The organism is Pseudohalocynthiibacter sp. F2068, assembly GCF_023015645.1.
Lineage (GTDB): Bacteria > Pseudomonadota > Alphaproteobacteria > Rhodobacterales > Rhodobacteraceae > Pseudohalocynthiibacter > Pseudohalocynthiibacter aestuariivivens.
Map to the genome: position 1 here is coordinate 56,005 of NZ_JALKAK010000007.1, position 55,175 is coordinate 111,179.

At 52.7% G+C, this 55,175-nt stretch carries 60 protein-coding genes and 1 riboswitch (2 of these 61 only partly in view); of the genes, 34 read left to right on the forward strand and 26 right to left on the reverse strand.

All coding sequences use genetic code 11. The features are described 5' to 3' along the window. Positions 1–626, reverse strand: the 5' end (the start) of a protein-coding gene (gene smc / locus MWU63_RS09880) for a chromosome segregation protein SMC (RefSeq protein WP_247077742.1). The gene continues 2,830 nt to the left of window position 1, outside the view; only the first 626 of its 3,456 coding nucleotides appear in the window; it begins with the start codon at positions 624–626; its stop codon lies beyond the left edge, outside the window. Positions 627–830: 204 nt separating this feature from the next. Continuing rightward, positions 831–1,048, forward strand: a riboswitch (cobalamin riboswitch). 36 nt (positions 1,049–1,084) lie between these two features. Here smc and MWU63_RS09885 point away from each other — a divergent pair. From MWU63_RS09885 to MWU63_RS09900, 4 genes are read left to right on the forward strand one after another with little or no spacing between them, the layout of a single operon-like run. Beyond that, positions 1,085–1,255 (forward strand): CbtB domain-containing protein, encoded by a 171-nt coding sequence (locus MWU63_RS09885; RefSeq protein WP_213887130.1) that lies wholly within the window; start codon positions 1,085–1,087, stop codon positions 1,253–1,255. A 3-nt stretch (positions 1,256–1,258) separates the two neighbouring features. Next, the gene (locus MWU63_RS09890) at positions 1,259–1,981 is read left to right on the forward strand and encodes a CbtA family protein (RefSeq protein WP_247077744.1); all 723 of its coding nucleotides are present in this window, start codon (positions 1,259–1,261) and stop codon (positions 1,979–1,981) included. 56 nt (positions 1,982–2,037) lie between these two features. Continuing rightward, positions 2,038–3,087 (forward strand): cobalamin biosynthesis protein CobW, encoded by a 1,050-nt coding sequence (cobW, locus tag MWU63_RS09895; protein WP_213887128.1) that lies wholly within the window; start codon positions 2,038–2,040, stop codon positions 3,085–3,087. Continuing rightward, positions 3,084–3,545, forward strand: coding sequence for a GNAT family N-acetyltransferase (locus tag MWU63_RS09900; protein WP_213887127.1), 462 nt, complete (start codon positions 3,084–3,086; stop codon positions 3,543–3,545). The genes cobW and MWU63_RS09900 overlap by 4 nt, the downstream gene beginning before the upstream one ends. An 11-nt stretch (positions 3,546–3,556) precedes the next feature. On the opposite strand, the gene MWU63_RS09905 is transcribed toward MWU63_RS09900, so the two are convergent. After that, complete coding sequence (locus tag MWU63_RS09905; protein ID WP_213887126.1) at positions 3,557–3,736, reverse strand: hypothetical protein; 180 nt, start codon at positions 3,734–3,736, stop codon at positions 3,557–3,559. 80 nt (positions 3,737–3,816) lie between these two features. Here MWU63_RS09905 and cobN point away from each other — a divergent pair, with 80 nt between their 5' ends. The 5 genes from cobN (at position 3,817) to MWU63_RS09930 (ending at position 9,903) form a co-directional block, all read left to right on the forward strand. Further along, positions 3,817–7,572, forward strand: a complete 3,756-nt coding sequence (cobN, locus tag MWU63_RS09910; RefSeq protein WP_247077746.1) for a cobaltochelatase subunit CobN — start codon at positions 3,817–3,819, stop codon at positions 7,570–7,572. Further along, positions 7,569–8,051 (forward strand): GNAT family N-acetyltransferase, encoded by a 483-nt coding sequence (locus MWU63_RS09915; protein WP_247077748.1) that lies wholly within the window; start codon positions 7,569–7,571, stop codon positions 8,049–8,051. The genes cobN and MWU63_RS09915 overlap by 4 nt, the downstream gene beginning before the upstream one ends. Next, entirely contained in the window at positions 8,048–8,590 is a 543-nt protein-coding gene (locus MWU63_RS09920) for a GFA family protein (protein ID WP_247077750.1), read from the forward strand. The genes MWU63_RS09915 and MWU63_RS09920 overlap by 4 nt, the downstream gene beginning before the upstream one ends. Continuing rightward, complete coding sequence (cobO, locus tag MWU63_RS09925; RefSeq protein WP_213887122.1) at positions 8,587–9,207, forward strand: cob(I)yrinic acid a,c-diamide adenosyltransferase; 621 nt, start codon at positions 8,587–8,589, stop codon at positions 9,205–9,207. Before MWU63_RS09920 ends, cobO begins: the two co-directional genes overlap by 4 nt. A 156-nt stretch (positions 9,208–9,363) precedes the next feature. Beyond that, on the forward strand, positions 9,364–9,903 hold the full coding sequence (locus MWU63_RS09930; protein ID WP_213887121.1) for an NAD(P)H-dependent oxidoreductase: 540 nt from the start codon (positions 9,364–9,366) through the stop codon (positions 9,901–9,903). Positions 9,904–9,948: 45 nt separating this feature from the next. On the opposite strand, the gene MWU63_RS09935 is transcribed toward MWU63_RS09930, so the two are convergent. Continuing rightward, a complete protein-coding gene (locus MWU63_RS09935) occupies positions 9,949–10,347 on the reverse strand; it encodes a VOC family protein (RefSeq protein WP_213887120.1) in 399 nt (132 codons plus the stop codon). Between the two features lie 42 nt (positions 10,348–10,389). Between MWU63_RS09935 and MWU63_RS09940 the strand changes: the two genes are divergently transcribed. Beyond that, the gene (locus MWU63_RS09940; protein WP_213887119.1) at positions 10,390–11,193 is read left to right on the forward strand and encodes an acyl dehydratase; all 804 of its coding nucleotides are present in this window, start codon (positions 10,390–10,392) and stop codon (positions 11,191–11,193) included. Here the strand turns inward: MWU63_RS09940 and MWU63_RS09945 are convergent. Then, positions 11,190–12,227 carry an FAD-binding oxidoreductase gene (locus MWU63_RS09945; RefSeq protein ID WP_247077758.1) on the reverse strand — a complete coding sequence of 346 codons (1,038 nt, stop codon included), beginning with the start codon at positions 12,225–12,227 and terminating at the stop codon, positions 11,190–11,192. The two genes, MWU63_RS09940 and MWU63_RS09945, sit on opposite strands and share 4 nt — an antisense overlap. A 57-nt stretch (positions 12,228–12,284) precedes the next feature. On the opposite strand from MWU63_RS09945, the gene mnmD reads away from it, so the two are divergent. Beyond that, the gene (gene mnmD, locus MWU63_RS09950; protein ID WP_213887117.1) at positions 12,285–12,968 is read left to right on the forward strand and encodes a tRNA (5-methylaminomethyl-2-thiouridine)(34)-methyltransferase MnmD; all 684 of its coding nucleotides are present in this window, start codon (positions 12,285–12,287) and stop codon (positions 12,966–12,968) included. After that, complete coding sequence (locus MWU63_RS09955; protein ID WP_213887116.1) at positions 12,965–13,873, forward strand: DMT family transporter; 909 nt, start codon at positions 12,965–12,967, stop codon at positions 13,871–13,873. The genes mnmD and MWU63_RS09955 overlap by 4 nt, the downstream gene beginning before the upstream one ends. Here the strand turns inward: MWU63_RS09955 and MWU63_RS09960 are convergent. Continuing rightward, complete coding sequence (locus tag MWU63_RS09960; protein WP_213887115.1) at positions 13,831–15,774, reverse strand: lytic transglycosylase domain-containing protein; 1,944 nt, start codon at positions 15,772–15,774, stop codon at positions 13,831–13,833. The two genes, MWU63_RS09955 and MWU63_RS09960, sit on opposite strands and share 43 nt — an antisense overlap. A 162-nt stretch (positions 15,775–15,936) precedes the next feature. Here MWU63_RS09960 and dapA point away from each other — a divergent pair, with 162 nt between their 5' ends. Beyond that, the gene (dapA, locus tag MWU63_RS09965; RefSeq protein ID WP_213887114.1) at positions 15,937–16,812 is read left to right on the forward strand and encodes a 4-hydroxy-tetrahydrodipicolinate synthase; all 876 of its coding nucleotides are present in this window, start codon (positions 15,937–15,939) and stop codon (positions 16,810–16,812) included. Positions 16,813–16,945: 133 nt separating this feature from the next. Here dapA and MWU63_RS09970 read toward each other — a convergent pair whose 3' ends face one another. Then, complete coding sequence (locus MWU63_RS09970) at positions 16,946–17,728, reverse strand: hypothetical protein (RefSeq protein ID WP_213887113.1); 783 nt, start codon at positions 17,726–17,728, stop codon at positions 16,946–16,948. A gap of 244 nt (positions 17,729–17,972) precedes the next feature. Here MWU63_RS09970 and MWU63_RS09975 point away from each other — a divergent pair, with 244 nt between their 5' ends. The 5 genes from MWU63_RS09975 (at position 17,973) to MWU63_RS09995 (ending at position 21,514) form a co-directional block, all read left to right on the forward strand. Continuing rightward, positions 17,973–18,383: a RidA family protein gene (locus tag MWU63_RS09975; RefSeq protein WP_246531552.1), complete on the forward strand. Its 411-nt coding sequence runs from the start codon at positions 17,973–17,975 to the stop codon at positions 18,381–18,383. A gap of 103 nt (positions 18,384–18,486) precedes the next feature. Continuing rightward, positions 18,487–18,960 (forward strand): SsrA-binding protein SmpB, encoded by a 474-nt coding sequence (gene smpB, locus MWU63_RS09980; RefSeq protein ID WP_213887112.1) that lies wholly within the window; start codon positions 18,487–18,489, stop codon positions 18,958–18,960. Between the two features lie 123 nt (positions 18,961–19,083). Next, entirely contained in the window at positions 19,084–19,371 is a 288-nt protein-coding gene (locus tag MWU63_RS09985) for a hypothetical protein (RefSeq protein WP_247077760.1), read from the forward strand. A gap of 102 nt (positions 19,372–19,473) precedes the next feature. After that, the gene (sseA, locus tag MWU63_RS09990) at positions 19,474–20,328 is read left to right on the forward strand and encodes a 3-mercaptopyruvate sulfurtransferase (protein ID WP_213887110.1); all 855 of its coding nucleotides are present in this window, start codon (positions 19,474–19,476) and stop codon (positions 20,326–20,328) included. A gap of 1 nt (position 20,329) precedes the next feature. Continuing rightward, positions 20,330–21,514 (forward strand): amino acid aminotransferase, encoded by a 1,185-nt coding sequence (locus MWU63_RS09995; RefSeq protein ID WP_213887109.1) that lies wholly within the window; start codon positions 20,330–20,332, stop codon positions 21,512–21,514. 126 nt (positions 21,515–21,640) lie between these two features. Here MWU63_RS09995 and MWU63_RS10000 read toward each other — a convergent pair whose 3' ends face one another. Both MWU63_RS10000 and MWU63_RS10005 read right to left on the reverse strand, forming a co-directional pair. Further along, on the reverse strand, positions 21,641–22,960 hold the full coding sequence (locus tag MWU63_RS10000; protein WP_213887108.1) for an ammonium transporter: 1,320 nt from the start codon (positions 22,958–22,960) through the stop codon (positions 21,641–21,643). A 30-nt stretch (positions 22,961–22,990) separates the two neighbouring features. Then, positions 22,991–23,329 carry a P-II family nitrogen regulator gene (locus MWU63_RS10005; RefSeq protein WP_213887107.1) on the reverse strand — a complete coding sequence of 113 codons (339 nt, stop codon included), beginning with the start codon at positions 23,327–23,329 and terminating at the stop codon, positions 22,991–22,993. Positions 23,330–23,574: 245 nt separating this feature from the next. Here MWU63_RS10005 and MWU63_RS10010 point away from each other — a divergent pair, with 245 nt between their 5' ends. Then, a complete protein-coding gene (locus MWU63_RS10010) occupies positions 23,575–25,773 on the forward strand; it encodes a PBP1A family penicillin-binding protein (protein WP_247077762.1) in 2,199 nt (732 codons plus the stop codon). A 70-nt stretch (positions 25,774–25,843) separates the two neighbouring features. Here the strand turns inward: MWU63_RS10010 and MWU63_RS10015 are convergent, their stop codons facing one another. The 3 genes from MWU63_RS10015 to MWU63_RS10025 are packed head-to-tail and all read right to left on the reverse strand — an operon-like array spanning position 25,844 to position 27,576. Beyond that, positions 25,844–26,245, reverse strand: a complete 402-nt coding sequence (locus MWU63_RS10015; RefSeq protein WP_213887105.1) for a hypothetical protein — start codon at positions 26,243–26,245, stop codon at positions 25,844–25,846. Positions 26,246–26,249: 4 nt separating this feature from the next. Next, positions 26,250–26,855: an ABC transporter substrate-binding protein gene (locus MWU63_RS10020; protein ID WP_213887104.1), complete on the reverse strand. Its 606-nt coding sequence runs from the start codon at positions 26,853–26,855 to the stop codon at positions 26,250–26,252. After that, positions 26,845–27,576, reverse strand: a complete 732-nt coding sequence (locus MWU63_RS10025) for a VacJ family lipoprotein (RefSeq protein ID WP_213887103.1) — start codon at positions 27,574–27,576, stop codon at positions 26,845–26,847. The genes MWU63_RS10020 and MWU63_RS10025 overlap by 11 nt, the downstream gene beginning before the upstream one ends. Positions 27,577–27,969: 393 nt before the next feature. Here MWU63_RS10025 and MWU63_RS10030 point away from each other — a divergent pair, with 393 nt between their 5' ends. The 4 genes from MWU63_RS10030 to MWU63_RS10045 are packed head-to-tail and all read left to right on the forward strand — an operon-like array spanning position 27,970 to position 30,718. Beyond that, positions 27,970–28,434 carry a RidA family protein gene (locus MWU63_RS10030; protein WP_213887102.1) on the forward strand — a complete coding sequence of 155 codons (465 nt, stop codon included), beginning with the start codon at positions 27,970–27,972 and terminating at the stop codon, positions 28,432–28,434. After that, a complete protein-coding gene (locus tag MWU63_RS10035) occupies positions 28,431–29,201 on the forward strand; it encodes a glycerophosphodiester phosphodiesterase family protein (protein ID WP_213887101.1) in 771 nt (256 codons plus the stop codon). The genes MWU63_RS10030 and MWU63_RS10035 overlap by 4 nt, the downstream gene beginning before the upstream one ends. 48 nt (positions 29,202–29,249) lie before the next feature. After that, positions 29,250–30,431, forward strand: coding sequence for a GNAT family N-acetyltransferase (locus MWU63_RS10040; protein ID WP_247077764.1), 1,182 nt, complete (start codon positions 29,250–29,252; stop codon positions 30,429–30,431). Then, positions 30,428–30,718, forward strand: a complete 291-nt coding sequence (locus MWU63_RS10045) for a 4a-hydroxytetrahydrobiopterin dehydratase (RefSeq protein ID WP_213887099.1) — start codon at positions 30,428–30,430, stop codon at positions 30,716–30,718. The genes MWU63_RS10040 and MWU63_RS10045 overlap by 4 nt, the downstream gene beginning before the upstream one ends. Before the next feature lie 137 nt (positions 30,719–30,855). On the opposite strand, the gene MWU63_RS10050 is transcribed toward MWU63_RS10045, so the two are convergent. Next, positions 30,856–31,344 carry a peroxiredoxin gene (locus tag MWU63_RS10050; RefSeq protein ID WP_213887098.1) on the reverse strand — a complete coding sequence of 163 codons (489 nt, stop codon included), beginning with the start codon at positions 31,342–31,344 and terminating at the stop codon, positions 30,856–30,858. Between the two features lie 83 nt (positions 31,345–31,427). Between MWU63_RS10050 and MWU63_RS10055 the strand changes: the two genes are divergently transcribed. Together MWU63_RS10055 and rsmD are read left to right on the forward strand one after the other, a co-directional pair. After that, on the forward strand, positions 31,428–32,639 hold the full coding sequence (locus tag MWU63_RS10055; RefSeq protein ID WP_213887097.1) for an FAD-dependent oxidoreductase: 1,212 nt from the start codon (positions 31,428–31,430) through the stop codon (positions 32,637–32,639). Next, complete coding sequence (rsmD, locus tag MWU63_RS10060; protein WP_213887096.1) at positions 32,636–33,196, forward strand: 16S rRNA (guanine(966)-N(2))-methyltransferase RsmD; 561 nt, start codon at positions 32,636–32,638, stop codon at positions 33,194–33,196. The genes MWU63_RS10055 and rsmD overlap by 4 nt, the downstream gene beginning before the upstream one ends. 29 nt (positions 33,197–33,225) lie before the next feature. Here rsmD and map read toward each other — a convergent pair whose 3' ends face one another. Together map and sfsA are read right to left on the reverse strand one after the other, a co-directional pair. Then, positions 33,226–34,038 carry a type I methionyl aminopeptidase gene (gene map / locus MWU63_RS10065; protein ID WP_213887095.1) on the reverse strand — a complete coding sequence of 271 codons (813 nt, stop codon included), beginning with the start codon at positions 34,036–34,038 and terminating at the stop codon, positions 33,226–33,228. Positions 34,039–34,189: 151 nt separating this feature from the next. Continuing rightward, entirely contained in the window at positions 34,190–34,900 is a 711-nt protein-coding gene (gene sfsA, locus MWU63_RS10070) for a DNA/RNA nuclease SfsA (RefSeq protein ID WP_213887094.1), read from the reverse strand. 45 nt (positions 34,901–34,945) lie between these two features. Between sfsA and MWU63_RS10075 the strand changes: the two genes are divergently transcribed. Genes MWU63_RS10075 through MWU63_RS10090 form a run of 4 tightly spaced genes read left to right on the forward strand, consistent with a single transcriptional unit; the run spans position 34,946 to position 37,932 of the window. Next, a complete protein-coding gene (locus tag MWU63_RS10075; RefSeq protein WP_247077766.1) occupies positions 34,946–35,686 on the forward strand; it encodes a molybdopterin-binding protein in 741 nt (246 codons plus the stop codon). Further along, complete coding sequence (locus MWU63_RS10080; protein WP_213887092.1) at positions 35,673–36,398, forward strand: GNAT family N-acetyltransferase; 726 nt, start codon at positions 35,673–35,675, stop codon at positions 36,396–36,398. Before MWU63_RS10075 ends, MWU63_RS10080 begins: the two co-directional genes overlap by 14 nt. Positions 36,399–36,421: 23 nt before the next feature. Then, positions 36,422–36,991, forward strand: a complete 570-nt coding sequence (locus tag MWU63_RS10085) for a peroxidase-related enzyme (RefSeq protein ID WP_213887091.1) — start codon at positions 36,422–36,424, stop codon at positions 36,989–36,991. Further along, entirely contained in the window at positions 36,988–37,932 is a 945-nt protein-coding gene (locus MWU63_RS10090; protein WP_213887090.1) for an OmpA family protein, read from the forward strand. The genes MWU63_RS10085 and MWU63_RS10090 overlap by 4 nt, the downstream gene beginning before the upstream one ends. Positions 37,933–38,018: 86 nt before the next feature. Here MWU63_RS10090 and MWU63_RS10095 read toward each other — a convergent pair whose 3' ends face one another. The 6 genes from MWU63_RS10095 to ilvD form a co-directional block, all read right to left on the reverse strand. Continuing rightward, on the reverse strand, positions 38,019–38,924 hold the full coding sequence (locus MWU63_RS10095; protein WP_213887089.1) for a LysR family transcriptional regulator: 906 nt from the start codon (positions 38,922–38,924) through the stop codon (positions 38,019–38,021). A 172-nt stretch (positions 38,925–39,096) separates the two neighbouring features. Further along, entirely contained in the window at positions 39,097–41,124 is a 2,028-nt protein-coding gene (locus MWU63_RS10100; protein WP_246531551.1) for an NADPH-dependent 2,4-dienoyl-CoA reductase, read from the reverse strand. A gap of 119 nt (positions 41,125–41,243) precedes the next feature. After that, entirely contained in the window at positions 41,244–41,627 is a 384-nt protein-coding gene (locus MWU63_RS10105; protein WP_213887088.1) for a hypothetical protein, read from the reverse strand. A 9-nt stretch (positions 41,628–41,636) separates the two neighbouring features. Further along, the gene (locus MWU63_RS10110) at positions 41,637–42,410 is read right to left on the reverse strand and encodes a DUF6478 family protein (protein WP_213887087.1); all 774 of its coding nucleotides are present in this window, start codon (positions 42,408–42,410) and stop codon (positions 41,637–41,639) included. Between the two features lie 99 nt (positions 42,411–42,509). Further along, positions 42,510–43,151 carry a hypothetical protein gene (locus MWU63_RS10115; protein ID WP_213887086.1) on the reverse strand — a complete coding sequence of 214 codons (642 nt, stop codon included), beginning with the start codon at positions 43,149–43,151 and terminating at the stop codon, positions 42,510–42,512. After that, positions 43,132–44,865 (reverse strand): dihydroxy-acid dehydratase, encoded by a 1,734-nt coding sequence (ilvD, locus tag MWU63_RS10120; RefSeq protein WP_213887085.1) that lies wholly within the window; start codon positions 44,863–44,865, stop codon positions 43,132–43,134. The genes MWU63_RS10115 and ilvD overlap by 20 nt, the downstream gene beginning before the upstream one ends. Positions 44,866–45,092: 227 nt before the next feature. Between ilvD and MWU63_RS10125 the strand changes: the two genes are divergently transcribed. Genes MWU63_RS10125 through MWU63_RS10140 form a run of 4 tightly spaced genes read left to right on the forward strand, consistent with a single transcriptional unit; the run spans position 45,093 to position 48,912 of the window. Further along, positions 45,093–45,974 carry a CPBP family intramembrane glutamic endopeptidase gene (locus MWU63_RS10125; RefSeq protein ID WP_213887084.1) on the forward strand — a complete coding sequence of 294 codons (882 nt, stop codon included), beginning with the start codon at positions 45,093–45,095 and terminating at the stop codon, positions 45,972–45,974. A gap of 60 nt (positions 45,975–46,034) precedes the next feature. Further along, positions 46,035–46,976, forward strand: a complete 942-nt coding sequence (gene accD, locus MWU63_RS10130; protein ID WP_213887083.1) for an acetyl-CoA carboxylase, carboxyltransferase subunit beta — start codon at positions 46,035–46,037, stop codon at positions 46,974–46,976. After that, positions 46,973–48,247 (forward strand): folylpolyglutamate synthase/dihydrofolate synthase family protein, encoded by a 1,275-nt coding sequence (locus tag MWU63_RS10135; protein WP_247077768.1) that lies wholly within the window; start codon positions 46,973–46,975, stop codon positions 48,245–48,247. The genes accD and MWU63_RS10135 overlap by 4 nt, the downstream gene beginning before the upstream one ends. Next, positions 48,244–48,912, forward strand: a complete 669-nt coding sequence (locus MWU63_RS10140; RefSeq protein ID WP_247077770.1) for a phytanoyl-CoA dioxygenase family protein — start codon at positions 48,244–48,246, stop codon at positions 48,910–48,912. Before MWU63_RS10135 ends, MWU63_RS10140 begins: the two co-directional genes overlap by 4 nt. Before the next feature lie 7 nt (positions 48,913–48,919). On the opposite strand, the gene zapE is transcribed toward MWU63_RS10140, so the two are convergent. Beyond that, positions 48,920–49,999 (reverse strand): cell division protein ZapE, encoded by a 1,080-nt coding sequence (gene zapE / locus MWU63_RS10145; RefSeq protein ID WP_213887081.1) that lies wholly within the window; start codon positions 49,997–49,999, stop codon positions 48,920–48,922. A 114-nt stretch (positions 50,000–50,113) separates the two neighbouring features. Here zapE and MWU63_RS10150 point away from each other — a divergent pair, with 114 nt between their 5' ends. After that, a complete protein-coding gene (locus MWU63_RS10150; RefSeq protein ID WP_247077772.1) occupies positions 50,114–51,352 on the forward strand; it encodes an MFS transporter in 1,239 nt (412 codons plus the stop codon). Between the two features lie 11 nt (positions 51,353–51,363). Here MWU63_RS10150 and MWU63_RS10155 read toward each other — a convergent pair whose 3' ends face one another. The 5 genes from MWU63_RS10155 to MWU63_RS10175 all read right to left on the reverse strand — a co-directional run. Beyond that, a complete protein-coding gene (locus tag MWU63_RS10155; RefSeq protein WP_213887079.1) occupies positions 51,364–52,296 on the reverse strand; it encodes an alpha/beta hydrolase in 933 nt (310 codons plus the stop codon). A gap of 1 nt (position 52,297) precedes the next feature. Then, a complete protein-coding gene (locus MWU63_RS10160) occupies positions 52,298–53,083 on the reverse strand; it encodes a phytanoyl-CoA dioxygenase family protein (RefSeq protein ID WP_213887078.1) in 786 nt (261 codons plus the stop codon). Continuing rightward, complete coding sequence (locus tag MWU63_RS10165; RefSeq protein ID WP_213887077.1) at positions 53,080–53,997, reverse strand: ornithine cyclodeaminase; 918 nt, start codon at positions 53,995–53,997, stop codon at positions 53,080–53,082. The genes MWU63_RS10160 and MWU63_RS10165 overlap by 4 nt, the downstream gene beginning before the upstream one ends. Then, a complete protein-coding gene (locus tag MWU63_RS10170; protein ID WP_213887076.1) occupies positions 53,994–54,620 on the reverse strand; it encodes an HAD family phosphatase in 627 nt (208 codons plus the stop codon). Before MWU63_RS10170 ends, MWU63_RS10165 begins: the two co-directional genes overlap by 4 nt. 65 nt (positions 54,621–54,685) lie before the next feature. Next, positions 54,686–55,175, reverse strand: the 3' portion of a protein-coding gene (locus tag MWU63_RS10175; RefSeq protein WP_281414268.1) for a DMT family transporter. The gene runs 479 nt beyond the window's last position; 490 of the gene's 969 nt are visible here — the last part of the coding sequence; the start codon falls outside the window, past its right edge; the stop codon is at positions 54,686–54,688.

Here is a 55,175-nt window from a genome sequence, read left to right on the forward strand (position 1 = left end):
GCGAGCTGTGCAAGCTGGGTGGCGAGTTGCTCAATCACATCGTCAACACGCACCAGATTCGCTTCCGCTCCATTTAGCTTGAGCTCCGCCTCGTGTCGCCGTTGATAGAGGCCTGATATACCTGCAGCTTCTTCAAGAATTCGGCGTCGCGACTTAGGCTTTGCGTTGATCAGTTCAGAAATCATACCCTGCCGAACGAGCGCGGGTGAGTGCGCGCCGGTAGATGCATCAGCAAACAGCATCTGCACATCACGTGCCCTGACGTCCTTGGCGTTCGCCTTATAGGCTGAGCCTGCATCGCGTGTAATCCGGCGTACAATTTCCAGGGTATCAAGATCATTAAAGCCCGCGGGTGCCAGACGATCACTGTTATCGATTTGCAGCAACACTTCAGCAAAGTTGCGCGCCGGTCGTGTGGCGGCCCCGGCAAAGATCACATCTTCCATGCCGCCGCCCCGCATGGCGGTTGGCCGATTTTCCCCCATGACCCAACGCAACGCTTCCAATAGATTAGACTTGCCACAACCGTTCGGCCCGACAACACCTGTCAGCCCGTCGGCGATCACCAGATCGGTCGGGTCAACAAAACTTTTAAATCCGTTCAGTCTGAGCTTTGAAAAACGCAAAAGGGGCTATTACCTGTGATTCTCGTTATTCGTTAATCTTTCGGCTGCAATGCCGCGCTGTCAACGCTCAACCCCATCATCTAGGCAGATAGCGCTACTTATCCACAAGATATCGCGGCTTTTCGCGCATTGGGTTCAAAATAACGTGCCGCAATTTTCACATTGCGCGTCGGAATCGCACTTGACCGAAAGCCCGGAAAAGACGCACATGGTGACATGCATGGTTCCCCACCGGACGCAAAGCGTCTGGGGATCAATTGGGAATGTGGTATGGGCGACCCAATCCGGGACCCGAAGCCACAGCCGCCCCCGCGACTGTATGCGGTAGCGCGCGTCATATGCCACTGGGATTTTTCTCGGGAAGGCGACGTAAGCGTGATCATCCGCAAGCCAGGAGACCAGCCAGGCATGGAACTGAAATCTTTCTGTCGGGTGTGACAGATACAGGAGAACGAACTATGACAACCATGACCCAAACCGCTGCAAAAGCTGACACTGGCCTTCTGCCAATCGTTTCTACAGCTCTTGCTGGTGTGTTCCTGATTTTCTTTGCAGGTTTTGCGCAGGCTACCGTGTTTCACGACACCGCCCATGACACGCGCCACGCAATCGCGTTTCCCTGCCACTAAACTATGACGCTAAAATTGCTTTCCAGCGCGGTGTTCGCTGGATTTGCAGCAGGGCTGATCGCCGTCCTGCTGCAATTTTGGCTTGTCACACCTCTTCTTCTTGAAGGCGAGGAATATGAGACTGGCGCCAAAACACATTTTGAGGGTGTTTTGGTTGTGGTTGAAGATTCCGAAGGCAATATTGTTGCGCCCGAAGAAGAGGCAGCCGAAGTAGCTGAGGAAGAAGAAAACCTGATGGCGCGCCATGCCACCACATTCTTTATGAACATGGTCGTCTTCTCAGGGTTTGGTTTGATTTTGGTGGCTGGCTTTGCGCTTGCCGCTCAGTTTGGACATCAAGTCACATTTCACAGCGGAATGGTCTGGGGACTTGCCGGGTTTATCGCCGTTCAGCTTGCCCCGGCAGCGGGGCTTTATCCTGAATTGCCGGGCACACCCGCAGACAATGTTGTTCTGCGTCAGTATTGGTGGATGACCACAGTTGTGACAACGATTACGGGCATCGCCTTTGTCGTCTTTGGCCGTGGGCTGGTTTACATCGTGATCGGCGCTGCTTTGCTTGCTGCCCCGCATATCATCGGTGCGCCGCACCTTCCGTATTACGCGGGTGTTGCCCCACCCGAACTCTCGGCATTGTTTGTGTCGCGCACGTTGTTCGTTATGATGATTGCCTGGGTTGTTCTAGGTGGCGTCGCCGGGTATTTCTGGCATCGCCAAACCGACTAAAAACATCGGCGGCACATCCTGTGCCGCCGTTTCGAATTTTTACAGGAGCTGCCCCAATGGCTGGCAAAATTCCCGCAACCGTCGTGACAGGTTTTCTTGGCGCTGGCAAAACCACATTGATCCGCCACATGCTGCAAAACGCAGAAGGAAAGCGCATTGCACTTATAATCAATGAATTTGGCGATCTTGGTGTTGATGGTGACATCCTGCGCGGCTGTGGTGATGAAACCTGTTCCGAAGATGACATCATGGAACTATCAAACGGTTGCATCTGCTGCACCGTGGCCGAAGATTTCATCCCGACGATGGAAAAACTGCTCGCCCGCGAAAATGCGCCTGATCACATCGTGATTGAGACCTCCGGTTTGGCACTGCCCCAGCCTTTGGTCCGCGCTTTTAACTGGCCTGAAATTTCGACGCGTGTGACAGTTGATGGCGTTGTGACTGTGGTTGATGGCAAGGCCGTGAGTGAGGGGCGTTTCGCGCATAATGTTGCCGCTGTCGATGCCCAGCGCAAGCTGGATGAAAACCTGGATCATGAAACGCCGCTTTCTGAACTGTTTGAAGATCAGATTGCCTGCGCCGATATGATTGTGGTCAACAAATCAGATCTGCTTGGTGCCGACGAAGCGGATGCTTTGGTTTCCAAACTGCGCAGCGAGTCCCGTGCAGGTGTTCAGGTGGTAAAATCCACCATGGGTGAGTTGCCTGTCGATGTCCTGCTTGGTCAAGGCATCGGTGCTGAGGCTGATCTGGAATCGCGTCACGAAGTACACCATCACCATCATGACCACGACGACGAGGATCATGACGACCATGATCATGACGAGTTTGAGAGCTTTGTCGTAACCCGAGAGGAAATCGCCGATCCCGCACGATTTGCAGAGCAGGTCGCACAGGTGATCCGGGACCATGACATTTTGCGGCTCAAGGGTTTCGCAGCCGTCAGCGGAAAACCGATGCGCCTTACATTGCAGGCTGTAGGCCCCCGCATCGACACCTATTTCGATCAACCTTTCGGCAACCAAACCCGTGAAACACGGCTTGTGGTCATTGGTCAGTCTGGCCTTGATCGCGGCGCTATCAAAGCTGCATTGGTTGCATGAGCAGCGAGGCGACCACGGTCGAGTTGGGTAATCCGCGCGACGCGGCAGCCACTGCTTTGCTTCAGGCGAGCCACGCGCTGATGCAATCGCTTTTCCCGGCGGAGTCGAACCACTATCTGTCGGTTGATGCTCTGTGCACAGATGACATCCGGTTCTTCGTTGCCAAGGTTGACGGTTCTGTTCTTGGCTGCGGTGCGCTGGCTCTAAGGGATGGCTATGGAGAAGTAAAATCCATGTTTGTCGACCCCGCTGCGCGCGGCTCCGGTCTGGGTATCAGGCTTTTGAAGCGGATTGAAGAGGAAGCCCACAAAGAAGACCTTCCACTGTTAAGGCTTGAAACGGGGGGAAAGCTGCATTCTGCGCATAAAATGTACGAAGGGTTTGGCTTTATCCGCCGCGGTCCTTTCGGGGATTACCCGGATGATCCGAACAGCCTGTTTATGGAAAAACCGCTGTGAAAATTTTAACTTTAAGTATCAGCACCGTCCTGAGCCTGCTTTTTTCCAGCGGCAGACTTTGCAGGTTTAGTTGCGGGCTTCTTGGCTTTCGCGCCGCCAAATGGATTGTTACGCCCACCTGGCGCGTTTGCATCCTGAAAGCGCGGGCCTTTTTTATTGAAGGCGCTGTTCTTCTGGTTCGAATAGGCCATTGCCTGACACTCCTGATCCGCCGTGCATCGCGAACAAGTGCAGCACTGCTGACAACTATGCAAGCGAAAGACGCGCTCTGATGCACCTTCTTGCAGCCACCCCCGGTGCTATTGACGACGGGAATGAACCCTTCGACCTGGGCCAAACCCCGGCCGATGTTGTGTTTATCTCTGCGGCTGACACGGAATTGGCTGCGCTGTCTGAAGCTCGGTCTGAACTGGCAGATGCACCAAGCCTTCGGCTCGCCAATCTGACGCATTTACAGCACCCGATGTCTGTCGATCTGCACATCGAGGCATGTGCGACAAAGTCCCGTATCGTCGTTGCCCGGGTGCTGGGTGGTGCGGGCTACTGGAAATATGGGCTGGAACAATACGCAGCCCATTTGCACGACGCTGGTGTGCCTTTTGCTGCACTTCCGGGTGACGACAAACCCGACGAAGACTTGTGGAGGTTATCGACGGTCAATCGTGAAGATTATGACGCGCTATGGGCCTACCTTGTCGAGGGCGGGCCAGATAATGCCAGTAACCTGCTACGCTATACGAAATCGATGCTGGACGGCGGCGAAAAGCCGGCAAGCGCAAGTCCGTTGCTGCGGGCTGGTGTTTACTGGCCCGGCTCCGGAGTTGAGGACCTTTCATCTGCACAAGAATCTTGGACTGAAAACGCCCCGGTTGTGCCGCTGATCTTTTACCGTGCTTTGGTGCAGGGTGCTGGGTTGCATCCGATCAACCGCATGGTGAAGGCGCTTTTGCGTCAGGGGCTGAACCCGCTGCCAATCTTTGTCGCGTCCCTGAAAGACCCGGTTTCAGTTGCTACGCTTGAAAGCCTGTTCAAGGCTGCACCTCCCTCGGTCATCCTGAACTGTACCTCTTTCGCGGTGGGCTCCCCTCATCAGGGGGAACACCTTCAAGGTGCTGCAAATCCGCTTCAGATGGCCGCCGCAAACGGCAGTACTGTGTTTCAGGTCGTTCTTGCGGCCTCGTCTGAAGAAGCGTGGGAAACCGGCCTGACCGGTCTTTCCGGCCGCGACATCGCGATGAATGTCGCCCTACCCGAGGTCGACGGGCGGGTTCTGTCGCGTGCGATCAGTTTCAAGGGTGAGGCCTATTTTGACGAAGCCACCGAATGCCCGATAGCAACATACCGCGCGCGCGGCGATCGGGTGGAATTTGTTGCAGAGCTTGCCAAGAACTGGGCGAATCTTCGTGGAAAGCCTGATGCTGAGCGCCGTGTCGCGCTCGTTCTTGCGAACTATCCGAACAAGGACGGCCGCCTTGCAAATGGTGTTGGGCTTGATACCCCGGCTGCAACCGTTCACGTGCTGAATCTACTACAGGAAAGTGGCTATAGTCTGCGCAATCTCCCTGCAGACAGTGACGCCTTAATGCAGGCTATACTGGCTGGCCCAACAAATTGGCTGACCGACAGGGCCGAAAGGCAGGGCGGCGTCGATCTATCGATGGCTGACTATCAGATTTCCTACGGTACGTTGCCTTGGGAACTGCGCGAGAGGATTGAGGAACGTTGGGGCAAGCCAGAGGCTGATCCGTTTTTTGAACTCGGTGAGGTTGATTGCGGGCGCTTCAAATTGTCTATTCTGACCTTTGGCAATGTTGTTGTCGGCCTTCAACCTGCGCGTGGCTACAACATTGACCCGACCGACACCTACCATTCCCCGGACCTTGTCCCGCCGCATAATTACCTCGCGTTTTATTTCTGGCTACGCCACAGTTTCAGGGCTGATGCGATTGTGCATATGGGCAAACATGGCAACCTTGAATGGTTGCCGGGCAAGGCACTGGCATTGTCTGATACGTGCCTGCCCGAGGCTGTCCTTGGACCGATGCCGCATATATACCCCTTCATCGTGAACGACCCCGGTGAAGGCACACAAGCCAAGCGTCGCTCGCAAGCGGTGATTATAGACCATCTGACGCCACCACTGACCCGCGCTGAAACCTATGGGCCGTTGCGCGATCTGGAAGCACTGGTTGATGAATACTATGAAGCCGCAGGCGTTGACCCGCGCCGCATTAGACACCTGAGACGCGAGATACTGTCGCTTACCTCTACAACCGGGATCGATGCCGACGTTGGCATGAAGGGCGAAGATGAAGACACAGATCTGGCAAAGCTCGATGCCTATCTTTGCGAATTGAAAGAGGCGCAGATTCGTGACGGTTTGCATGTTTTTGGCACCTCTCCAGAGGGTCGGTTAGAACGCGATCTGACCCTTGCCCTCGTCCGCGTTCCGCGCGGGGATGGTGAAGGGGCAAATGCCTCGCTGCTCCGGGCTTTGTCTGCTGATCTGGGGTTCAACGCAGTGAGTGTTCCATCAAGTGGCGGAGTTGAGCAGGCATTTGACCCGTTGGATTGCGCCATGTCGCACGCATGGTCCGGCTCGCACCCCAAAGTGCTAAAGGCAATGTCAGCAGACCCTTGGCGAACGGCCGGCGACACGGTCGAGCGGCTGGAGGAGCTTTGCTGTTGCCTGCTTGATGGCACAAAACCCGACCCAAAATGGAAACACACCATTCTGTTGATGGAAGAAATCCACGCCGTTGTTTTGCCCGCACTCCGCGCCTGCGGACAGAACGAAGGCGCGGGGCTTCTGACCGCGCTTCAAGGCCAGTTTGTCGCCCCGGCCCCTTCCGGTGCGCCAACCCGTGGGCGTTTGGATGTACTGCCGACCGGGCGGAACTTTTTCTCTGTCGACAGTCGCGCCGTACCGACGCCAACCGCTTGGGCGTTAGGCTGGAAATCTGCAAATCTTCTGATTGAAAAGCACTTGCAAACGCATGGCGACTGGCCGCGCACCATGTTGCTGACCGCCTGGGGTACCGCCAATATGCGGACAGGTGGTGACGACATCGCACAATGCCTTGCACTGATGGGCGTAAAACCGAAATGGGACAGTTCAAACCGCCGCGTTACAGGTTTTGAAATTTTACCCCAAGGCGTGCTTGGCCGTCCACGTGTGGATGTAACTTTGCGAGTCTCCGGTTTCTTTCGTGATGCGTTTCCGCAGCTTATTGCCCTGGTTGATTCTGCGGCCCGCGCAGTTATGGAGCTTGATGAACTCGAAGATTTGAACCCAGCCGCCGCACGTGCCCGCACTGAAGGGCCAGAAGCGCATCATCGCGTGTTCGGGTCCAAACCCGGGTCTTATGGTGCTGGCTTGCAAGCCATGATTGACGAGCGACTTTGGGCAGGTAAAGCTGATCTTGCCGAGGCTTATCTTGAATGGGGCAGCTACGCCTATGGCAAGAATGCCGAAGGTACGCGTGCGCGGGAAGCATTTGAGACCCGTCTGTCCCAGACCGAAGCCATTGTTCAAAATCAGGACAACCGCGAACACGACCTTCTGGATAGTGACGATTATTATCAGTTCGAAGGCGGCGCCGCCGCTGCTGTCAGCACGCTTCAGGGCAAAGAAAGGCCGATCTACCACAATGACCATTCGCGCCCGGAACGCCCTGTTATTCGAACGCTGGAAGATGAGATTGGGCGCGTTGTCCGTTCGCGTGTGGTGAACCCGAAATGGATCAACGGGGTCAAGCGCCACGGCTACAAAGGCGCTTTTGAAATGGCGGCGACTGTTGATTACCTCTTTGCCTTTGCCGCAACGACCGGCGCGGTGAAAGGCCATCATTTTGACCTTGTCCACACCGCTTTTCTGGAAGACGAGGACACGCGCACATTTATTGCTGAACACAATGAACCCGCACTGCGGGAAATGGCACAAAGGTTGAATGAGGCGATTGACCGGGGGCTTTGGACGCCGCGATCAAACTCAGCACGCGCATTGCTGGCAGAGCTTGCCCAATGACACCACGTCGCGTTAAACCGGGCGAGGATCACGCGGCATTGCTGCAGCTAATTCAGACATCATTTGCCTATATGGAAGGGCGCATTGATCCACCCTCATCAATGCACCTGCTATCACTTAAAAACATTGCAGAACACGCTGAACAGAATGAAATCTGGGTGATCGAGCAAAATGACGCCCCAATTGCATGCATCTTTTTAACCGTCAAACCCGACACGCTATATCTTGGAAAACTCGCAGTTAACGAGAGTTCGAGAAACAAAGGGCTGGCCCGTGCTCTTGTCACACTAGCCGAGAATCGAGCCAGAGATTTAGGCAAATCGAAACTGGAGCTTGAAAGCCGCGTCGAACTTGTTGAAAACCACGCAGCCTTTGCAGCCATGGGCTTTGGCATCGTCGGGGAAACGGCGCATCCCGGATATCAAAACGCAACCTCATACACGTTGCAAAAACCGATCAAAGGCACCCTCGGGGCATGAAAACTGTGTCATCATTACAGCCACAAGAAAACCAATCTTGCCGCGCACATCGCAAATTTAAACAAATTCAAATGCCGTTTTTTGCGCCTATAATGGAAACTAACTCTTACCCCGCGCAGGAGAGAATAATGAGTGGTTCTGGAAGATGCCTATGCGGTGCTGCCAAGTTCAAGTTTGAGCGCAAACCCCTGTGGTCTGGCTTTTGCCACTGTGAAAGTTGCCGCAGAAATTGCGCAGCACCTGTTGCGGCTTTCTTTGGTGTAGCAAATGAACACTACAGGTGGCTTGGGACACCCCCTGCAACCTATAAATCTTTTGCCGATGTTACCCGGCATTTTTGCGCGAAATGTGGAACACCCATGGCTTATGAAGCGGAACGCTTTCCGGGTGAAATTCACTTCTATGCGACAACACTTGATGATCCCGCAGATTTCAAACCAAAATTTCACGTTCACTACAAAGAGCCTGTTGAGTGGTTGCATATCACGGATGATTTGCCAAAGTATCAAACGACCTCATTAAATGGAAACGCAGAATGACCGACGTCAAACCAGAAGACCTTGACCGCCACTCGATGAAAATGGCCAAGAAGAAGGCCGCGCGCGATAAGATCATGGCAACCAAGACCGACAAGAAAGGTCTGATCATCGTGCACACCGGTAAGGGCAAAGGTAAATCCTCTGCAGCGTTCGGCATGATCTTTCGCTGCATCGCCCACGACATGAAATGTGCCGTCGTGCAGTTTATCAAGGGTGGGATGTCGACTGGCGAACGTGATCTGATCCTTAACAAGTTTTCCGATGCCTGCGAATTCTACACGATGGGCGAAGGCTTTACCTGGGAAACCCAAGACAAAAGCCGCGACATCGAAATGGCGGCAGCCGCCTGGGAAAAGGCAAAAGAACTGATCCGCGACCCAGCCAACAAGATGGTTCTGCTTGACGAAATCAACATTGCGCTACGCTACGACTACATCGACATCAATGATGTCGTTGAGTTTTTGAAGGCGGAAAAACCTGAAATGACTCATGTGGTTCTGACAGGGCGAAATGCAAAGGAAGAGCTGATCGAAATCGCTGATCTGGTAACGGAAATGGAACTTATCAAGCACCCGTTCCGATCCGGCGTCAAAGCCCAGATTGGGGTGGAATTTTAGAGCCAAATTGCAAACCGCTCCTTTCTCGACGTTTCCATAACGAGGGATGGTCTAGCAGGCGCTGTGCATCGATCATGCACAGCCTGTGCGCAGGCAGGTATTGCGTCATTTTGGTTTGCTGATCATCTAATGTGTAACTGATTTAAAAGGTGACTCATGTCGAAACCAACATTGCTAGGAATTTCCGGCTCTCTTCGCAAAGACTCTTTTAACCGAAAACTGATCCGCGAAGCAGCGCGGTTGTTCGATGGTGATTTCATTGAGGCGGACCTACAAATGCCGCTCTACGATGGCGACCTTGAAAGCGCCAGCGGTGTTCCTGTACCCGCTCAAACACTCGCAGAACAGATTGCAAACGCTGATGCAGTAATCATTTCGACACCAGAATACAATCAGGCCCTTTCCGGAGTTTTGAAAAATGCGCTCGACTGGGTCAGCCGCACCGATGGCGCACCTTGGAAAAATAAACCTGTCGCGATCATTTCAGCCGCTGCCGGTCGTGCAGGTGGAGCGCGTGCGCAATATTCTCTGCGTCTGGCAATGAACCCGTTTCGACCAAGATTGCTAACCGGTCCAGAGGTTGGCGTTGCTGGCGCACAAGCCGAATTCAATGATGACGGTCTTCTGACGAACAAGCACTACATCAAGGCTTTGACGGAGTTGATGGCCGCATTGCATGCAGACGCTAAACGCTGATCTGAATATCTGGGCTTGTTCGGGATTTCTGTTGCATCAAGCGTGTCAAACCTTGTTCGAAATTTCGATCAGGTTCCCGTCTGGATCACGAATATACAATGACTGAATGGGCCCTGTCGCGCCATTGCGTGCGACTGAGCCATCTTCGATTGGTATTCCCGAAGCAGTTAAATACGCCTCCCATTCCGGGAGTGGAACATCACTTAGAAAGCACAGGTCCGCAGAACCAGATACAGGCGCCTGCGCTTTTGGCTCAAACTCTGCCCCTGCGAGGTGCAGGTTTATCTTTTGTTTGCCAAACTTCAGCGCAGTCCGGCGACTACCATCACTGGGGTAAAACTCCTCCGCCGTCATTCCAAGAACTTCAGTATAAAAATCCGTGGTTTGTTCAATGTTGCGAACAGTAAGCACCAGATGATCAAGGGATGTTAGTTTTGGTGCCATCACATCTTTTCCTTTTTGACCGCTGCGGTTAACGTCGCCTTCATGCACGACGCTATTGGACGATCACACACCCTTCATTGCACGCTGGACCCGGCTCGCGCCGCCGCCTTGCACGTTTTACTTGGCTTGAACGGTCCTGCACCAGCAGAAGGTGATCCACTTCCGCCCTTCTGGCATCAAATCTATTTCTGGGACCCGCTGCCAGCCGAAAAGCTTGGTCGCGACGGGCACATCAAAATTGGGGGTTTCATACCTGATCTGGGTCTGCCCCGCCGCATGTGGGCCGGTGGCCAGATGGAATTTCTATCCCCTTTGCTTATCGGCACCCCAGCGGATAAACACACCATTATCGAGAATGTTGCGTTGAAAGACGGGCGCAGCGGGCCACTTGCCTTTATCACCGTGCGCCACGAAGTTTACCAGAATGGCAAGCTTTGCCTTAAAGAACATCAAGACCTCGTCTACCGCGAAGACCCTGATCCGGGTGCGCCGAAACCAATACCCCCAGTTGCAAGAACGGATGAGGGCACACGTGAAAACCACAGTTTCAATTCAACTTTGTTGTTTCGTTACTCTGCGCTGACTTTGAACGGCCACCGCATCCATTATGACGAAACCTATTCGCGTGAAGTGGAAGGCTATGATGGCCTCGTCGTTCACGGCCCATTGCTGGCGCAGTTGCTGATGCATATGGCAGAGCGCGAACTTGGTTCACTTAAAACTTTTTCTTTCCGGGCAACAGCACCCGTCATGCATTTTGAAACTGTGACGTGCTGTAAAGAGGGTGCAGATATGTGGGTTCGCGGCCCAGACGGACGGCAGTGTATGCAGGCAACAGCGAGTTAAAGGTTGGCTTCAACCCTGAATGGATCAGGGATTTCGTCGCGCCCTTCCAACACAAGATCCGCCATTACCTCTGCGATTTTGGGTGCCATTCCCAACCCTATCTTGAACCCACCATTGGCAATGTACTCATCCGCGCGGCCGGGGTACGCCCCCAACATCGGAGCACGGGTTTTTGCCCGTGGTCGAACACCCGCCCAGCGTTCAATTACCTTTGCCCTAGTCAAAACAGGAAACGCATTCAGCGCACGTTCAAGAAGGTCGTCAAGCTGTTCGTCGGTGCTGGTTTCATCTTCGAACTCGCGTTCGCTGGTTGAGCCGACAGCAACAGTGCCATTCTCATGCGGTACAATATGGATACCGTCAGCAAACAAATGTGGCTGATCACCTGCATCATGACGCAGCAATATCGCCTGGCCTTTCAGCCCTTTACCAACCTCCTGACCAAGCGCGCGCGACAGGTCGAGCAAGCCATGATAACCAGTTGCCCAGATTACCCGCCCTTTTGGCTGCGCTTCACCAATCAAAATTTCAACCCCAAGCGACTGAACCGCAGCCGCCAGACTATGGGTTGCGGCACGGGGGTTAATACGAGCGCTTAAAGTGTCAAACGCCAGCATCCCAGTTTTGCTTTTAGGCGCCCAATCTCCGCGATCACCCACCTCTTCGACCCGCCAAATCGCTTTACCTCGCCATAAATCTTTTGCAGAGGATATCCGCTCCTGCGCAAGATTAAGAACTCTCATATCATCTAACGATTGCAACCGGCCTAACTGGGCGTAGCCGGACAATAGATTTGAGGCATCATCAACGGCTTTCCAAAAGCCCGGCATCATTGTCAGGCTCTGAAACTGAAACTCTTTCTTATGGTTCCAATTGTCCGGCGTATGAGGGGCCAATGCCCCAACGATTCCGCCGCTTGATCCGGCACCAATTGCATGTTTTTCAATAACCCGCACCTTTGCGCCACGGCTTGCGCAGACCCAGGCAATTGAAAGCCCAAAAATCCCTGCGCCCACGACTGTTATGTCGGCCATTGCCAAACCTTTCCGATTTCATCATTGTCCGTTCGTTAAGCGCTTTTAGGGCATCCCATGACGACAGACCAGCGGACAGAGTTAGAATGGCGCGACGGAATAACTCCGGTATCCGTGCAATTTGATGACCCTTATTTTTCCATCGAAAACGGTCTTGCTGAAACCCGGCATGTGTTCATGGCAGGAAACGGATTACCTGACCGGTTTGTCCCCGGTTTTCAAATAGCAGAACTTGGATTCGGCACTGGGCTCAACATGCTGACCGCCCTGCTTGATTGGCGCGTGTCCGACACCTTTGGGCCGCTGCGGTTTACATCATTCGAAGCCTACCCGCTGGAAGCAGATCAAATCGAAACAGCGCTTGCTGCGTTTCCGGAAGCGCAGGCGATTGCGGGACCATTCCTTGATCAATGGCGTTCGGGCAAAACCTACATCGAAACCGATGATCTTATAGCTGACATTCGCATTGGCGATGCGCGTGAAATGCTACCCCTTTGGCATGGCTTAGCTGACGCCTGGTTTCTTGATGGGTTTTCCCCGGTCAAAAACCCAGAGCTCTGGGAAGAGTCTCTGATCCAACAGGTCGCCAAGCATACAGCACCAAACTGCACATGCGCCACCTATACAGCCGCAGGTTTCGTTCGCCGCGCCTTATCAGAGGCTGGATTTACAGTGACCCGTCAAACAGGCTTTGGGCGCAAACGCCACATGACAACCGCCGTTATGGAAACCAAAGCATGACGCAATCAAACACCCGTCTTGGCATCCTGCTCATGATTGCGACAACCTTTGTCTTTGCAGCGCAAGACGGTTTGTCGCGTCATCTTGCAGACACCTATAATGTTTTGATGGTCGTCATGATCCGCTACTGGTTCTTTGCAGCCTTCGTGATCAGCATAGCGAGCCGAAAAACCGGGGGTATTCGCGCGGCGGCGGCAACGACTCAGCCCGTGCTGCAAATTTTTCGCGGGGTCCTGCTGGCCGTTGAAATCTGTGTGATGGTGCTTGCTTTCACCTATCTTGGGCTGGTCGAAAGCCACGCCATTTTTACAAGCTACCCTCTATTGATCGCCGCCTTGTCCGGCCCGGTTCTGGGTGAGACGGTAGGCTGGCGGCGTTGGACGGCCATTGGCGTGGGTTTCATTGGGGTTCTGATCATCTTGCAACCTGGTTTCAGGGTATTTGCACCAGAAGCCGTCATACCTTTGATCGCTGCTTTTCTTTTTGCTCTCTACGGGTTGCTGACCCGATATGCCGCGCGACGTGACACCGCCGCAACCAGTTTTTTCTGGACAGGTGTTGCAGGCTCTGTTGCGATGACATCCATTGGGGTGTGGTTCTGGGAACCTATGATCGCAACCGACTGGGGTTGGATGGCCTGTCTTTGTGTTACAGGTGTTCTGGGGCATTGGTTGCTGATCAAATGTTACGAAGTCGCTGAAGCCGGGGCTGTGCAGCCTTTTGCCTACCTGCAACTGGTTTTCGCAACCATGATCGGCATAACGCTTTTTGGCGAAACGCTGGAGTTCAATGTCATCGTCGGAGCGGGTCTGGTCGTTGGTGCCGGCTTGTTCGCACTTTGGCGCGAAAGGCGCGCCAAGCCCTACGGCGACTGCCGCAATTCCTGCGACAATGTCAGTTCCTGAACCTGACCCGTGAGGCGCGCGCGGTAAACCGGCAGAGATTCCATAACGCGCATTACGTAATTTCGCGTTTCATCAAACGGGATATGTTCAATCCAGTCGACAGCATCCACGCTTTCATTGCGCGGATCTCCGAAACGCTCGATCCATTTACGCGGTCTGGATGGTCCGGCATTGTAGCCCGCAGCAACCAGCACATAAGACTTACCGAACTCTTCGATCAGTAGCGCGAGATATGCGCTTCCAAGCTGCGAATTGTAGCGCCAGTCCGTCAACAAACGATCACCATTATACCCCAAGCCCAATTTACTGGTCATTGCCTGCGCCGTTCGTGGCATTAGTTGCATGATACCCCGAGCACCCGCACCGCTGACTGCTACCGGATTAAATTCACTTTCTCGCCGCGCAATTGAGAGCGTAAGCTCTGGCGCAACAGGCAGTTCCTCGCTGCGCAAAGGATGAAGCGGGTAGTAGGATCGTGGCAACATATACCCCTGTTGCGCGGCCTGTTTCGCAATTTTCAACGCGATGTGGGGCGCATCCAATGACAACGCCAAATCCGCCAATTGGCCCAATTCGCTTCGGTTTAGCGATTCCGCCTGATGCAGAAAGAAACGTTTAGCAAGATCTGGCTCACCAGCTTCCAACAACAGCAAAGCCGCCGCAATGACACTGGATTGCATGAAGTCGGCGTTCCTCCAATCCGGAAAACTCTCCGCTCCGGTCAGACCCGCATCCATTTTCCGGCCAGCCCGTTCAGCGGCGAGTAGGCCGTAAAAGCTCGTCTGATATCGCGCGCCAAAAGCATAGGCTGCCTGCGCTGCCTCTGTATTGCCCAACGCCTCTTCTGCGCGGCCCTTCCAATACCCTGCACGACCAAGACTGATCGGTGTGAAAACTGCGGCTTGAAAATTCTGAAAGTGCTCTAAGGCTTGCGCTGGTTCATCTAGTTTTCTTAACGCTATAAAACCTGACAGCCACTCAAGATCGGCGTAATTTCTACCTTCACTCAAATGGTGTGCAGACGCGAGCCGGTATGCCAATCTTGGCTGTCCATCGCGCATAAGCTGTCGCGCCATCTGTCGCCGGTACCGCCCCCAGCGTTCTGGCTCGCCAAGCGAGACTGCGCTTCCACTTCGCGCCAGAGCAATTTCGATGGCGGCTTCGTCACGCCCCTTTTTTGCGCGCCACAGGAACCGTTCATAGGCCAGACCAGGGTCATTTCTTAGAGCCGCTGGAACTGCCGCGATCAAACCGTCAACGCCGTTGGAATCCGCGCGCAACCCCAATCGCGCCTCGGCCAGTTTTCGCCAGCCCGGACTAACCAGCGGGAACATTGCCTTTGCTTCACTCACCAAACCGCGCCAAAGCAACATGTCGAGGCGTGCTTCATGATGCGCCCCAAGTATATGCCCGTATCTTTGTAGCAATACTGTGCGTGCTGATGGCTCTATTGAAAGGCTTCGCCATGCAATGACCGCTTCGTCGTTCGCGTCATGCTGCGCACCAATTTCGCGAAAAGCCCGCCCTCTTTGCAACGCACCATTCCCGGTCTGAGGAGGATGGTCTTCAAAGTATGCCAATACATCAGCTGTCGGAATAGCATCAGTGATGGATATCTCCCCCCGAGCCCGCAGCCGCTTTAACCCGGGCCAATCAGAACGGCGCGTTAAGAACCTTTGGAAATCTGTAAAATCGCCTTCTCCGGCACGAAGGCGGCGCCATTCCACTAAATCGAGCGCTACTTGACCCTCCGGACGCGCAAGTTTTACGGCTTCATCCCAATTGTCATCGCGCACTTCTTTCATCGCACTGGCCATAGCTTGGCCTTGTTCGGTGGTCTGCGCTTCAACAGCGCTGACGGATACGCAAAAAAGCAATAGTAGAACAATTAATTGGTGCATCAGCCTGTAGTCCCTGCTCGAATTCTGAGATTCCTTCGACAAATGTAGCGCATCCCCCTTCCCTTCGACACACAAACTTGGCATTTGGGGCAAATATGGCTAGGGTCTGCCGCGAATTCGTCGGGTTGACTGGATTAGCCCTCAAGCAAAAGGATGCGTATCATGTTTAAAGGGTCTCTCCCTGCTCTGGTAACGCCGTTCAAAGACGGCCAGCTGGATCTCGATACGCTTAAGAAGCTGGTCGAATGGCATATTGCAGAGGGCTCAACTGGTCTTGTCCCGGTTGGCACAACGGGTGAAAGCCCAACTTTGACCCATGAAGAGCATGAAATTGTTGTCGAGACGGTCGTAAAAGCAGCCGCTGGTCGCGTTCCTGTTATCGCGGGCGCCGGTTCAAACAACACGGTCGAAGCCGTGCGGTTCATGCGCCATGCGCACAGGGTTGGCGCAGACGCTGCACTTGTCGTGACACCATACTACAACAAGCCAACTCAGCGCGGGCTGATCGCGCATTACACCGAATTGCACGATTGCTGCGACCTGCCGATCTTTATTTATAACATCCCCGGCCGTTCAGTCGTTGATATGACAGCCCAAACGATGGGTGAACTTGCGCGCTTGCCACGGATTATCGGTGTGAAGGACGCCACGGCGGACATGACTCGTGTTTCTGAACAACGTGAAACTTGCGGCAAAGATTTCATCCAATTGTCTGCCGAAGATGGTTCGGCACTTGGGTTTAACGCGCACGGGGGTATTGGTTGTATTTCCGTCACAGCAAACGTTGCGCCGCGCCTTTGTGCGGAGTTTCAGGCAGCCATGCTTGCCGGTGATTTCACCACTGCGCTTGAGTATCAGGACCAGCTCATGCCGTTGCATCAGGCAATATTCACAGAGCCCGGCCTTGTTGGCGCAAAATACGGCCTCTCAAAACTTGGCCTGTGCTCCGCCGAAGTCCGCTCTCCGCTGACCGAATTGCTGGACGAAACAAAGGCGCAAATCGACGCCGCAATGCGCCATGCAGATTTGATTAATTAATGTAACAATAATACCTGTGTTTGTTCACTCTGGAAGAGACGCGAAAAAGTGAATTAGACATCTCTTGAGATAGTTTAACCAGGCAAAGCCCTGCAATTGTCGCTAGCACGACCAGAGTTTCTCTATTCAAAATTCACTTTGACCCTTCGTCGCGTGGGATCAGGTCCAAGACAGATTCATTGCCGTGTTTGGGCTTAAGGCGCTGGGCACGAGCGAAAATTGATCGCTGATCTGTCATAACAGCAAACAACATTGAGCGAGCGAGCGGGGCGATTACTTCATCTTTCTCAGAGAGCGCCCAGAGGCGTGCCAGCATGTTGCGATCAAGATCGCCGTTCTGAAATGAATATGGCACCATTCCGAAAGCCAGCGGAAATCGGCGTATTTCTGGATTTCGCCTAAATGGGGCGCGACCTGATTGACCGGTAAGGCGCCTTTCACTGTCGTGCAGTTTTATCATGTCAAATAGGATTGAAAGACCCATCCCCAGTGATCGTTGCTCATATGAGTTACCGTGGTCGGCAAACGTGGTCGCTGCGGATATCTTCCATCGTATCGTCAGGTCTTTGGCTAAACGAGTTCCTTGCTCTCGCCACAGGCGCAGAAAGAGATGCGTTGCATTTTCCGGCGCTTCGCGTCTGCGTAAAACCGCGATTAGCAAAGCATGTAAAAGCAAAAGACCATTTTGGCCCGCGAATTCGGTTTGCAGTTCTGCGAGCGTTAACTGAAAATCATGCTTTCTTAATTCTTCGGATAAGATTTCGGGAGAGGTCACAGTTTGATCCGCAAGTAAGTTTAGATCTACGTCAACAGGTGGAAGTACCTCCTCCACGCCAATAAACGGAAACTGCTTTTTCTCGAACCTGCGCGAGAGTAAGTAAAAACCACCCTGATAGATTTCGCTCAATATCTCCATCGCCTACAAATTTCTCCATTATTCACTAACTAACGGCTCGCGATTAACAAAAGTGATCAATTAGAAACCCGCATCTCTAAATATACGTCAGCATCAATTCTTCAATCTTTAGTTGCGATGCGGCAATCGGTTTCTCCGAAAATGACAAGTGAAAACTGAATTGAGTAGGCGTTCGCCGCCTAATTTCGCAAAAACGAAATTTTCCGTTAACGTGCCCCTACTTAATCCATTACCGGAGGCCAACATGGCGCTATTTGACAGAGAGCTTATTTCCAACGGAAACCCGATGGAGGCGATCGTGGGCTTCTCTCGTGCCGTTCGGGTTGGCCCATTTATTTCGATTGGTGGAACTGCCCCGGTTGGTCCCGACGGGAAAACCGTTGGTATCGGTGATGTCGCGATGCAGACAAAATGTATTCTGGAGATCATTAAGGCTGCGCTTGAACAGGCGGGGTCTGGCATGCACGACGTTGTGCGTACCCGGATTATCCTGACAAATATTGATGATTGGAAATCTGCCATAGACGTCCGCAAAGATTATTTCGCCGATGTGCGTCCGGTTGATACAATCATGGCGGTTGAACGCTTTGTAAATCCGGAATGGTTGATCGAGATAGAAGCAGACGCCGTGATCGCGGAATGGCCTTCCAGCTAAAATAGAATTCAAAGGCACTGGTTATAATTTTTAAATTTCAACTTACCTTCTGCGTCGGTCCCCGATGGACACCCTCTTTGCTGCGGTGTAGGCAACAGACATTATGTCGAACAAGAAATCAGACCCAAACTATAAGGTGATCGCCGAAAACCGGCGCGCGCGCTATGACTATGCCATCGAGGATGATCTCGAATGTGGCATCGTGCTTTTTGGGTCCGAGGTAAAATCGACCCGCACGGGTCAGGTTAACATTGCCGACAGTTATGCAAATGTTGAAGACGGTGAACTTTGGCTGATTAACGGCTACATTTCCCCTTATGCGCAAGCTAAAACCTGGGGTCACGAAGAGCGGCGCAAACGTAAACTTCTGGTTTCAAAGAAAGAATTATCAAAACTTTGGCAAGCAACTTCGCGTCAAGGTATGACCCTTGTGCCGCTGGTCATGTATTTCAACCACAAAGGTATGGTCAAACTTAAGATCGGTATCGCCAAAGGTAAAAAGGTTCACGACAAACGTGCGACCGAGGCAAAACGCGACTGGGGCCGCCAGAAACAGCGTCTTTTACGTAACGGTTAGATCAGTCAAATTATTCCCCTTCGCGGAAAAACATTAAATTTGATATCCTCCGCCTAAGCCAAGTATCTGGGCCGGGTATTGGTGTATAAATTTAATGGCCCATGACGGAAGAAGGACACAAAAATGGAACTCCTGATCAGTCTGATATCGGGTGCCATCGGCGGCAACGTAGCTGGCGGCCTGTTAAAGAACCTTAACCAAGGCACTCTGGTGAATTCGATTGCCGGAATCTTGGGCGGTGGTATTGGTGGCCAGCTCCTCGGAATGATTGGCGCAGGTGGCATGGCCGACGCGGCTGCAGGCAGCGGAATGGACCTTGGCGCAATCGTTAGCCAAATTGCTGGCGGCGGTGTTGGCGGCGGCGTTTTGCTGGCAATCGTCGGAATCGTCAAAAAGATGATGGCAAAATAAGAAAAATTGCAGGTGCCTGCCCCTTAGGTAAGGCACCTGCCTCTTGCCAGCGCGTGTCCCTCTCGGTAGGCAAGGATCGACCGAGTCTTCTGGGGGCGAAAAATGTCCGAAAATGATCCGAAAACACTGGTTTCAACAGACTGGCTAGCCCAGCATCTGAAAGATCCAGACCTGCGTATTCTTGATGCATCCTGGTATATGCCGCAATCTGGGCGTAACCCACGTGCGGAATATGAAGAGGCCCACATTCCGGGTGCACGGTTTTTCGATATCGATGACATCAGTGATCATCGCTCTGAGCTGCCACATATGGCACCTCCAATTGAAAAATTCATGTCACGAATGCGCGAAATGGGCGTGGGAGACGGCCATCAGGTTGTTGCCTACGATGGTTCTGGTCTGTTTTCCGCGGCACGTGTCTGGTGGTTGTTTCGCCTTATGGGCAAAACAGACATCGCTGTTCTGGATGGTGGCCTTCCCAAATGGATCGCCGAAGAACGTGAAGTCGAAGACTTGCCCCCAATCGTGCGCGACCGTCATATGACAGTTCAACGGCAGGCACATCTGACCAAAGATGTTACGCAAGTCGCCGCAGCAGCGAAACTGGGTGATTATACAATCGTCGACGCTCGCAGCGCTGCACGCTTTCGGGGCGAAGAAGAAGAGCCGCGTCCGGGCCTTCGTTCCGGACGCATACCCAATTCGGTAAATGTTCCCTACCCGGATGTTCTGAACGCTGACGGAACGATGAAATCCGTGGATGCACTGAAACCCATTTTCGAAAATGCTGGCGTCGACCTTGGCAAGCCAGCAATCACCACTTGCGGTTCTGGTGTAACTGCAGCGATCCTCAGCCTTGCGCTGGAACGTATTGGGCATCGTCGCCACGCGCTCTATGACGGTTCATGGGCGGAATGGGGCATGTACAATGATCTTAAAATAAAAACGGGGGCCTGATATGCTTAGCAATCTCAAACAACAGCCCGCTGATAAAATCCTCCAGCTGGTCCAAATGTATCGCGACGATCCGCGTTCTGACAAAATCGACCTTGGTGTTGGCGTTTACAAAAACGCCGAAGGTGTCACTCCTGTGATGCGTGCAATCAAAGCTGCTGAAAAGCAACTTTGGGAAACCGAAACAACCAAATCGTACACTGGTCTTGCCGGTGAGCCTGCGTATCAGGACGCAATGATTTCTCTGGTTCTGAGTTCCTCAGTCGCGCGCGAAAACGTGGCTGCAGCTGCGACTCCGGGTGGAACTGGTGCTGTGCGACAGGCGCTGGAACTCATCCAGATGGCATCACCAGATGCCACTATCTGGATATCAAACCCAACATGGCCCAACCACCCGTCGATCATCAAATATCTTGGGATGAAGATGCGCGAGTATCGGTATTTCGATAACGACTCCCGGGGCGTAGATTTTGAGGGTATGCTCGCCGACCTTGCACAGATTCCCGCAGGCGATGTTGTGCTATTGCACGGTTGCTGCCACAACCCAACCGGTGCAAACCTGACCAACGCACAATGGGCCGAAGTGATCGCCGTGCTACAGGAAACCGGCGCAATCCCGTTTATTGACATCGCATATCAAGGGTTTGGTGACGGTCTGGAAGAAGATGCAGCAGGCTTACGTATGGTCGCCTCTGAAATGCCCCAGACCCTGATTGCGGCGAGCTGTTCCAAAAACTTCGGTATCTACCGCGAACGCACGGGTATTCTAATGGTGGTGACACAGGATGCATCGTTGCGGGATGTTACGCAGGGGAACCTCGCGTTTCTGAACCGTCAGAACTACTCCTTCCCGCCGGATCATGGTGCACGGCTTGTTACAATGATCCTTGATGACAAAGCACTGCGCGCTGACTGGAGCGCCGAGCTTGAAGAGGTTCGCCTTGGAATGCTCGCATTGCGTGAACAGCTTGCGAAAGAGCTTCAAAAACTCGCTGGTTCTGACCGCTTTGCTTTTCTTGCGCAGCACCGCGGCATGTTCTCGCGCCTTGGTGCAACGCCAGAGCAGGTCGAAACGCTCCGCCGCGATCATGGCATCTACATGGTTGGTGACAGTCGGCTAAACATTGCAGGCCTGAATAAAAACTCAGTGCCTATTCTGGCCAAAGCAATCATCGATGTTGGAATTTGAACCAATTTAACACTCTGCTTTAAACGAAAGCGTGCCCCGGGAGGCCGCGTTTTTCGTTAAGACAAACAAAAAAGGCCCGGGCACTTAGGCCCGGGCAAGATGTCTCTCGGCTGAAAAGGAAGGGAATCAGCCGTTAGAGAACTCGGGGTAGGCCTCCATGCCCAATTCGGTCATGTCGAGCCCTGTGATCTCGGCCTCTTCGCTCACTCGGAGCCCCATCAGACCCTTCAGAACGAGCCAGACCACAGCTGAAGCAACCACGACAAAGGCAGCTACCACTATGATCGAGATCAATTGGGTGACAAAAGATGCATCGCTATTTGTCAGGCAGACCGCCAGAGTTCCCCAGATACCTGCAAGCAGGTGAACCGGAATTGCACCGACGACGTCGTCGATTTTGAACCGATCCAGCATTGGCACCGCAAAGACAACAATCACACCACCGATTGCACCAATCAGAACAGATGCGCCAAGGCTTGGCGTTAGCGGTTCTGCAGTGATCGATACAAGCCCGGCAAGTGCACCGTTCAGCACCATCGTCAAATCAGGTTTCTTATAAAGAACCTGAGTCAGGATGAGTACGGCGAGCGCGCCCCCGGCAGCAGCCAGATTGGTATTGCTAAAGATCCGGCTGATGTCAGAAACGTTACCAGCGGTATCCATGTAAAGCTGCGAGCCGCCATTGAAACCAAACCAACCCATCCACAGAATAAACGTTCCCAATGTAGCCAGCGTCAAGTTCGAACCCGGCATTGGGACGGTTCTGCCATCTTTGTATTTGCCGATACGCGGCCCAAGGATAATAGCACCTGTCAGGGCAGCCCAGCCCCCGACCGAGTGCACAACGGTCGAGCCGGCAAAATCAAGAAAGCCCATTTCGTTCAGAAATCCGCCGCCCCATTTCCAACTTGCCTGAATGGGATAGATGACAGACGTCAGCAGCACGGTGAAAATCAGGAATGGCCACAATTTTACGCGTTCTGCCATGGCACCCGACACGATCGACGCGGTCGCTGCACAGAACATAAGCTGGAAGAAGAAGTCTGAACCCACAGACGCATAAGTCAGGTCTGCTTCGGTGTCTGCAAGGCCGACAGGTTCTAACGAAGCCGGAGAAAACGCCCCAAGAATTCCGTCAATCGACCAGCCGTCACCCGGATACATAAGGTTGTAACCAATCAGGTAGTAGAAGATCGACGCCAGAGAAAACAATGCAACGTTCTTCATTAACTGCATGGTGACGTTCTTGCCGCGAACAAGACCCGCCTCAAGCATGGCAAACCCTGCCGCCATCCAGAACACCAGAAACCCGGTGACCAGAAACATGAATGTCGTAAAGATAAAGCCGATATCGGCGTTCAGTGGTGTTTCATCCACTTCTTGCGCAAACCCAAGGCTTGGAAGTGCGGCCACCAGTGCGGCCAGACTAAGTGTTGTCAGTCTCATTTCTATATTCCTCTCTGACAGTCCGCCGCTTTACAGCGCGTCCTCGTTCATTTCGCCGGTCCGCACACGCATTGCCTGCGCCACATCAAGCACGAATATTTTGCCGTCGCCGATCTTGCCGGTGTTGGCTGTTTTCTGGATTGTTTCGATCACCTGATCGGCCATTGCCGCAGCGACAACGATCTCAAGTTTGATCTTCGGAACAAAGTTCACCGTATATTCGGCCCCCCGGTAAATTTCCGTATGACCGGACTGGGCACCAAATCCTTTGATTTCACTCACCATCATGCCCCGTACGCCTGTTTCTGTAAGTGCAACCCGGACATCTTCGAGCTTGAACGGTTTGATGGTCGCTATGATAAGTTTCACGTTATTTCCCTTCTGACCGCGTGTTTGCAGCTGCAGCATAGCGATGCCGCACATGCGCGCTTCAAGGGAGAGAGACGAAAATTTAGGCATGAATCCCTTCGATCGCACATTTTTTGCGGTTTTTTCGGGCTATGCTTAAAATTTAAGCTTTGGAAAAATGGATTGCGATTGGCTCTATAAGCTCCACATTCCAACGCGAAGCGTGTAAGTTGCGAAAAAAAGGCAGGCGCCGGATTGGGTGACGCATGAGTGGTACTGGCAAAAAGAAACCGCCATTGGTGGCGGATCGGCGTTATGCGTCAAAGGCAGCATCAGGTAAAAAACCTGCTGCCAAGACAGCTACCACACGCCGAACAACTAAAAGCAAACCCACCCCAAGGAAAACGACACGACGTAGGCGGAGCAGATCTCGCAACCCAATTATTAGGGCGATATCAGGATTGTTTCGTTGGGTATTTCGGATGATCTGGGGTGTGGTCTGGCGCAGCTCTGCTGTGCTGCTGCTGCTAGTCACCCTGACCGTTGGGTACTTCGCTGCAACACTGCCTGACGCCACACAGCTGATCGACGGACGTACCCGCGGATCCGTCACACTGCTTGACAGAAACGGGCAGGTGTTCGCGTGGCGCGGCGATCAGTTTGGCGGCATGATTACGGCTGATACCGTTTCCCCACATCTGAAGAACGCCGTCATCGCGACCGAAGACAAGCGTTTTTACCGGCATTTTGGCATAAGCCCGCGTGGGATTGCGAGCGCAGTACGCATCAACCTACGCGCCGGACGCGGCCCGCTGTCCGGCAACGGTGGCTCTACAATAACGCAACAAACAGCGAAACTGCTGTGTCTTGGTGTTCCACACGACCCTAGTTCAGGGATGACTGAAGCAGAATACGAGGCTGATTGTCGCCGGGGAACGCTCTGGCGTAAGGCGAAAGAAGCGATCTACGCACTTGCGATGGAGGTACGGTACAGCAAAGACGAAATCCTTACGATCTACCTCAATCGCGCGTTTTTAGGCGCAGGTGCACGTGGTTTTGAGGCGGCGAGCCAACGTTATTTCGGTGAATCAGCAAACACAGTTTCTCCGACAGAGGCTGCAATGTTGGCGGGCTTGCTGAAAGCCCCGACACGCTATGCACCGACGAACAACCTTGAACGGTCTCGTGACCGTGCGCAGGTCGTTTTGAATCTGATGGAAGAGCAGGGATATCTTTCTACGGCTGAGGCAGTGAATGCACGCGAAAACCCCGCGGAATTATCCGCAGCCGCAGCCGCACGCGCCGGTGGGTATTTTGCGGATTGGGTCATGGGAAGTGGGCCAGATTTCTTTACCAGCAACACAACCGAAGACGTTATCATCCGCACAACGCTTGATCAGCGCATACAAACTGCTGCCGAAGAAGCGCTGGCCTACATTTTTGAAACCAAGGTACGCGACGGTTCAGAAGCACAAGCCGCGATCGTTGTCATGTCATCCGACGGGGCGGTGCGTGCAATGGTTGGCGGACGGCAAACACGCGTATCAGGCGCATTCAATCGTGCGACGCAGGCTCTGCGTCAAACTGGGTCAGCATTCAAACCCTTCGTTTATGCCGCCGCTCTCGACCTTGGGTACAGTTACAACGATTACGTTGATGACTCACCGCTCACAATCAACATTCCGGGGTCCGGCGCATGGTCTCCGACGAACTATGATCACAAATTTCATGGCCAAGTGACCCTGACCGACGCCCTGAGACAGTCCTTTAACATTCCGGCTGTCCGCGTTTCCGAAAGCGTAGGTCGCGAAAATGTGCGCAAAATCGCAGCCGATTTCGGCATTGAAAGTGATCTGGCTTTGGGCCCGGCACTGGCGCTTGGCGCATCGGAATCCACTCTTATTGAAATGACAGGCGCATACGCTGGCATCTTAAACGGCGGAAGCAGTGTGACACCTTACGGGCTTGTTGAGCTTCGGCTACAGGGCGAGCAGGACCCCCTTATGCGACAAGAGGGTGGCATCGGTGAACGTGTCATCAGTGAAAATGCAGCTGCGCAACTCATCTACATGATGAACCAGGTTGTCGAAGCCGGTACTGGTCAGCGTGCAAAGTTGCCGGGACGGCCAGCAGCAGGTAAAACAGGAACAACTCAGGCCGCGCGCGATGCGTGGTTTTTAGGCTTTACCGCCGACTATGTTGCGGGCGTCTGGATGGGCTATGACAACAACACTCCGCTCACTGGTGTGACAGGCGGTGGTCTGCCAGCCGAAATATGGCACGAAACGATGCTACGGGTTCATGAAGGTTTGCCTGCTCAACCGCTGCCTATGATAACACCCGTTCCACCGCAGCCACCTTTGTCCGAATTGCGTACACGTGGCAACAGGGGCAGACGGGACCGTCAGGCAGATGGCATAATTCTTGATGTATTGAACAGCATATTCGGCGGTCGCAATCGCTAACTTTTGCACCAGAGACGCCTCTTAACTGGTTTGCTTGCGCCGCTAGCGCGGGCGAGTGCTAATGTGATTTTCACTCGTTGCTAACGACGTCGTCAACAGCACCCTCAACCAGATCTTCCTCTGAACAGTTATCATATTTGAATGCATAGCCGTTCCAGACCATGATCAGCCCTGAATCGGCAGCTTTCATGAACAGCACCCGTTCGACCCAATGGGCGTCTTCGGCTTCGCATTCCATGTCATAGAGAACGGCATTCATATCCCGAACAGAGACCGGGCTAATCATCGTGCATTGTGAACCGACACCAATAAAGGTGTTGTCTTCGACCTTTAGTGCACCACCCTCTTCGCCAATCCTAGCACAATCAGCACCAGCCACCTGACGGTAGATACCATCGAAACTCCCAAGCTGTTCTTCAGCTATTGCTGCCGAGGCCAAGAGGCCTGTGGCTATGACAATGCCCAAGCGCATCGCGTCAGCCGGTGTTCCGGAGATCGCTGATCAACTGATCAAGATTCCCACGTCGCCGGTCAAGCATTGCGCCTATCTCTTCGCGCTCAACTTTTGTCAGGCTAATTCCTTCGATCACCATGTCAAAAAACAGGTTTCGACCACCTGCTTCCTTGACCAGAAAATCGATGCGGAAAGGCGCTTCTCCCTGCAGATGTGCAGTTGTCTGCACTTCGTGCCAGCTTTTTACAGCGCGGGCTGAATCGACTTCGATCCGACCCCCTATAAATTCCCTAAACCGACGACCATATTTGCGTGCAATGTATCTTCGAAATGCCACTGTAAAATCGCGTAGTTGCGCTTGGCTGGCAGAGCGCGCATCGGCTCCAAGCACCCGGATAGCAATGACGGCAGTGTTCGCAAACCGATCAAATATTCGTTCGAATTGCGTCAACATACGTGATTCAGATCCGCCAGAGTTGATAACGCGCGTGATCTCGCTCACGACATCATCAATCAGTCTGCGCGCTTCAGCGGTGGTCAGCGCCATCGCTGAACCGGGCACCGCCGCGGCAACCACGCCGGCACCAAGTCCGGCCAGAACAGTTCGTCGTTTTACATCATTCACCATACAGATCCTCGAACAATGAATCTATTTCGTCAACTTCGTCGTCGGTTACTTCTACACCCAGCTCAAACCTGCGATTCTGCAAGTAAAGAGAACGTGCCTGTGCGTAACTATCTTCGCTCTCATACAAGATAGAGTCTATCGTAGACGAATACTCGTACCGATCACCAACTTTTGCGAGTCCTGCTGAAAATACACCAATTGCGTTTTCAGGCGATGGCACCATGTAGACAAGCGGATTGGTAAAAAGGTCGACAATCATGCCCACTGTAGCCCGGTCCGTCGACGGCCCCAACAAAGGTAATTCCATAAAGTTACCTTCTTTGAAACCCCAGACATATAGCGTTTCGCCAAAATTGGTTCTGTCTTCCTCAACACCCATAGGTGTGGCCGGGTCCAGAAGGCCACCCATACCTAGCGTTGTATTGATCACAAAACGCCCGGTGTGCTTCAGTGCCTTCCCAATCCTAAACTGCAAGAGGTTGTTTACAACAACACGCGGCAAATTCAGGTTTCCGGCGAAGTTACCGATACCTCGGCGAATAGGCATCGGTATCCCTCTGCCATAAACCTTTGAAGCTGGGCGGAACAGAAAACGGTCAAACGCTATGTTTTCGGCATGAATACGGCGGTTTAGTCTCTCATTTGGATCCTGAATTCCATCGACTGGCTGCGAAAAACCGCACGCGCTGAGAGACAGCGCGACGACAAGTACACAAGCCATTTTTAGCCTAGCTCTTGTGGGGCAGGTTCTGGATCCAGGCAAAATAATTCTCTTCGACAATCCCATTCAGCCCCTCAAATAGTATTTTACTTACAAAGTCCAATCAATCGGCGGTGTAGAAAACGTCATTGTGACTGTTTGGTTACAACGAGCAACGATAAATCAATTAATCTTGTTTTTTCTATGGAACACGGAGGGCGTTGCTTTGTTGCCAATAGTACTTTCAACGCGCCACGTAGGCCTAATCTTAATGCATTATTAACGCCTTAGAGGCTTGAAGGGACGAACAATCTCAACAATTTTGGTTTGAAATTCGACCAGAACCGATTTTGTGGTTTTCCCCGTCCGCAGTCCGGGCTAGCGTCTGTTCAAATTCGAATAGGGAGAATTCTCATGAGCAATGGTCTCGAAGCACGACTTGTTGAACTTGGTGTAACACTACCCGATGCACCTGCCCCGGCCGCTAACTACGTGCCGTTCGTACAGATTGGCGACATTGTGTATGTCTCTGGCCAAATCTCTAATGGGCCTGATGGGTTAATCACCGGCAAGCTTGGTGACGATATGTCAACTGAACAAGGCGCAGACGCTGCAAAATCCTGTGCAATCAGCCTACTCGCGCAAGTTAAGGCCGCTTGCGGTGGCGATCTTAACCGCCTTGTCCGCGCCGTAAAACTCACCGGATTCGTCAATTCGACCGCCGACTACACTGACCAGCCTAAAGTCATAAATGGGGCGTCCGATTTTCTTGTTGCAGCGATGGGTGACGCCGGGCGTCATTCGCGCTCTGCTGTTAGTGCTGCATCACTGCCGTTGGGTGTTGCCGTGGAAATTGAAGGTATTTTTCAAATAAAATGACGCATCTGCCCCCGGTATTTTTATCAACTCCGATTGCGCATCGAGGCTACCACAATCTTGCAAAAGGCCGTGCTGAAAATTCGCGCGCTGCGTTTCTTGCTGCTATTGAAGCAGGCTACGGCATTGAGATGGACCTGCAGCGCACCAAAGACGATCAGGCCATGGTTTTTCACGACTATGATTTGACCCGTCTAACTAGTGAAAGGGGCCCGATTCAGCAACGTTCAGCCGCAGAAATGGCAGAGATTCAACTGATTGGCAGCAACGAAAATGTACCGAGTTTTGCTGAAGTTCTAGACCTTGTCGCCGGGCGTGCTCCTCTACTTGTCGAACTAAAAGACCAAGACGGTGAGATGGGCCCAAACATCGGGCCTTTGGAGCAGGCAGTTGTGAATGCGTTGATAGGCTACGAAGGTCCGGTCGCACTAATGTCTTTCAACCCGCATTCAGTTGCCAAACTTGCAGAACTTGCACCGCATCTTCCGCGCGGACTCGTTACAGAAGGCTGGACAGACAAAGATACACAAATGATTCCGGCAGCACGACGCCAAATCTTGCGTGATATCCCGGATTATGATCGCGTTGGCGCTTGCTTTATCAGCCACGAGGCAGCAGATCTCTCCAGACCACGCGTTGCAGAACTAAAAGCAAGTGGCGCGCATATTTTGTGCTGGACGATACGCAGCCCCGAAGCCGAAGCCGAAGCGCGCAAAATTGCCGACAATATTACCTTCGAAGGTTACGCCGCTGCCTTGCCCACCGCTTGACGTTGGCCGCTTCGCCCCCAATCTATGTCCCGCAGACAGGTGAGGCAGATGAGCAATCAACAAATCGAAATACATGTTCTGACGTCGCTCTCTGATATTTCAGAAGCAGAGTGGGATGCCTGTGCTTGCCCCGAATCAAACGAAAGCAGGCCGATTGATCCGTTTACAACCCACCGATTCCTCAAAGCGCTGGAAGACAGCGGGTCTGTTGGCACGGGTACGGGTTGGACGCCTCGTTACCTAGTTGCTTACGCCGGTGAAATGGCTATTGCTGTCACCCCGGCCTACGCAAAGACCCATAGTCAGGGCGAGTATGTTTTCGACTATAGCTGGGCACACGCTTATGAACGCGCTGGCGGACGATATTACCCGAAGCTGCAAATTTCCGTCCCCTTTACACCAGCCACTGGCAGGCGGTTTCTGGCGCGCCCAGGGTATGAGGAGATGGGTCAGTCTGCACTGGTACAAGGTGCAGTACAGCTCGCGTCTGAAAATCAACTTTCTTCGCTGCACATAACATATTGCACTGAAGCCGAGGCCGAAGCAGGCCGCGCAATGGGTCTGCTTCACCGCACGAGCCAGCAGTTCCACTGGGAAAATACAGACTATGCAAATTTTGATGCGTTTTTAGCGAGCCTTGCGGCGCGCAAACGCAAAAACATCCGAAAAGAGCGTGCAACGGCGCAGACATTTGGCGGAACAATCCATCAATTTACCGGGGACCAGATCGAACCCGAGCACTGGGACGCATTCTGGACATTTTACCAGGACACAGGCGCACGAAAATGGGGCACCCCTTATCTGACGCGCGCATTCTTTGATATTGCGCAAGAAACTCTGCGTGACGATATCCTGCTGGTGTTGGCAGAGCGCAATGGCCGCTGGATAGCTGGGGCCATGAACATGATCGGAAAAGGTACTCTTTACGGCCGCTATTGGGGGTGCACCGAAGACCACGCCTGCCTGCATTTTGAACTCTGCTATTATCAGGCGATTGATTACGCCATTACCCACGGCCAGACACGCGTCGAAGCTGGTGCTCAGGGCGACCACAAACTGGCGCGCGGCTACCTGCCGGTCACGACTCATTCGCTGCATTGGATCGCCGACCCCGGCTTTGCGAATGCAGTTGAAAAATACCTGGTCGCAGAACGTGAAGCCGTTGACAATGATATCGATGTACTGACCAGCTATGGCCCATTCAAGAAATCATCCGGAGAAGAAAAATGAAACTGTCCGATGAACAACGTGAATCTGACCTCGCTCCACTAATTCAAAACGGCTGGTCTCTCGTCCCGGATCGCGACGCGATCTCGAAAACCTTCACCTTCAAAAGCTTTATCGAGGCGTTCGGGTGGATGACCCGGATTGCAATCTGGTCTGAAAAATACCGCCACCACCCAGAATGGTCGAACGTCTACAATAAAGTGGACGTGACCCTTACGACGCACGATTCAGACGGTCTGACAGAGCTTGATGTAAAGTTGGCCAACAAGATGGATACGCTTGCGCACTAAACATCTGCTTTGTTGAAAAACCCATCGAGCCTATTCGATAAGCTCAGACAACCGCGAAACTTTCTTTTTCCAATAAATATCCCCGCCGGAGGCAAAAACTTTAGTGCCTCCGGCAGGGATATTTTACGGATAAAGAATTAAAGTGCTGCGAGAAGATTTTCACCGCCTGAGATTTCGCAGGTTCCCCGGGCAACCTCCTCGTTCAAGATTCTTACAACACCATCTTCAACAAGCATTGCATAACGCTTTGATCTCGCCATCAGACCGGCAGGTGGAGCATCGAAACTCATCCCAATTTCTGTGGTGAAAGCGCTTTGTGCATCCGCGAGCATCGTCAAACCGGCATCGGATGCACCCGTCGCGTCGCTCCAGGCTTTCATTACATGAGGGTCATTCACCGAAATACAGATTATCTCGTCAACGCCTTTCGCTTCAAGCGCATCTTTTGACCGAATGAAACTCGGGACATGCGCGGAGTGGCACGTAGGTGTAAAAGCGCCCGGCACGCCGAAAATAATCACTTTTCGTCCGGCAAGCTTGTCTGAAAGCGCCACTGATTCTGGCCCATCTTCGCCAATTTTCAGCAGCGTAGCCTCTGGTAGTCTGTTTCCGACAGATATTGTCATCTTGGCCCCTCTTGCGCGATTGCGTTTCGTGTAGACGAAGATATAGGCTTCATACCTGCAACTACTAGGTCACGGGGAAAGAGATGAGTCATATTGTGATTATCGGCGCAGGACAAGCTGGGTGTTCTCTTGTCGTCAAACTTCGAAACCTTGGTTTCGAAGGCAAAGTGACCTTGATTGGAGAAGAACCAGTCCCCCCTTATCAACGCCCGCCGTTGTCAAAGAAATATCTGCTCGGTGAGATGGATCTGGAGCGGCTCTATTTAAGGCCCAAAAGTTACTACGACGAGGCAAACATCACTTTAAGGCTCGGCAAACCCGTTTCAAGCATCGATACGACTGCCAAAACCGTGACCGTTGGGGATGAGACAATCTCTTACCATCAACTCGCGCTAACCACTGGCTCCGTTCCGCGTCATTTGCCTGATGCAATCGGCGGCGCATTACAAGGTGTTCACGTCGTACGCACCCTTGCTGATGTTGACGGCATGGCACCGGAGTTTACCAGCGGACGTCGCGTTTTGATTGTTGGCGGTGGCTATATTGGGCTAGAGGCTGCGGCAGTTGCATCCAAGCTCGGCGTACAAGTCACGCTCGTTGAAATGGCAGATCGCATTTTGCAACGCGTTGCAGCGCCTGAAACGTCAGACTATTTCCGCAAGCTACACCAGTCTCACGGCGTAAATATCCTTGAAGGGCTGGGTTTGGAACGTCTGCTGGGTGAGGGTCGTGTCAGTGGCGCTCGCTTTACCGATGGCAGTGAAACCGACGTTGATTTTGTTATCGTGGGTGTTGGCATAATGCCGGGAAGTACGCTGGCAGAGGTCGCTGGGCTGACAATTGAGAATGGCATCAAGGTTGATGCACAGGGTCGCACCTCTGACCCTGCAATCTGGTCCGCGGGTGATTGTGCTTCGTTTCCCTACAAAGGCAATCGTATTCGTCTTGAGAGCGTTCAAAACGCGATAGATCAGGCAGAGTTGGTCGCCGAAAACATTCTGGGTGCGGGAAAGGAATATGTCCCTATGCCTTGGTTCTGGTCTGATCAGTTTGGCACCAAATTGCAGATCGCAGGATTAAACACAGGCTACGACACTATCGTCGTGCGCCCGGGTGACAAGGGCGATGCTGTATCGCATTGGTACTACAAGGGAGACACTTTGCTTGCTGTTGATGCGATGAATGATCCACGCAGCTATATGATCGGAAAGCGGCTTATTGAATCGGGGAAATCCCCTGCACCTAGCGTAATTGCAAACCCGGACACCGACATGAAAGCCTTGTTGAAGGCGTGAGGATCATAGCTGGCACGCATCGAGGGCTTACGCTCACTTCGGTTGGTAAAGGCGATGCCGGGGCGCATTTGCGGCCAACCGCTGACAGGGTGCGCGAAAGTCTGTTCAACGTACTTCTGGGTGGTCGCTTTGGCGACCCAATTACGGATACCCGGGTGCTTGATCTGTTTGCGGGTACAGGTGCACTGGGGCTTGAAGCACTCTCTCGCGGGGCTTCGCACGTTACGTTTGTTGACAACGGTCGCGTTGCTAAAAAGCTCATCCGCGAAAATATTGCTTTGACACGCCGCCAGCCGGATACACAGCTTTTGAGTTGTGACGCCTGCCGTTTGCCCGTGAACGGCAACGAACCCTATGATCTGGTTTTTATGGACCCACCCTATGGCAAAGGCCTGGGCGAGACCGCTTTAGACCTGGCAGTTAAGGGCGGATGGATCGCCGAAGGCGCATTGATCGTGTGGGAAGAAAAAAGCCCCCAAAAGGCGCCAGAAGGTTTTGAACTGCATGACAGTCGGAAATACGGGGACACGTTTGTTACCATTCTCGGGAGAACATAACTAGAGGGATCGCTGTGAGTTACTGCAGATTATTCGCCCCACGTCGGGTGGAACTTGTTTCCGGGTGACAATGTGAAAATGTCGACACCATCTGCTGTAACACCTACTGAATGTTCGAATTGCGCTGACAAGGACTTGTCTCGTGTAACAGCTGTCCAGTCATCGGCCAAAACCTTTGTTTCAGGGCGGCCAAGGTTGACCATTGGCTCAATCGTAAAGAACATGCCTTCTTCCAGCATTGGGCCAGTACCAGGTCGACCATAGTGAAGCACATTCGGCGGAGCATGGAACACCCGACCCAAGCCATGACCACAAAAGTCGCGCACAACCGACATGCGATGGCCTTCGACATAACTTTGTATCGCGGCACCTATGTCACCAAATGTGTTGCCGGGTTTGACCTGTTCGATACCCTTGAACAGCGCGTCATGCGTAACCTGGATCAAACGTTCGGATTTGCGGCTCAGTTGACCGGCCACATACATCCGGCTTGTGTCACCGAACCATCCGTTGACAATTACAGTCACATCAATGTTCAGGATGTCGCCATCTTTAAGTTTTTTCTCGCCGGGGATGCCGTGACACACAACATGGTTCACGCTTATGCAGCTTGCGTGTTTATACCCTTTGTACCCAATCGTCGCTGACTTGGCCCCAACCGCATCCACCATATCAGTGATTGCACGGTCAATTTCACCGGTTGTTACGCCTGGCACAACCAGCGGTGCCATATCGTCAAGAATTTGCGCAGCCAAACGACCTGCTGCATGCATACCGGCGAAATCATCAGCCTCGTAAATCCGAATTCCGTCTTTAGTAACTTTGCCGCGAAGGTCGTTCATTTGGTTTGCTCTTGCTTGGTCAGTCTCAATTTCGAAACCTCCTACACATAATGACAACTTTCATCCAGAGCAAACCGCAATCATATTGGAGACAGCTTATGTCACAAACCGCATTCGGAGTGCGCCCTTACCGCGAACAGCAGGCCCGATTTCAAACTGGCATTTCAAACGGCAACGTGCGGTTTAGCGAAACATCTTCGACCGAAATGCTTGTATCATAACACAGCACCTCGACACCTTTTGCGCGCGCTTTTGCAAAGGTTTGGGCATATACAGAGTCGATATCTGCCGCCACGCTTACACGGGAACAATCGGTACGCTGCACCAAGTAAAACAAAACGGCGCGGTTCCCTGCGGCAACCATTGCGCTCAACTCTTCCAGATGCCGGGCACCCCGCGCAGTTACGCTGTCAGGAAATTCCGCCAAATCGCCTTGCCGTCTTAACGTGACGGATTTGACTTCTACATAAGCGTCCGGGAGCCCGGACTCGCTCAGCAAGAAATCGACACGGCTATTTTGACCATATTTAACTTCTGGTCGTACTGTCTTGTAGCTAGCCAACTCTGGTATTTCACCTGCTATAAGGGCAGCCCGAACTGCGCGGTTGGGTAGCGCTGTGTCGACGCCGGTAAAATGACCATTCTCATGCTCAACCAGGCGCCACCCGTATTTCAGCTTTTTCTTCGGGTCATTGTTCGGTTCGAGCCAAATACGTGTGCCTGGTTCTTTTAAACCCAGCATCGAGCCTGGGTTTGCGCAGTGGGCAGTTATTTCGCGTCCATCCTCCAGCCTGGCATCTGCCAGAAAACGTTTGTAGCGGCGGATTAGCACGGCAGGTACCAAGGGGGTTTGAAAGCGCATAAACCCGACCTATACCCAAGGTGAAATCCGAACAAGGAGCTTCACATGTCTAATCCAACCGCAGCAATGTTGGTTATCGGTGACGAGATACTCTCGGGCCGAACACGCGACGCCAATATGTACCATCTTGCGGGTGAGCTTACGAACAACGGGATCGCACTCAGCGAAGTACGTGTCGTTTCTGATGATCGGAGTGCAATCATCTCTGCGACGCGTACCCTGTCGGAAACTTACACTTACGTTTTTACCTCGGGCGGGATTGGGCCGACCCATGACGACATTACGGCGGATTGCATTGCAGCAGCCTTTGATATCCCTATCGATATTCGCGATGATGCGCGCGCGATTCTGACAAAACACTACGCGGACACAGGATTGGAATTAAATGCAGCGCGTCTTCGCATGGCACGTATTCCCGAAGGCGCAGAGTTAATAGAAAACCCGGTTTCTGCCGCTCCCGGTTTCATTCTGGGTAATGTCTTCGTAATGGCCGGGGTTCCTTCGGTCTTTCAGGCCATGGTCGCTGGTGTTATTCACCAGCTTTCCGGCGGGCGACCTCTTTTGTCACAAACGATGCGGTTCATGGTTGGCGAAGGCACGATTGCCGAGCCTCTGGGTGCACTTGCCGCAGATTTTCCTGACCTTTCAATTGGATCTTATCCATTTCAGAAAGATGGTGTTTACGGAACAAATATCGTCGTTCGCGGCTCTGACGGCGGGCTGATTGACGCCGCCATGATCCGGCTTTCAAACCTTTTACCTGAGGTTACAGATGACCCCGAATGAGCTAACCAAACTCTTCGAGATTTCCGAAGCTACGTGGCCGCCTGCCGCTTTCCACGAAATAGAGGGCTGGGTTGTGAGAGATGGAGCAGGCGGCGGGCAACGTGTTTCGTCTACGACAGCCGCAGAATTAGGAACATTGCCCGATATTGAAATGGCCGAAAAAGCCATGGCAGCCCTTGATCAACCTAATCTTTTCATGATCCGAAAGGGTGAACATGCACTTGATGCTGCTCTGGACGCTCGAGGATATACCGTCAAGGATCCCGTTGTCATGTATTCTTGTCCGGTCAAAGATCTCACCGGTGTAAAACCTCCGCGCGTTTCAACGTTTAACATTTTTCCACCACTTCAGATCATGCGGGAACTTTGGGCGGAGGGTGGAATTGGACCGGCAAGGATCAACGTTATGCTGCGCGCCAAAGGGCCCAAAACCACCGTTCTCGGGCGACAAAATGATCGTGCCGCCGGGGTCGCGTATGTCGGAATTCATCAAAATACCGCGGTTCTTCATGCGCTAGAGGTTTCACCAGACCAGCGTCGGCAAGGAGTTGCCATCAATATAATGCGGGCGGCCGCGCATTGGGCACAAGATCAGGGTGCCGAAACTCTGTTAGTACTGGTGACTCAAGAAAATAAGGGGGCGAATGCTCTCTATTCTTCCCTCAGCATGCAGAATGTGGGAAACTATCACTACAGAATAAAAGCCGCATAAGCGGTAAGAGAGCAGGCTAACAGATGACAGAACCCTATGTAACCGCGCTTGACCTTCCTATGGTCGACCCTCTTCCTGAGGCAACGCAAAAGTATTTTGACATCTGCGCGGAAAAGCTTGGGTTGGTTCCAAATGTGCTCAAGGCCTATGCCTTTGACGTCGAAAAGCTGAACGCTTTTGCAGGTATGTACAATGATCTCATGCTGGCACCGAGCGGATTATCCAAACTTGAACGCGAAATGATCGCCGTGGTGGTTTCATCGATCAATAAATGTTTTTATTGCCTCGTCGCCCATGGCGCAGCGGTGCGCGAACTGTCGGGCAACCCCGAACTTGGGGAAATGCTTGTGATGAATTACCGCGTTGCAGACCTGGACAAGCGCCAGCGTGCAATGCTCGATTTCGCGGCAAATTTGACGGAAGCAAGCGCCAAAACTCAGAAAGCAGACCGGCAGGCGTTGCGGGACGCGGGTTTCAGCGACCGTGACATATTCGACATCGCGTCTGTAGCAGGCTTTTTCAACATGACCAATCGCGTCGCATCTGCTGTCGATATGCGACCCAACTCGGAGTACCACGCGTCACACAGATGACCCTTCGCACATTCATATTGGCGACTGTCGCGGCAGTAATTTCCGGACCAGGCCATGCCATGACGCTGGAGTTCACCGGCAGCGCAGTTCAATCTGCAGAACAGGTTGAACCCTACGGAAGTTACGCATTTCCCCTTGGCCCTTGGTCTGACGGTGTAATTGTTTCGGAGAATGCCGAAGGCAAAATAACCCAGCAAGCATGGAAAGTTCCGGCTCAGGGTTTGACAACACTGCAACTGCTGGCACCTTTGCGGGAACAGTTGACAGCAGCAGGATTCGAGATTGTCTTTGAATGTGAATCAACGGTCTGTGGCGGTTTTGACTTTCGGTTCGATATTGATGTTGTTCCGGAACCTGCGATGCATGTCGATCTTGGCGATTACCGATTTCTTTCAGCAAGACGCCTGAACGGCGAAACCCCGCAGTATCTAAGCCTTTTGGTAAGCCGTAGTGGTGACACTGGTTTCGTTCAGTTTATGCACGTTGGCGCTGAAAATGCGGCGGCGCCACAATTTGTCGCCTCAGCAGAGACGCCTGCGCCCCTCGCCGCAGGGCGTATACATTCGGCTTTGGGTGAGATGTTGGAGCAGGAGGGATATGTCGTTCTTGAAGACCTCAACTTTGAAACCGGGTCATCCGAACTTGACGAAGGCGACTATGTTACTCTGGTGGCGTTGGCGGAGTACTTAAACGCGCATAGGGACAAAACCATAGCACTTGTTGGCCACACGGATGCAGAAGGTTCACTGGCGGGAAATGTCGCGCTCTCCAAACGGCGTGCAAGTTCTGTTTTGCAACACTTGGTGTCCAACTACGGGGTAGATAGTGCACAGATGAGTGCCGAAGGCATGGGTTTTCTTTCGCCACGCGCAACAAATTTGACTGAAGATGGGCGAACTCAAAACAGACGCGTCGAAGTCATATTAACATCGATTGAATAAACACCCCAAAACAGTCAAAAAGACCGGAGCGTTAAACACTTCGGTCTTTTAAATTTTAGGATTCACAGAAGTGGTAACAGGCGTGCTTACCAGTTGTCTGGCCCCTTATCTGCAAACGCGTGAACGAGAAAATCAATAAATGCACGCACTTTTGGCTGTGTAAACCGACCGGGTGGGTAGACCGCATAAATGCCCTGACGGTCAGCAGGCAATTCTGGCATCGCCTCTTCAACCAGACCATCTTTCAAGGCTTCTGCGTAAAGAAAACTAGGAAGATACGCGATTCCCAGACCTGAAATCGCCGCGTTGAGCAGGGATTGCCCGTCATTCACGCTCAGCCAACCTGCGGTACGCACCTGACGCTTTTCGCCAGAAGGTGCCGTCAGTTTCCAGACAGACCCATTAGATTGGTTCGAATAATGCAGCAATTTGTGATCATTCAGTTCGTCGATTTTTTCTGGCCGACCAAATTTTCTAAAATAGTCAGGAGAGCCGACCATACGTTTGGAGGTATCAGTCAGCTTTCTGGCGCGCAACGTACTGTCTTCCAATTCACCAATACGGATTGCTAAATCAAACCCCTCGGAAATCAACTCAACGAAACGGTTGTTAAGCACCATATTAACGGTGATATCCGGAAATTCCTGAAGAAACTCGCCCAAAACAGGCGACAGGTGATTGACACCAAAATCTGTCGCGACGGATATTCGCAACAATCCGGAAGGTGCCGATTGCATTGATGTAACCAATGCATCTGCCTCTCCGGCGTCGTTCAAAACGCGGCGGGCACGATCATAATAGGCCAGGCCAATTTCTGTCGGGCTGACGCGACGCGTCGTGCGGTTTAGTAGTCTCGCACCAAGGCGTGCTTCAAGTGATGAAACATGTTTGGAAACGGCAGATTTTGAAATCCCCATTTTCTTCGCCGCATCCGTGAATCCCCCTTGATCCACGACGGTGGCGAAAGCTTCCATTTCGGTTAGTCGGTCCATTGCGTTACCCAATACTGCGCTCACCCATTCCGGATGTGTATTACAGTCAATTTTGGCAACAATGGGTCACGCGACGGACGAAAAAGCGGTGATCACAATAAAATTCGAAATTTGGAAACAATTGTTTCGAACCAAACTCCGCAGGAAATGAAATTGAATCTACGAAATTACCCTAAAATTGTGAGGCCAACCACGTACCTTGATTGATTGCACGCTTTGCATCCAGTTCTGCTGCCACATCCGCGCCGCCAATAACATGCGGTGTTACCCCGGACGCAATCAAACCGCCGACAAGACTGCGATCAGGTACCTGCCCCGCACAAAGAACAATGGTATCAACTTTCAAGGTTTGCGGGTTTTCCCGCGCTTCGCCAAAAGACACATGTAAACCTTGGTCGTCGATCTTTTCGTAATTGACGCCACCAATCATTTTGACGCCCTTCATTTTTAATTCTGTACGGTGAATCCAACCCGTCGTCTTGCCCAACCGTCTGCCGAGTTTTTCAGCCTTGCGTTGCAAAAGGGTCACCGAACGCGCGGCTGGTTCTGGCTGTGGGCCTTGTTGTGCCAACCCGCCAGCAGTTTCCTCCGGGTCGCCAACACCCCATTCAGCCTTCCAGCGTTCCAGATCTTCAGAGGGGCTCGTGCCTTCGTGCACCAGGTATTCTGCGACATCAAATCCAATGCCACCCGCGCCGATGATTGCAACACTATCCCCCACGGGTAACTTGCGACGCAGGACATCAATGTAGTCTACGACATTTGTTGCATCCTGCCCGGCAATATCAGGATCACGCGGCAATACGCCCGTGGCGATAACCACTTCGTCAAAGCCTTGCAATCGCTCTACTGTTGCTTCGGTCTCCAAGCAAAGATCAATGGTGGACTTTTCAACCATCACGCGAAACCAATCAACAAAGCTGCGGAATTCTTCCTTACCGGGAACCTGTTTTGCCATGTTAAGCTGTCCGCCGATCTGATCAGCCCTGTCAAACAAAGTTACCTCATGCCCGCGCTCGGATGCGGCGAGCGCACAAGACAACCCTGCCGGTCCTGCTCCAACCACAGCAATCTTCTTTGCGCGATTGGTTTTTTCCAGTACCAGTTCCGTTTCATAGCAGGCACGTGGGTTTACGAGACATGTCGAAACCTTGCCGTTAAAGGTATGATCCAGACAGGCCTGGTTACAAGCTATGCAGGGCGCAATTTCCGTACTGCGCCCCTCTGCAGCTTTCTTAACAAATTCAGGGTCCGCCAGAAAAGGCCGCGCCATAGAGACCATATCAGCACAGCCATCGGCCAGAACACCTTCTGCAACCTCGGGTGAATTTATCCGGTTGGATGTTATGATGGGAATGGAAACCTCTCCCATCAGTTTCTTCGTTATCCAGCTAAAAGCCGCACGTGGCACAGACGTCGCAATGGTTGGAATACGCGCTTCGTGCCAACCGATTCCGGTATTAATGATTGTTGCACCAGCGGTTTCTATTCGCTTTGCCAACTCTACAACTTCGTCCCAGGTTGACCCGTTGGGCACGAGATCAATCATCGACAGCCGATAGATAAGAATAAAGTCGTCACCCACCGCTTCGCGAACACGACGCACAACCTCAAGCGGCAAGCGCATCCGGTTCTCGTAAGTTCCACCCCAGCGATCCGTCCGCTTGTTTGTGTGAGTGACCAGAAACTGATTTAGGAAGTATCCTTCCGACCCCATTATCTCTACGCCATCATAACCAGCCTCGCGCGCACGCGCGGCGGCAGTAGCAATGTCCGAGATCTGCTTTTCTATTCCCGCTTCACCCAGTTCTTTTGGTGGAAAAGGAGATATCGGTGACTTCACGGGCGAAGGAGCCACACATTCGCGTCCGTATGCATAGCGTCCCGCGTGCAATATTTGCATCGCAATCTTGCCGCCCTCGGCATGGACCCGGTCTGTGACTGTACGATGGTTCGCAATATCTTCAGCACTGAACAACCCTGCAGCATCCGGGAAAACACCGCCTTCGCGGTTTGGCGCCATTCCACCCGTTACGATTAGCGCAACTCCACCGCGCGCACGCTCTGCATAAAACTCAGCGACCCGACACCAGTCTTTCGTCTCTTCCAGACCGGTGTGCATAGACCCCATTAGCACGCGGTTTTTCAACGTGGTAAAACCAAGCTCCAGAGGGGCAAGAAGATGCGGGTAATTTATCATGACAGGTCCTTGGAAAACTCCGATGAAGATGCAGTAATTTCCGTCATCTTGTCACGAAGAACGCCACGTCAACTTTGAAAGGGTCGCATTTCAGACCAAAGCACGTGAAAAAATTAAATTTAACCAACGGTCTCAAGGCAATGACGGCGAAATGCGCGTTTCAGCATATCCAGTTCAGCGCGCAGCAAATCTACTTCGGCCCGAAAGTCATCTTCCAGCGCCATTCCTGTCACAATTGTGTAACTGCCAAGCCGCGCCCCGCTGCGTGTGTCAGTAATCAAAAAGGTTTGCACCCCATCCGAAAGGCATTCAACGGGAATTGGGAAACTGAGCACCCATTCGCCGCCTTTTTCAGGATTTTCGGTCAGGCTGACCTCCGGAATTGGTTTTTCCAGATGTGTTACCTTGAGTTCCGGTACAGGCGGCGTATCACCCCCCATAACAAGCAGCCCTTCCCAAACACCTTCCGAAGTGCGTGTGTGTGTCAACGTTGTCTCAACCATGCCGACCCCCTAAAGTTCTGCACGTGGGCGACGGCTAAACGTGACGTCGCGTAAAATAATCTGGTTCATTTCCGGACCTTCAAAAATCAAATCGATCCAGATCCGGTCTGTCCGCTTTTCGTTCAGTTTGGTGTAAGCCAGATCGAACTCCACCATCACCTCATCTTGGTTAAGTGGCAGTTCCCGCACGATCTGCTCGGTGTTTGGTCCATGCTTGATGTTTAGGCGCGCAAAAATTTCGAGAGGTTTTTCCAACTCAACAATAACATCCATTCGGATCACGTGTTTCTTCTTGAGCCCCTGTACAGCTGCTTCGGGCAATTCGATGACCAAAGATAAAAAACTTCCGTCAAACCTAAAAACATCCATTCGAACGCCAAAGGGGGCAAGATCTGCTTCTCTTGTGTTCCGCAACTGCCGAAGAGTTAACTCAGATATGCGGCAGTCATGAAACACGGTTGCCTCGTCACCAAAAATGGATTTGCTCTCAACCCCTGCTTGTCCCGAAGGTGTTATCGGCCCACGCCAAAGTTCCGGCCTGTAAGACCAGTCTGTTCCAAGTGGGGTCTGTATCGCGTTGGAGCCCATCAACGGCAGGGCCAACCGGTTTTCTGCAACCTGAATAAACCGGTCAATCGGACGCCGCACCTGACGCGCACGGGTGCGGAACAGGCGCAGGCGAACCAGATCCATCTGCGCCGCAGCATCAGCAATTTTTTTCCAGCGATACAGGAAACGCCGGTGAAACAGACGCTGAAACAGGGAATCTATGCGTTTTGCCATGTATACCCAAAACCTCGACACGCCAGTTAATCCGGCTTCTGATTTCTTATATCGCCCAAAGAGGTTTCATAGAAGCAAAAGTCAGGCAAAATTTCAGTATTAGCTGTCGCCTGTGTTGCGGCGGCGTATTTGCTGTACAAATTCAGTCAATGTGGCGCGTCCTGCGTCGCTTGAAAATGGCCGTTCGTCGGTGCCAAAAACAGACGCTGTCACCAGTCGGCCTTTCACATCAAAGAATGCCCGCCAATATTCGTCTCGCACTTCGCTCGCCAGCCCCTCGCTCGCATCACGCGCATGAATATAGAAAACCTTATCCCTTTGAAGAGTGTCCAGTACTTCGACGCTGTCAGAGTGACCTGTTTGACTAAGCGCTGCGCGACCTTCTTCCGAAGTAAAAAACCGCTCCAACGTATCAAGCGATTCAGATACTGGTTTGCCAGCGACCGGTGTCGAGACGGAAGCCATCAAAACAGCGGCCACATCAGGTGTTGGCTGTTTTGATGATCGTGCAATAGCGGCACAGCTTCCCATAAGAACAAACGCGCCGTCCGCATTATCACGGCTCGCGGGCCGATCGATACAAAACCCCGGAGGACCGGAGATCACAACGCTGTTTTGGGACACAATCATTTGGCTGGGGGCATAGCCAAATCCGCCCCCGTCAATGCATCCGGCCAAAGCCAAAAGCGCGGCTACGCCTGCAACCGCGCATGTTTTTAAGTCAGAGGTCCATGTAGACATGTAGCTCCGCTTCTGCGCCTGGATGTGTAACAGCACCTTTGTTGGTCGGGCCAACAAGCTGCGCGTACTTCCACAAAGCACCTGACGCGTAGAGCGTCTTTTTGGGGCCTTTCCAATCAGCTTTGCGTGCTGCAAGTTCTTCATCTGTCAACGCCACCGATAGTTCGCCCTTGATCGCATCTATCGTAATAACGTCGCCATCTTTCAGCAACGCGATTGGGCCACCATGCGCGGCTTCTGGCCCAACATGGCCAACGCAGAAACCACGTGTCGCGCCGGAAAAACGCCCGTCGGTAATAAGTGCTACTTTTTTACCCATACCTTGACCTGAAAGCGCCGCCGTTGTTGCCAGCATTTCGCGCATTCCGGGCCCACCGGCCGGACCTTCGTTTCGAATGACCAGCACTTCACCTTCTTTGTACGTGCGGTTTTGCACGGCTTCAAAAGCGTCTTCTTCGCTTTCAAATACACGCGCCGGACCACTAAAGACCTGCTGTTCCTTCGTCATCCCGGCCACTTTCACAATCGCACTTTGCGGAGCCAGATTTCCCTTTAGGCCAACAACGCCGCCTGTTTCGCTCAGCGGCGTAGCTACTGGATAAATGACTTTGCCGTCGGCTTCGCGCGTTACAATGTCAATCTCTTCGCCCATGGACCGACCGGTTGCAGTCATGCAATCGCGGTTGATAAGACCGGCTTTATCAAGCTCTTTCATGATAACTGGCACACCGCCAACTTCATAAAGGTCTTTCGCAACATAGGCGCCGCCCGGTTTCAGATCGACGAAATACGGCGTCTCGCGGAAAATGTCGCAGACATCATCAAGATCGAAATCAATTCCGGCTTCATGGGCCATCGCAGGCAGATGCAGACCGGCATTGGTTGACCCACCAGTACATGCAACAACACGCGCCGCGTTGATCAGCGATTCAAGGGTAACAATGTCACGCGCCCGGATATTCTTTTCCAGCAGGTTCATCACAGCGCGGCCGGATGCTTCACCGTAATGGTCGCGAGATTCATAAGGTGCAGGTGCCCCAGCAGAGTTTGGCAATGCAAGGCCAATTGCCTCGGACACGCATGCCATAGTGTTCGCGGTGAACTGACCGCCACAAGCACCGGCACTTGGGCACGCCACAGCCTCAAGTTTTTCCAGCTCACAACTGCTGAGGTTGCCAGCCTGATGCTGACCTACAGCTTCAAACACGTCCTGCACCGTCACATCACGGCCTTGATAACGACCCGGCAGGATCGATCCGCCATAGATGAAAACCGATGGTGTGTTCAGACGGATCATCGCCATCATCATGCCCGGCAATGATTTGTCACATCCCGCAAGTCCGACAAGCGCGTCATAACAATGGCCGCGCATGGTCAATTCAACCGTGTCCGCGATTGCCTCACGGCTTGCCAAAGACGAACGCATGCCTTCGTGGCCCATCGCAATGCCGTCGGTTACTGTGATCGTCGTAAACTCGCGTGGCGTGCCTTCGGCGCGTTTGACACCCATCTTCACGGCTTGTGCCTGACGGTTCAGCGAGATGTTACATGGTGCGGCTTCATTCCAACACGTCGCAACGCCAACCAGCGGCTGGTGAATTTCTTCCTCAGAAAGCCCCATTGCATACATGTAAGATCGGTGTGGCGCGCGTGACGGACCTTCGGTTACATGGCGGCTTGGTAGTTTAGATTTATCGAACTTGCTGTTGGACATGGAATGACTCCCGTTTCAGACCTCGACTTGGAATATTCGACAGTCGACCTGTGTACAAGCGTGATTGCGGCTTTCCTGCCCTCCTTGTAGGTTTGGTTTGCGGTATTCCTAACCCGGCAGGTCGACTGAAACGGACCATTCCCCACTTACACAACCCACCGTTATTGATTTCCGCGCACATCCCCGTCAGAGTGAGCCTTCGTCTTTTACAGTCCAGAAAATCCCTGATGTCCTACGTCCCTTACGAACAACTCGTCGCGCCCGCGCGCAGAAAACCTCAAATCTGGCGACTTGTGGTTGGGCTGGTGCTATGTACCGTACTTTACCTCTTCGGAATTATCGCTTTGGGCGAGGCGATCTCTTTTCTGTTGAAGATACCTGCCTGGTCTTTCGAAATGCTGCTAAGCACTGGTAACCCAACTGCTACGCTTGTTATGCTGTTCAGCTTTGTCATGATGGCACTTCCTCCGATGCTGATTGTGCGATGGTTACACAAAAGGCCGGGCCTGACTTTGGTTGGTGATTTACGCCTCACCGTGCGATATTTTTTTCGCGTTACTTTTGCGTTGATCCTTCTTCAGATCGTCTTGGAAATCTTGCCGCCTTATGACCCGTTCGAAGTTGTTGCAAACCTGTCGTTCAGGCATTGGATGGCTTTATTGCCATTGTCTGTTTTAGGGATTGTGATCCAAACCAGCGCAGAAGAAATTCTGTTTCGCGGCTACATTCAAAGCCAACTCGCGGCGCGTTTTAACTCTCGTATCATTTGGATGGGGGTGCCCTCTTTTCTGTTCGCTCTGGGGCATTTCGACACCGCAACTCTGGGTGACAACGCGATCTGGGCAACGCTTTGGGCCGGGATGTTCGGCTTGATGGCGGCAGACCTGACAGCACGCAGTGGCAACCTTGGCGCAGCTATCGGTTTTCACTTCACAAACAACGCCTACGCTATGCTGATCGTAGGCTTTCCGGATCAACTTGGTGGTCTCGCACTCTATCATCTGCCTTACAGCGCGTCAGACATTGAGGCAGCAAGCCCGCTTATCATGCTTGATTTCGGCTTTTTGATTGTTGCATGGCTTGCGGCGCGTATTGCAATAAGGCGCTGATTGCATTTCAAGCGCTGGCGTCTTATTTCAGAGCAAGACTTTAGCAAAGGTACAGCACGAATGAACTGGATCACCAATTACGTCCGACCCACAATCAACTCGCTGTTTTCCCGTCGTGAGGTGCCGGACAATCTCTGGACCAAATGCCCTGAGTGCGGGACCATGCTGTTTCACCGGGAACTTTCAGAGAACCTGAATGTTTGCACGGGGTGTGACCATCATATGGCGCTTGCACCACGTGAGCGTTTCGAGGCGCTGTTTGACGGTGGAATTTTCGCTGAAATCGAAGTGCCCGCCGCTGTCGCTGACCCGTTGCACTTTCGCGATCAGAAAAAATACCCTGACCGGATGAAGGATGCACGCAAGAAGACCGGTGAAAAAGACGCGATGCTGGTGGTTGAAGGTGAAATCGGACGCACTTCTGTTGTTGCCGCCGGACAGGACTTTTCCTTCATGGGCGGCTCTATGGGTATGTACGTTGGAAACGCCATTATTGCCGGTGCCGAACGTGCCGTTGCCCTGAAACGTCCCTTTATCTTGTTCTCCGCCGCTGGTGGAGCCCGAATGCAAGAGGGTATCCTCAGCCTTATGCAAATGCCGCGCACAACTGTAGCGGTGGAAATGCTGCGCGAGGCTAACCTGCCTTACATCGTTGTTCTGACGCATCCAACAACGGGCGGTGTAACCGCCTCATACGCGATGCTTGGTGATGTGCAAATCGCAGAACCAAACGCACTTATCGGGTTCGCCGGAACCCGCGTGATCGAACAAACCATTCGCGAAAAACTGCCTGAAGGTTTCCAGCGTTCTGAATATCTGCTGGACCACGGTATGCTGGATCGCGTGACGCACCGCAAGGATCTGCGGGAAGAGCTGATCACCATTACCCGAATGCTGATGGGTTTACCGCCAGCCGTCATGGGTGAATTGCCCAAACCTGATACAAATTCCAAAACCGATGACCAACCGGATGGTACCCCTGCCGAGGATGCCAAAAAGTGAACGAGGCTACATCGGACGTCATCCTGGCACGGATGATGGCGCTGCATCCTAAAATTATCGATCTTACGCTTGATCGCGTCTGGCGTTTGCTGGCTGCGCTTGATCATCCGGAGCGTAAGCTACCACCAGTGATTCACATCGCAGGCACCAATGGCAAAGGATCAACTCAGGCGATGATTCGTGCCGGTTTAGAAGGCGTCGGTAAATCAGTGCATGCCTATACGTCGCCACATCTTGCCCGGTTTCACGAAAGAATTCGTCTCGCAGGTACCCTGATTTCAGAGACACATCTCACCGAAATACTTGACGAATGCTACGCGGCGAACAGCGGCGAAAACATCACCTATTTTGAGATCACCACCGTCGCCGGTTTGCTGGCATTTGCCCGCACCCCGGCAGATTACACGCTGCTTGAGGTGGGTCTTGGCGGGCGCTTGGACGCCACGAACGTGATCGACAAACCCGCGTTGACCGTGATCACACCTATTTCTGTTGATCACGAACAATACCTTGGGGACACGCTGGAAAAGATTGCCGCCGAAAAAGCCGGTATTCTGAAACGAGGTGTGCCCTGTGTCGTTGGCCCACAGCCGGAAGAAGCGCTGGACGTGATAGAAGCAACAGCCGCGCGGCTTGGCGTTCCGCTTCTAGCTCATGGCCAGCACTGGCATGTTTTTGAGGAACGGGGCCGTCTGATTTTTCAGGATGAACATGGTCTTCTGGATCTGCCGCTTCCCAACTTGCTGGGCGCGCATCAGATGCAAAATGCCGCCGCCGCGATCGCGGCATTGCGCGCGCTTGGATATGGCGAAACCGCCTGCGAAGCGGCGATGACAAACGCGAACTGGCCCGCCCGGATGCAGCGATTAAAATCCGGCCCGTTGATTAAAGCCGCTGGCCCAGCAGAGCTTTGGCTGGACGGCGGTCACAACCCGGCAGCCGGAGATGCGCTTGCCGAAGTTTTGAAAAGTCTGTCACCCAGACCAACCCATTTGATCTGCGGTATGCTGAACACGAAGGATGTCGGCGGGTATCTCAGGCCGCTGGCAGAAGTTGCCTCATCATTGACGGCTGTTTCCATCCCGGGAGAGGCAAACACCCTGCCCGCCGAAACAACCGCTGAAGCCGCTGAAAAAGCCGGGTTGCAATCCAGCACGGCACCGGACGTTGAAGCGGCAATTCATAGCATCGCTAAAAGAGCACCAAATGCCCGCATCCTGATCTGCGGATCGCTTTATTTAGCGGGCACGGTATTACGTGAAAACGGATGAGACCCACGCTTGAAACGACAGGTGCCGAGTGTTTTTCGAAAGCGCTTTCTGACGCAGAGTTCCAACTTTTGGAACAGCTCGGCGAAGAAACGGACCCGCGCCAACCCGGCCAGCGTCTCAAAGGCAACCCGGCTTCCAAGCTGCTGACACAAAACCAAAGCGCAATGCGCGATATCGCCGTGCAGTTCCTTGGCCCGAATGCGCGGGCTGTCCGGGCGATCTTGTTTGACAAAACTGCCGATAACAACTGGCCGCTCGGCTGGCATCAGGATCGGACAATTTGCGTGAAACGAATTGCTGATGTTGCGGAGTTTGGGCCATTTACGCGCAAATCCGGCCTGCTTCATGTTCAACCGCCCGCGTCCATCTTGGAACACATGCTGACACTTCGTGTGCATCTTGATCCGTGTGGCGCTGAAAATGCCCCTTTGAAAGTGGCGCTTGGCTCTCACAAGCTGGGGCTTGTTCGTGTCGATGATATCGCAGACGCCGTGGCAAGCTCAGAACAGGTGGACTGTCTGGCAAAGCCCCGAGATATCTGGGCGTATCGCACGCTTATTCTACATGCCTCTGACGCCGCTCAACACCCGACGCGCAGACGCGTATTGCAAGTGGATTTCGCTGCATTTGATTTGCCCGACCCGCTGGAATGGGCCGGAATTTAGCCTTTGGCTAGTGCCCCCAGTCAGCGTCCTGCATTTCTCGCAGGCGGCTTGCGGTGCGTTCAAATTCAAACGTTCCTTCGCCTTCGATGTAAAGCATTTCAGGGAGCGATGCTGCTGAACATATCAGCCGAACCTTGGCCTCATAAAGCGCGTCTATCAGCGTGACGAAACGCTTTGCTTCGTTAAAGTTTGACCGGCCAAGTTGTGGGATATCCTCCAACACCAAAACGCGAACGGCTTCGGCGATAGCCAGAAAATCCGCTGGTCCAAGTGGGCGGCCACATAGATCATAAAAAGTTGCCCGTGCCACACCATTGCGAAACGCAGGAAGTTCCACCGAACGCCCCTTGACCGTCAGAACCAGAGGGTCCGCCGCGCCACCGCTCATCTTTTCCCAGATCGCGCGAATAGCGTTGCGGTTTTCCGCGTTAACAGGCGTAAAATAAACTTCTGATCCTGCTAGCCTGTCTTGCCGGTAATCTGTCGGGCTAATCAGTTCATGCACAACCATCTGTTCTTTCAGAAGTTTGATGAAAGGCAAGAAAAGTTGCCGGTTCAGCCCGTCTTTGTAAAGGTCATCTGGCACGCGATTAGAGGTTGTGACAATCACAACGCCCGCCTCGAACAGTTTTTCAAACAATCGACCAACAATCATCGCATCCGTGATATCGTTGATCTGCATTTCGTCGAAAGCCAACAGACGGACCTTGGAAGAAACCTCTGCCGCAACGGGCGCTATTGCGTCATCTACACCAGTTTTCCGTGCTTCATGCATTGCAGTGTGTACTTCCTGCATAAAGGCATGAAAGTGCACCCGGCGTTTTTCAGATACCTGCAAATGATCGACGAACAGATCCATCAGCATAGATTTACCGCGCCCAACACCGCCCCAAAGATATAAACCGCTCGGCACTTCTTCGGGTTTATGAAACAAGCCACCCAATATGCCGCGCTTGCGGGTTTTTGCTGCTTCCAAATGCTGACGAATATCCTCTAGTGCTGGCAGTGCTGCAATCTGCGCATTATCTGCTGTCAGCAGGCCCTCCGCAACGTGGCGGTTGTAAATATCTTGCAAGCTCTCTGCCATACCCTCCCATAAATCGCCGTGACGAATAAGAAAAGCTGATGCAGGGCGCAAAAAACACTGAATTGACGTTGTGCGCTTTTTCCGTGACGGTCACCAGAACGCTTGGAGACCGCGATGACAGAGACCCGTACACCCTTGTTTACCCCGGTTCTGGTCGGCGGCTGCATCATTATCATGATCGGCTTTGCCATACGTGCGTCCTTTGGCGTGTTTCAAATTCCCATCGCCGAGGAGTTTGGCTGGCTGCGAACAGAGTTCTCTTTTGCAATCGCCATTCAAAATCTCGCATGGGGTATTGGGCAGCCTATTTTCGGCGCTTTAGCTGAAAAATTCGGTGATCGAAGAGCAATTATTGTTGGTGCTTTATTTTACGCAACAGGTTTGGTTCTATCGTCTTACGCCGTCACACCCGGGGCACATCAATGGCTTGAAATTCTCGTCGGCTTTGGCGTCGCCGGAACGGGGTTTGGCGTAATTTTGGCGGTTGTTGGCCGCGCAGCCAGTGACAAAAACCGATCGGTCGCCATGGGTATTGCCACCGCAGCGGGATCTGCCGGACAAGTTATTGGCGCACCTTTTGCCGAGTTCCTGCTTGGCTTTATGCAATGGCAACAGGTGTTCATGGTTTTTGCAGCTCTCATACTTCTAGCACTTTTCGCGTTGCCAATGATGCGCAGCCCGCAGCCTGTTAGCAGGACCGAGCTTGAGGGATCGATGGGTCAGAACTTGCTCAAAGCGTTCAGAGATCCATCTTATTCGTTAATATTTTTCGGTTTCTTTTCGTGTGGCTATCAACTTGCATTCATCACAGCACATTTCCCTGCATTTGTGACCGAAATGTGCGGCGCAATTGACCCTTCGGGCACACTGGCGGCGATTGGGGTTTCGACGACATCAAGCCTCGGCGCTCTTGCAATATCTCTGATCGGTTTGACAAATATTGCGGGTACAATTTTTGCGGGCTGGCTGGGCAATCGCTATTCCCGCAAGTACCTTCTGGCGGGAATTTACACGGGCCGAACCCTAATTGCTGCAGCCTTTATCCTAATGCCAATCACACCGACATCCGTAGTCCTTTTTTCCTTCGCGATGGGCTCTCTCTGGCTGGCAACTGTACCGCTTACGGCTGGTCTGGTTGCGCATATCTACGGCCTGCGGAACATGGGCACGTTGTACGGAATTGTCTTCTTCAGCCACCAACTTGGAAGTTTTCTGGGTGTTTGGCTGGGCGGACGGATGTATGACATCTACGGCGACTATACGGCGGTCTGGTGGGTTGGCGTTGGCGTTGGTGCATTTTCAGCCATCGTGCATTTGCCTGTGCGTGAAAAACCGCTTGCCGTTGCGGCCTGAATATCCGTCAGCTAAAGCCCGTCATGCAACAAATCCTGAAGGGCCTTTTGTACATCCTTGGGATGGGTATAGGCCAACGCATGCGGCGCGCCGGGGATAGAGACCTGTCTCGCATCCCTGTGATACTCCGCCAACCTGCCAAGTCCTGAAATCGGGATAACGTCATCCTCTTCCCCCCAGATCGCAAGAACCGGTAAATCCGTTTTTTCTATTGCGCGATGTTCCGGTTCCTGATCGTTACTCAGCATGTGACGCATGCTAGACAGAACTGCTGGCAGAAAACCCTGAAAATGGGTTTCGTTTGCTTGATCTTCATGGATATCCGGAACCTCGGTTGGCCAAACTGCTGCTTCTTTCGCAATATTGCGCCGATGCATAAATCCCCCAAACGTGAGGAAAAGCCAATCACCTATCAGCGGTGTTTTCGCAGCAAACTCAAAGAATTTTCCAAGATCATGGCCAAGGCCACCCGGCGCGATCAGGACGAGCCGTTCAAGCCTGTCGCGATGGCGCGCAGCATAGGCTGTCGCAATTGCGCCGCCCATTGAATACCCAAGCAAGGTGACATTGTCCCCTACATCCTGATCATCCATCAGTTCATTCAGTTGGGTGACAAAGAAGTCTGCATCCTGCGCGTCCTTCGGCCGATCAGAAAATCCTCGCCCGTAAAGATCATAGGTCAGGATGCGAAACCCTATCAGGGTCAGTATTTTTACAACAGCGCTCCAGACAAAGCTTGGCGAGGTCAGCCCATGAACACAAACAGCGACTGGCCCATCTATGTGGCCAGACCAATCGTAGTGCGTCATCCCGCGGGACAGGTTCGCAAACCGACCCGGCGCATTGGCCCGTTCTGCCTGATCCATTGGCAACCTGCGGCTTTCCAAAACCAGAGGCACGACCGCAATGGCACCAATTAATAACAGAAACAGAATCCAGCCCATCTCAGCCTTTCCAGATTACAGGAAACCAATCCTCGCGCAGGCGCTGCCCTGCAACCATATCATGCCCCGGAAACGGAGGTGAAGTTCGCCCGGGTCGTTCAATGAACCGCGCGTCATCACCAACCCAACGCATTGAAAGTGCCCGTCGCCGTGCGCCCCCCGGATTGCCGCGCGCACCGTGCACTGTGCGGTAGTCAAACAGTACGGCATCCCCCGGCTGCATGGCCCATTCGCGAACGTCATATTCCCCATCGTCGCCATCAGGGTCAGGGACTTCGATCCATTCCTGATCGCCTTCATAGAAATCACTGTTGTCTGCCCAGCTAACGGGCCGTACGGGCTTGTCCCAATGGTGTGACCCGGCAATCAGGCGCAAACTGGCAGTATCAACCGGATCCAGTGGAACCCAGAAGCTAACGGTTTGTTCACCTTCGACAAAATAATATGGCCCGTCCTGATGCCAGGGCGTGGGCTTTGGTGTGCCGCTTTCCTTGACCAACACATGGTCATGAAAAAACTGCGCGGACCTGGACTGCATCACCTGCGCCGCAATCTCTGCCATTGGGCTTTCGCGTACGATGCGCTCAAACTCGGGTATCCGTGTCCAGTTGCAATAGTCGTCGAAAAACCGACCTTTCGTCACAGCATTTTCTGAGGCGTATTGGCCCGGCTCTGCCATGTTGCGCTCAACCCCTACGGCCATAACATCAACCCAGTCTTTGAACGCCCCCCGGATGCAGGTTGCACCGTCTCGCTGAAATTCGTTGATTTTCTGTTCCGTGATCATCTGCTAATCCATGCTTTCAGAATATAGCGGCTGGTCATCAGGTCCAGATGCGCGCCACCGCCATTTTTGAAAAGGGTGATTTCATCCGCTGATGTCCGTTTAAACCCACCTGTCTTTACGTCATAGAAATCCGCCACAACATGTTCGCGACTTATCACGCTCTCAGCCAGCGGAGTTTTCAGCTCACCTATATGGTCAAGCGTTGTGTCACGGCTGTCCACAAAAACCCGAGAACGAAGTAGCGCGGTATCATCAACCTCGCGCATGTCCGGACGATACGCACCAATCAGGTCAATGTGCTGACCAGGTTTCAGCCACTCTCCCATGATCAGCGGCTCGGTCGACATCGTGGCAGATGTTACAATGTCGGCGTCAACAACGGCTGCCTGCAGATCCGTAACCGCGACTGTATTTTCAAACTCCAATGCAAATGCCTCTGCCCCGGCAGAGGTGCGGTTCCAGACCATAAACTCCGCATCTGGAAAGGCGCTGACGTAAGCAGAACGCAAATTTCGCCCTACTGTACCAGCACCAACAATCAGGATTTTACGGCTATCAGGGCGCGCCAAAAGCTTCGCCCCAAGCAAACTGTCACCAGCGGTTTTCCATTTTGTCACCAGATGAAAGTCTATCAGCGCGTCCAGCGTTCCTTCGGAATCGGAGAACAGGCTGACCGCCCCATTGATCATCGGGGTGCCCTTAGCAGGATTATCCGGATAAATCGTAGCGGATTTTACGGCAATTCCCATGCCATCAATCCATGCCGCACGTGACAAGAGCGTATCCTTACCACGATAAAGGAATGTGTCGTCAATTTCAGCTTTGGGCAGCTTGTGACCTTCAAGAAAGGTTTCGCACAGCCCGTCCCAGCTCAACAGGCTGTCTGCCTCAAACTCAATAACCTCAAACTTCATAAACCTGCCTCCGCGGGATCAAGCAAACCATATGAAACAAGCGTTTGCGCCCACCCCTCTGGTCCATCGAACAAATGTGTTTTCCAACCTCGTACGTTGGCAGCAGTGATATTATCTTCACGATCATCTGTGAAAAGCAAATTTTCGGGTGCTAACCCGGTATCGGCCTCAACGATCGCATAGATTTGCGGGTCGGGTTTAATTAGCCCCAATTCCCCTGAAATATATCTGCGGTCAAATTCACCCAGAAAAGAATATTTTGCCTCGCTAAGCGGAAAGTTCTGAACTCCAAAATTTGTCAGTGCAAAAACTGGAACGTTGTTGTCTTTCAACGCTCTGAGCAAGCGTACGGAATGGTCAATTGCAGGGCTTGCAACGTCTGTCCAATGATCGCGAATATGCAAGATCGCATCGTGCCACTTGCTGTTTTCGCCCGCCATTTCCGCCACGGTTTCGGCAAAGGGTGCACCCGCATCAATCCGTTCCATCATTCCATGGATATCAACCTCGGAAAACATCCTTTCCCGTTGCTCTTGTCCGATCACCTGGTCAAAATATCGTTCGGGGTTCCATTCGATCAGAACATTTCCAATATCGAAGATGACGGCTTTGGGTTGCGACATTGAAATTCCCTTGTTCTCGATTTGCAAACCGCTTTAACCGCTAACGGATTGCAGCGAAACCAGTTCTAATGCTTTGACCGTGGAAGGGCTGCACGCTGGCGTTTGTTCAGCACTGACTCGCGCCAGATCACGCATAACCCGGCCCCTGCGATCAGAACAATACCAAACCAGCTTACGAAATCCGGCCATTCGCCAAAAACAACAACTCCAAAGAATATTGCCGCGACCAGCGCGCCATACTCCATGGGCGCAATAAGGCTGGCTTCTGAAAGTCGATAGGCCTGACTGATAAAATAACCACCCATTGCACTGGTCGCCCCGATTAGGCCCAGCAAAGGATAATCCGATACTGCCGGCCAGACCCAGCTGCGAAACAGAAACTCCAGCATCGGTTCATCCCCACCCGCAAACTTCCCATCGCCCAACATCAAGCCAATCAACCCGCTGACGATTATAAAAACAAACTGAATGTAAAATGCCATGGTTGATGCACGTTCTGTTCCGCCAATAAAGCGTGTCAGAATATGCAGAAAGGCGTACCCAAAGGCGGCAGCA

Bases quoted from the DNA above. Each gene is read 5' to 3' on its own strand.
- MWU63_RS09885 (WP_213887130.1), top strand. From the start codon at position 1,085: ATGACAACCATGACCCAAACCGCTGCAAAAGCTGACACTGGCCTTCTG.
- MWU63_RS09890 (WP_247077744.1), top strand. From the start codon at position 1,259: ATGACGCTAAAATTGCTTTCCAGCGCGGTGTTCGCTGGATTTGCAGCA.
- cobW (WP_213887128.1), top strand. From the start codon at position 2,038: ATGGCTGGCAAAATTCCCGCAACCGTCGTGACAGGTTTTCTTGGCGCT.
- MWU63_RS09900 (WP_213887127.1), top strand. From the start codon at position 3,084: ATGAGCAGCGAGGCGACCACGGTCGAGTTGGGTAATCCGCGCGACGCG.
- MWU63_RS09905 (WP_213887126.1), bottom strand. From the start codon at position 3,736: ATGGCCTATTCGAACCAGAAGAACAGCGCCTTCAATAAAAAAGGCCCG.
- cobN (WP_247077746.1), top strand. From the start codon at position 3,817: ATGCACCTTCTTGCAGCCACCCCCGGTGCTATTGACGACGGGAATGAA.
- MWU63_RS09915 (WP_247077748.1), top strand. From the start codon at position 7,569: ATGACACCACGTCGCGTTAAACCGGGCGAGGATCACGCGGCATTGCTG.
- MWU63_RS09920 (WP_247077750.1), top strand. From the start codon at position 8,048: ATGAAAACTGTGTCATCATTACAGCCACAAGAAAACCAATCTTGCCGC.
- cobO (WP_213887122.1), top strand. From the start codon at position 8,587: ATGACCGACGTCAAACCAGAAGACCTTGACCGCCACTCGATGAAAATG.
- MWU63_RS09930 (WP_213887121.1), top strand. From the start codon at position 9,364: ATGTCGAAACCAACATTGCTAGGAATTTCCGGCTCTCTTCGCAAAGAC.
- MWU63_RS09935 (WP_213887120.1), bottom strand. From the start codon at position 10,347: ATGGCACCAAAACTAACATCCCTTGATCATCTGGTGCTTACTGTTCGC.
- MWU63_RS09940 (WP_213887119.1), top strand. From the start codon at position 10,390: ATGCACGACGCTATTGGACGATCACACACCCTTCATTGCACGCTGGAC.
- MWU63_RS09945 (WP_247077758.1), bottom strand. From the start codon at position 12,227: ATGGCCGACATAACAGTCGTGGGCGCAGGGATTTTTGGGCTTTCAATT.
- mnmD (WP_213887117.1), top strand. From the start codon at position 12,285: ATGACGACAGACCAGCGGACAGAGTTAGAATGGCGCGACGGAATAACT.
- MWU63_RS09955 (WP_213887116.1), top strand. From the start codon at position 12,965: ATGACGCAATCAAACACCCGTCTTGGCATCCTGCTCATGATTGCGACA.
- MWU63_RS09960 (WP_213887115.1), bottom strand. From the start codon at position 15,774: ATGCACCAATTAATTGTTCTACTATTGCTTTTTTGCGTATCCGTCAGC.
- dapA (WP_213887114.1), top strand. From the start codon at position 15,937: ATGTTTAAAGGGTCTCTCCCTGCTCTGGTAACGCCGTTCAAAGACGGC.
- MWU63_RS09970 (WP_213887113.1), bottom strand. From the start codon at position 17,728: ATGGAGATATTGAGCGAAATCTATCAGGGTGGTTTTTACTTACTCTCG.
- MWU63_RS09975 (WP_246531552.1), top strand. From the start codon at position 17,973: ATGGCGCTATTTGACAGAGAGCTTATTTCCAACGGAAACCCGATGGAG.
- smpB (WP_213887112.1), top strand. From the start codon at position 18,487: ATGTCGAACAAGAAATCAGACCCAAACTATAAGGTGATCGCCGAAAAC.
- MWU63_RS09985 (WP_247077760.1), top strand. From the start codon at position 19,084: ATGGAACTCCTGATCAGTCTGATATCGGGTGCCATCGGCGGCAACGTA.
- sseA (WP_213887110.1), top strand. From the start codon at position 19,474: ATGTCCGAAAATGATCCGAAAACACTGGTTTCAACAGACTGGCTAGCC.
- MWU63_RS09995 (WP_213887109.1), top strand. From the start codon at position 20,330: ATGCTTAGCAATCTCAAACAACAGCCCGCTGATAAAATCCTCCAGCTG.
- MWU63_RS10000 (WP_213887108.1), bottom strand. From the start codon at position 22,960: ATGAGACTGACAACACTTAGTCTGGCCGCACTGGTGGCCGCACTTCCA.
- MWU63_RS10010 (WP_247077762.1), top strand. From the start codon at position 23,575: ATGAGTGGTACTGGCAAAAAGAAACCGCCATTGGTGGCGGATCGGCGT.
- MWU63_RS10015 (WP_213887105.1), bottom strand. From the start codon at position 26,245: ATGCGCTTGGGCATTGTCATAGCCACAGGCCTCTTGGCCTCGGCAGCA.
- MWU63_RS10020 (WP_213887104.1), bottom strand. From the start codon at position 26,855: ATGGTGAATGATGTAAAACGACGAACTGTTCTGGCCGGACTTGGTGCC.
- MWU63_RS10025 (WP_213887103.1), bottom strand. From the start codon at position 27,576: ATGGCTTGTGTACTTGTCGTCGCGCTGTCTCTCAGCGCGTGCGGTTTT.
- MWU63_RS10030 (WP_213887102.1), top strand. From the start codon at position 27,970: ATGAGCAATGGTCTCGAAGCACGACTTGTTGAACTTGGTGTAACACTA.
- MWU63_RS10035 (WP_213887101.1), top strand. From the start codon at position 28,431: ATGACGCATCTGCCCCCGGTATTTTTATCAACTCCGATTGCGCATCGA.
- MWU63_RS10040 (WP_247077764.1), top strand. From the start codon at position 29,250: ATGAGCAATCAACAAATCGAAATACATGTTCTGACGTCGCTCTCTGAT.
- MWU63_RS10045 (WP_213887099.1), top strand. From the start codon at position 30,428: ATGAAACTGTCCGATGAACAACGTGAATCTGACCTCGCTCCACTAATT.
- MWU63_RS10050 (WP_213887098.1), bottom strand. From the start codon at position 31,344: ATGACAATATCTGTCGGAAACAGACTACCAGAGGCTACGCTGCTGAAA.
- MWU63_RS10055 (WP_213887097.1), top strand. From the start codon at position 31,428: ATGAGTCATATTGTGATTATCGGCGCAGGACAAGCTGGGTGTTCTCTT.
- map (WP_213887095.1), bottom strand. From the start codon at position 34,038: ATGAACGACCTTCGCGGCAAAGTTACTAAAGACGGAATTCGGATTTAC.
- sfsA (WP_213887094.1), bottom strand. From the start codon at position 34,900: ATGCGCTTTCAAACCCCCTTGGTACCTGCCGTGCTAATCCGCCGCTAC.
- MWU63_RS10075 (WP_247077766.1), top strand. From the start codon at position 34,946: ATGTCTAATCCAACCGCAGCAATGTTGGTTATCGGTGACGAGATACTC.
- MWU63_RS10080 (WP_213887092.1), top strand. From the start codon at position 35,673: ATGACCCCGAATGAGCTAACCAAACTCTTCGAGATTTCCGAAGCTACG.
- MWU63_RS10085 (WP_213887091.1), top strand. From the start codon at position 36,422: ATGACAGAACCCTATGTAACCGCGCTTGACCTTCCTATGGTCGACCCT.
- MWU63_RS10090 (WP_213887090.1), top strand. From the start codon at position 36,988: ATGACCCTTCGCACATTCATATTGGCGACTGTCGCGGCAGTAATTTCC.
- MWU63_RS10095 (WP_213887089.1), bottom strand. From the start codon at position 38,924: ATGGACCGACTAACCGAAATGGAAGCTTTCGCCACCGTCGTGGATCAA.
- MWU63_RS10100 (WP_246531551.1), bottom strand. From the start codon at position 41,124: ATGATAAATTACCCGCATCTTCTTGCCCCTCTGGAGCTTGGTTTTACC.
- MWU63_RS10105 (WP_213887088.1), bottom strand. From the start codon at position 41,627: ATGGTTGAGACAACGTTGACACACACACGCACTTCGGAAGGTGTTTGG.
- MWU63_RS10110 (WP_213887087.1), bottom strand. From the start codon at position 42,410: ATGGCAAAACGCATAGATTCCCTGTTTCAGCGTCTGTTTCACCGGCGT.
- MWU63_RS10115 (WP_213887086.1), bottom strand. From the start codon at position 43,151: ATGTCTACATGGACCTCTGACTTAAAAACATGCGCGGTTGCAGGCGTA.
- ilvD (WP_213887085.1), bottom strand. From the start codon at position 44,865: ATGTCCAACAGCAAGTTCGATAAATCTAAACTACCAAGCCGCCATGTA.
- MWU63_RS10125 (WP_213887084.1), top strand. From the start codon at position 45,093: ATGTCCTACGTCCCTTACGAACAACTCGTCGCGCCCGCGCGCAGAAAA.
- accD (WP_213887083.1), top strand. From the start codon at position 46,035: ATGAACTGGATCACCAATTACGTCCGACCCACAATCAACTCGCTGTTT.
- MWU63_RS10140 (WP_247077770.1), top strand. From the start codon at position 48,244: ATGAGACCCACGCTTGAAACGACAGGTGCCGAGTGTTTTTCGAAAGCG.
- zapE (WP_213887081.1), bottom strand. From the start codon at position 49,999: ATGGCAGAGAGCTTGCAAGATATTTACAACCGCCACGTTGCGGAGGGC.
- MWU63_RS10150 (WP_247077772.1), top strand. From the start codon at position 50,114: ATGACAGAGACCCGTACACCCTTGTTTACCCCGGTTCTGGTCGGCGGC.
- MWU63_RS10155 (WP_213887079.1), bottom strand. From the start codon at position 52,296: ATGGGCTGGATTCTGTTTCTGTTATTAATTGGTGCCATTGCGGTCGTG.
- MWU63_RS10160 (WP_213887078.1), bottom strand. From the start codon at position 53,083: ATGATCACGGAACAGAAAATCAACGAATTTCAGCGAGACGGTGCAACC.
- MWU63_RS10165 (WP_213887077.1), bottom strand. From the start codon at position 53,997: ATGAAGTTTGAGGTTATTGAGTTTGAGGCAGACAGCCTGTTGAGCTGG.
- MWU63_RS10170 (WP_213887076.1), bottom strand. From the start codon at position 54,620: ATGTCGCAACCCAAAGCCGTCATCTTCGATATTGGAAATGTTCTGATC.